We start from the raw sequence: 57,671 nt of genomic DNA, 5'->3' as shown, positions 1-57,671 counted from the left end.
GACAACAACAAGTGATGCAAACATTAAAGCAAGAGTTAGTTAATTTCAATACAGTTGCGAAACTACCAAAAGTTGCTGGTATTTTAAGAGGTTATGTTAATACAAATATGCCTAACTCTGCGATTTTTCAAACAGGTATAAGTTTTGGAATTCGTGGAGATAAAGATGTGCAATCTTTGACAGTCCCTATTAAAGGAAGCTATCAAGATATTAATACAAATAATGATGGTAGTGCGCTTCAAATAGACTCTGAGAAAAATAAGCAAGCAATCAAAAATTTCTTTGAAGATAATTAAAAAATGAATCCCTGAAGAGGCTGGGACAAAAAGGTTCAAGATAAGTAAAAAAGACAATTTCTATTGAAAAAATATAGAAATTGTCTTTTTTATAATTTTTTTGATTATTTTCAGCTCGTTGAGCTGTTACTTTTCTTATATTAAGCCACGATGATGTCTGAATTCATCAAATTCAGTATCGGGAATTGTTTCTACAATATCATTTACATGTCGTGAAATATCATTTGTGGGGATAAGAACTGAAGTTTCCATAGAGTATGTTAAGTCAAGTTATATTCTTTATACATAAGGCACCTCGTTAATTTAGTTTATTGATATTTATTAAATTATACGAAAGGGCTTTATTTTTATAAAGTATTTTGGCGAGACTCTTGAGGGAACAGGACAAGCTGAAGACTACAGGCTGAAGCTGTCCCCTAAGAAAGCGAGCCAACAATACGAAGTATTGTAAATAAATAGCCAGTAAATGAATTTATGAAAACTCATTTACTGGCTATTATGCTAGGGAATTATGTCCCAGCCTCTTCAGGGATTTTATGTTTACTGATCAGATTTTCTTACGCCACCGACAGCATAATGATCTTTTCTCATTTCTTCAATGACCACGTGAATCGCTTCTTTATTTGCACCTGTAGTTTTTTCTACAGCATGAGTGACTTCTGTAACTAAATCCTTAAGTTGTTCATCAGAACGGCCTTCTAATAATTTCACATTAATGATTGGCATAATCAACATTCTCCTTTGCTATATAACGTTGGCTCTTTTAGTATAGCATGAAAATGAGAAGAATGAATAAGAACAAATGTTCTTATAAATATTGAAATAGAACATGTGTTCTTATATAATGTTTTTGTAAGGGAGGATCAGTTATGTATGATTACAATTTATTAGAAGATAGGGATGTACTCTGCATAGACCAAAAAAGTTTTTTTGCGAGTGTATCATGTATGGAAAAAGGATTGGACCCATTAACAACTAAACTAGCAGTTGTAGCAGATACGAAAAGGCAAGGTTCGGTCGTTCTAGCAGCAACTCCAAAGTTAAAAGAATTAGGTATTAAAACGGGATCAAGACTTTTTGAGATACCACATCGTAATGACATTTATATTATTAATCCAAGTATGAGAAAGTATTTAAATGTATCTGTTGCAATTTCAAAGATTGCACTGCGGTACGTTCCACCTGAAGATTTACATCAGTATAGTATTGATGAATTTTTCATGGATGTAACGGATAGTTACCATAGATTTAATTCAACAGTTTTTGCTTTTTGTAAAAGATTTCAAAATGAAATATTAGAAGAAACAGGTATTCACTGTACCATTGGAATAGGCTCGAATATGCTATTGAGCAAGGTTGCAATGGATATTGAAGCTAAGCATTCGGAAAACGGTATAGCTGAATGGCGTTATCAAGATGTACCTGAAAAATTATGGCCAATTCAACCACTTAGAGATTTTTGGGGGATTAATAAGCGTACAGAAAAGAAATTGAATAAAAGAGGAATATTTACAATAGGAGATTTAGCAAAGTATCCATATCATTATTTAAAAAGAGATTTTGGAGTTTTAGGTATAGATATGCATCTACATGCAAACGGTATTGATCAAAGTAAAGTAAGAGAAAAATATAAAGTAACAAATCCTTCAATATGTAAAAGTCAGATTCTAATGCGAGATTATCAATTTGAAGAATCCAAAGTTGTCATGCAAGAATTGATAGAAGATGTAGCAAGTCGTTTAAGAGCAGAAAAGAAGCTTGCTCGAACAATTCATTTTTCTTTCGGTTATGCTGAAGGTGGTGGCATACATAAGCAATATACTTTGGAGGATCCTACAAATTTAGAAAGAGATATATTCAAAGTCATTAATTATTTTGCAAATCGTCTGTGTGACAAAAAAGCATTGTATAGAACGTTAAGTGTATCGTTAACTCAGTTTATTAAAGAAAGCGATCGACAACTCAACTTATTCATTGATGAATATGAACGTAAGAAAGATGTAAAACTTGCTAAAACCATTGATCACTTACATTTAAAATATGGAAAAGGAATTGTGTCAAAAGCGACTTCATACACCGAAGCTGGTACAAAGCATGGTCGATTAGGACTAATGGCTGGTCATAAAATGTAGATATACAAAGAGAGTCCCCCTCGTCGTGCAACATATAGAAGCGAAAAGATAACGACTTGAAGGGGATTTATTTAATAATAAGTATCAAAATTTGCGAGGGCTTTTATAGCATTCTCTCGATCTTCGGGACTTTTAAAACTGATTTGTAAAGCTCCATAAATATCTTCCCGTACTTCTAAAATCTTTAAGTTTATAATAGAAATATTATGTGAACTTATGATGTTTGTAATTTGACTTATCATACCCGGCTTATCAGGGATATCAACATAAAGATCATACGCAGTAGATATTGCACCGTGTTGTTTAACAGGAAGTTGATCACGATAATCTTTAGCTTTAACGAAGAAATCGTAAATACTATTACTATTTTGTTCTCGTATCAAATTTTCAATACCAGTAATTTGTTCTTTAATCTCGTTAAGTAAAGATAAAATATGATTTTGATTATTTAAAGTGATATCCTTCCACATCTGAGCATTACTACTTGCTATACGAGTTATATCTCTAAAGCCACCGGCTGCTAATTTTTCGATTAAAGAATGGTCTTTGACATGATTAGCACTTAGATGAACTAAAATTGAAGCGATGATATGTGGAACATGACTCACTATACCGGTTACGAAATCATGTTCATTTGCATGAGTAACGATAAATTTTGCTAACGTAGGTTTAAGTAATTTCTTTAAATATGTCGCGGCTTCATTATTTTCGATTTCATTAAATACAAGAATGTAATAAGCATTTTCAAATAAATGTTTTTTCGCGTTTAAAACACCAGATTTATGACTTCCTGCCATAGGATGACCACTAATTAAATGAATATCATGTTTTAATAATTCTTTTTCGAATGATTGTATAGTAAGTTTGGTACTACCTGTGTCTGTTACAATCAAATGAGTTTTTGTATTGTAATTTGTAAGTTCAGATAGATATTTAATTGTTTGCTCAACAGGAGTTGCAAAGATGATTATATCCGCTATCTCAACAGCAGTAGCATAATCATTAACTTTTTGATCAATAATACCTATAGAAAGGGCTTCATCAAGTTGTGTGTAGTCCGAATCGTATGCAAGAATATTGAAATTACTGTAATGATATTTTAAATTACTCGCCAAGCTACCGCCAATAAGGCCTAACCCTACAAATAAAATATTTCGCATAGAGCGCCTCCTTGTTTCAGAATTTTCAGAATAACAATATTGTATATGAGTCATTTCAAGTATTCAATAACAAATATAACTTATGTATGATTTTAAGATATTAAATAAAGAAAGATTTATAGTTTGATTTCAGTACATTTTGTATAGGAAATAAAGATAAACACAACAAATTTTTCATTTTCATTTTAAGCTAGTTGACAAACTGGAGGAGGATAGGTATTATACTAAATAATTAGAAAAATCAGATAATTTGATTGATAGAGTAATCATTATATTTTGTAGCAAGCAGAAAGCTAATGGTAGATGTAAATTAGCACATGATAATAGATGAAATGGGCTTTCAAATTTTAACTTAATCATTAAAGTGAACATATATGTTAACTAAGGTGGCACCACGGTAACGCGTCCTTATAGAATGATAGCGTTATTGTGGTTTTTTTGAAGCAAAGTGAAGTAACTAAAGTTGAGGTAGCACCAGAAAGTTAGTGGTAGATGAGAACTAACACCGTCTTTAGTGAAATTGGGTTTTGTGGAACAACTTAACATAAATTGAACAAGTGAGCTATGAATATATTATATTCTGCTAATAAAGGTGGTACCGCGCGTCAGCGTCCTTATAACGAAGGAGGCTGATTTTTTTCGGAAAAGGAGGAAATCAATGGATATTGTATACAAAAAGGTGAATGCTCAAATTACGCCAGAAGCTTTAGCAAAATTAAAACAAAAAAAGATCATTTTTGAAAGTACAAATCAACAGAAACTTAAAGGTAGGTACTCGATAGTAGTATTCGATCATTATGGCAAAATTACATTAGATAATTCTCAACTTTTAATTAAGTTAGACAATCATTGTGAAATAGTTAAGAATCAACCGTATCAACGACTTAAGGAATTTGTAGATAAATATTATTTTGAAATCAAAGATAAATATTTAAAAGATTTACCTTTTATTTCGGGCTTTATAGGGACATGTAGCTTTGATTTAGTACGACATGAATTTAAAAAATTACAAGATATTAAATTAGAAGATCATCAAACTCATGATGTCCAATTTTATCTAGTGGAAGATGTATTTGTTTTTGATCATTATAAAGATGAATTATATATTATCGCAAGTAACTTATTTTCTGATAGAACAAAAGAGAGATTAAAGGAATCTATTGAACGTAAAATTGAAGATTTAAAAAACATACATTTTTCGGTTGAGGATATAAATTATAAATCCATCCCTCGACATATAACCACCAATATATCAGAGCAACAATTTGTTCAAACTATTAGAATTTTAAAAAAGAAAATTACTGAAGGAGATATGTTTCAAGTAGTTCCTTCAAGAATTTATAGTTATAAACACCATTTTCAACACAATTTACATCAATTAACTTTTCAGTTATATCAAAATTTAAAGCGACAAAATCCTAGTCCATATATGTATTATATTAATAAAGATGTACCGATTGTAATAGGAAGTTCTCCTGAAAGTTTTGTAAAGGTAAAAGATGGAAAAGTTTATACGAATCCTATAGCTGGAACAATTAAAAGAGGTCAAAATAAAAAAGAAGATGAAAATAATGAAAAGACATTAATGAAAGATGAAAAGGAATTGAGTGAACATCGTATGCTCGTAGATTTAGGAAGAAATGATATTCATCGAATAAGTAAAACAGGCACTTCACAAATTACCAAACTAATGACAATAGAACGTTATGAACATGTCATGCATATCGTTAGTGAAGTTATTGGAGAATTAAAACCCCATCTATCTCCTATGAGCGTCATCGCAAGTTTGCTACCAACGGGTACTGTCTCAGGTGCACCTAAACTTAGAGCTATACAGAGAATATACGAATCTTATCCTTATAAAAGAGGTATCTATAGCGGTGGTGTTGGGTATATCAACTGTAATCATCATTTAGATTTTGCATTGGCTATACGTACCATGATTATCGATGAGGAAAAAGTCAGTGTCGAGGCAGGATGTGGAGTAGTATATGATTCTATTCCAGAGAAAGAACTTGAAGAAACAAAACTTAAAGCTAAAAGTTTATTGGAGGTAACTCCATGATATTAATAATAGATAACTATGATTCTTTTACCTACAATCTTGTAGATATTGTAGAAAAACAATGTGAAACGATTGTTAAATATCCCGATGATACAGATATATGTAATCTGAAAGGTATTACAGCAGTTATTATTTCACCAGGACCTGGACATCCATTAGACAATCAATTATTAATTAAATTAATTGAAAATTTCGAAAATTTACCTATTTTAGGTGTTTGCTTAGGTGCACAAGCGCTCACTTGTTATTACGGTGGCGATGTTATACAAGGTAGTTGTGTCAAACATGGAAAAGTAGATACTTTAACTATTGTTAATCAGTCACCACTATACAAAGAAATTAAGTCAAGTTTCAAAGTTATGCGTTATCATTCATTAATTAGTGATCCATGCTCATTTCCAGAAAGTTTATTAATCACTGGCCAAACATATGATAGTATACAATCTTTCCAACACAAAAACAGAAAACATTATGGCATACAGTTTCATCCAGAGTCATTCGCTACAGAAAATGGGAAACAAATCATTATTAATTTTATAAATATAGCAACGAGAGGAAGTTGAAAATGACCCTTCTTGAGAAAATTAAACAAAATAAATCTTTATCTAAAAAAGATATGCAATCATTTATTGTTACACTGTTTGATTCAAATATAGAAACCAATGTAAAGGTTGAATTATTGAAAGCTTATACAAATAAAGACATGGGTCAATATGAGCTAACGTATTTAGTTGAATATTTTATCCAGACAAACTATCCAAACCAACCATTTTATAATAAAGCTATGTGTGTTTGTGGCACAGGTGGAGATCAATCAAATAGCTTTAATATTTCTACAACTGTAGCTTTTGTTGTAGCAAGTGCAGGAGTGCCAGTCATTAAACACGGTAATAAAAGTATTACTTCACATTCAGGAAGTACAGATGTATTACATGAAATGAATATAAAAACAAACAAAATGAACGAAGTAGAGCAACAATTAAATTTGAAAGGATTAGCATTCATAAGTGCAACTGATTCTTATCCAATGATGAAAAAGCTTCAATCAATTAGAAAATCGATTGCAACACCTACAATTTTTAACTTGATTGGACCATTAATTAATCCTTTCAAATTAACTTATCAAGTGATGGGGGTATATGAAGCTTCACAACTTGAAAATATAGCACAAACATTAAAGGATTTAGGTAGAAAACGAGCAATTTTAATTCATGGTGCAAATGGGATGGATGAGGCCACGCTTTCTGGTGAAAATATCATTTATGAAGTTAGCAGCGAAAGAGCATTAAAAAAATATAGTTTAAAAGCAGAAGAAGTCGGTTTAGCTTATGCAAATAATGACACGTTGATAGGTGGTTCACCTCAAACAAATAAACAAATTGCATTGAATATCCTAAGTGGCACGGATCACTCAAGTAAACGAGATGTAGTTTTGTTAAATGCTGGAATTGCTTTATATGTTGCTGAGCAAGTGGAAAGTATCAAACATGGCGTAGAGAGAGCGAAATATCTCATTGATACAGGTATGGCAATGAAACAATATTTAAAAATGGGAGGTTAAGTAATGACTATTTTAAATGAAATTATTGAGTATAAAAAAACTTTGCTTGAGCGTAAATACTATGATAAAAAACTTGAAATTTTACAAGATAACGGAAATGTTAAGAGGAGAAAGCTGATTGATTCACTTAACTATGATAGAACATTATCAGTTATTGCTGAAATAAAATCGAAAAGCCCATCTGTACCTCAATTACCGCAACGTGATCTTGTTCAACAAGTTAAAGATTATCAAAAATATGGTGCTAATGCTATTTCAATATTAACTGATGAAAAATACTTTGGCGGTAGTTTTGAACGATTAAATCAGTTATCAAAGATAACATCGTTACCAGTTTTATGTAAAGATTTTATTATTGATAAAATTCAAATAGATGTTGCAAAACGAGCTGGTGCATCTATTATTTTATTAATAGTAAATATTTTAAGTGATGACCAATTAAAAGAATTGTATTCATATGCAACAAACCATAATTTAGAAGCTCTAGTAGAAGTTCATACAATTAGAGAACTTGAACGTGCACACCAAATTAACCCTAAAATTATTGGTGTTAATAATCGTGATTTAAAACGATTTGAAACCGATGTTCTACATACAAATAAATTACTTAAGTTTAAAAAGTCTAATTGCTGCTACATTTCAGAGAGTGGCATTCATACAAAAGAAGATGTTGAGAAAATAGTAGATTCAAGTATTGACGGTTTACTTGTAGGGGAGGCATTAATGAAAACAAATGACTTAAGTCAGTTTTTGCCTAGTTTAAAGTTAAAGAAGAATCTCTATGATAGTTAAATTTTGTGGTTTTAAAACCGAAAGTGATATTAAGAAAATTAAAAAATTAGAAGTTGATGCAGTAGGGTTTATACATTATCCCGATAGTAAGAGACATGTCTCACTGAAACAATTAAAATATTTGGCTAAAATAGTGCCAGATCATATAGAGAAAGTAGTGGTCGTAGTAAATCCTCAAATGTCCACCATAAAGAGAATAATTAATCAAACTGATATTAACACAATCCAATTACATGGAAATGAAAGCATTCAATTAATTAGAAATATTAAGAAACTTAATTCAAAAATAAGAATCATAAAAGCAATTCCAGCAACAAGAAAGTTAAATAATAACATTCAAAAGTATAAAGATGAGATAGACATGTTTATTATAGATACACCATCAATCACATACGGAGGGACAGGTCAAAGTTTTGACTGGAAATTATTAAAAAAAATAAAGGGCGTTGATTTTCTCATTGCGGGTGGTTTGGATTTTGAAAAGATAAAACGATTAGAAATATATTCATTTGGACAATGTGGTTATGACATCTCAACTGGCATTGAGTCACATAATGAAAAAGATTTTAATAAGATGACTCGAATATTAAAATTTTTGAAAGGAGACGAATGATTAATGAAAATTCAAACAGAAGTAGATGAATTGGGCTTTTTCGGTGAATATGGTGGCCAATATGTACCTGAAACATTGATGCCAGCTATTATTGAACTTAAAAAAGCATATGAGGACGCGAAATCAGATACTCACTTCAAGAAAGAATTTAATTATTATTTAAGTGAATATGTTGGTAGAGAAACGCCTTTAACATTTGCTGAATCATACACAAAATTGTTAGGTGGTGCCAAAATATATCTTAAAAGAGAAGACTTAAATCACACTGGTGCTCATAAAATTAATAACGCGATAGGACAGGCACTATTAGCTAAAAGGATGGGGAAAACTAAATTAGTAGCCGAAACAGGTGCTGGTCAACATGGTGTAGCAAGTGCCACCATCGCTGCTTTATTCGATATGGATCTTATTGTTTTCATGGGAAGTGAAGATATCAAACGTCAACAACTTAACGTATTTAGAATGGAATTGCTAGGAGCTAAAGTAGTGTCTGTGTCAGATGGGCAAGGAACACTATCAGATGCTGTAAATAAAGCTTTGCAATATTGGGTGAATCATGTCGAGGATACACATTATTTATTAGGCTCAGCGTTGGGACCTGATCCGTTTCCAACTATGGTCAGAGATTTTCAGAGTGTGATTGGTAATGAAATTAAAAGCCAAATTTTAAGTAAAGAAGGACGACTTCCAGATGCGTTAGTCGCGTGTGTTGGTGGAGGATCCAATTCAATAGGTACGTTCTATCCATTTATACAAGATGATGTTAAATTATATGGGGTAGAAGCTGCGGGAAAAGGAAGTCATACGCATAATCATGCTTTAGCTATAGGGAAAGGTAAACCAGGTGTATTACATGGTTCCAAAATGTACCTTATTCAAAATGATGATGGACAAATTGAATTGGCACACTCTATATCAGCGGGACTAGATTATCCAGGTATTGGACCTGAACATTCGTATTATAATGATATTGGTCGTGTATCATATGTAAGTGCTACAGATAATGAAGCTATGGAAGCACTTATAACATTCTCAAAAGTTGAAGGTATCATTCCAGCAATTGAAAGTGCACATGCATTGAGTTATGTTGAAAAATTAGCGCCAAATATGGATGAAAAAGAAATTATTGTTGTGACTATTTCAGGTCGTGGAGATAAAGATATGGAAACAATTAAACAATACAAAGAAAACGGTGGTGAACAAAATGAGTAAATTATTCATTCCGTATATTATGGGTGATTTAAATTTTATTCATCATTTAAAAACATTAACTGAGAATGGAGCAGACATTGTTGAAATTGGTGTGCCATTTTCTGATCCTGTTGCAGATGGACCTATAATCATGAAAGCAGGGCGCAACGCTATTGACGAGGGTTCAAACATTAAATTCATTTTTGATGAATTAATAAAAAATAAAAATACTATTTCATCTAAGTATGTATTAATGACTTATTATAATATTCTAAGTGCTTATGGAGAAGAATTATTTTTGGATAAGTGTGATGAAGCTGGTGTTTATGGTTTAATTATTCCAGATTTACCTTACGAACTTACAAAAAAGTTTAAAAAAGATTTTTATCATCATTCTGTTAAAATAATATCGTTAATTGCCATGACCGCAAGTGATGCTAGGATTATGCAAATTGCAAAGAACTCAGAAGGATTTATTTACACGGTAACAATGAATGCCACAACAGGTAACAGTGGGGAGTTCCATCCAGATTTAAAGAGAAAAATTGAATATATAAAAAAAGTTTCAAAAATTCCTGTGGTTGCTGGATTTGGTATCAAAAATCCTGAACATGTTAAAGATATAGCGTCCGTTGCAGATGGTATTGTAATTGGTAGTGAAATTGTAAAACGTATTGAAATAGATTCAAGAAAAGAATTTATCACTTATATCAAATCAATAAGAACCACGTTGAATTCTTTATAAAAATTAATATTAAGTTAAATCAAAGTTAAGAAAATAGATGAAAAATATACATATCAAAAACAATGATTACTCTATGAATTAACTACTATACTAATAGTAACTTCAAAAAATTAAATGATCACTATTGAATAACCTACTACTAATGTGGGTAAATAATAATCACAATTAATTTGAAGAGGTGTATATATTCATGAGTAAAAAAGTTTTATTTGTTTTAACAAGTACAAGTCAATTTACAGACGGTACAGAAACTGGATTATGGTTAGAAGAAGCTGGAGCACCATATAATATATTGACTGAAGAAGGTATCAATGTTGATGTTATTTCTATTAAAGGTGGAAAAGTAAATCTTGATCCTAATTCTGTTTCTAATGAATCACTGAATCAGTATGCTAAATTCGTGTCACACTTAAACGATACACCTAGTATCGAAAATGTAAATGCAGATGAGTATGACGCTATTTATCTACCAGGTGGACATGGTACTGTATACGATTTTGCCAATAATGAGAAATTAGCTGATATTTTACTTCAATTTAAAAATAGTAATAAAATAATCTCTTCAGTATGTCATGGACCTAGTGTGTTTGTAGGTGTAAAAGATGCAAATAATCACTATCTAGTAGATGGTGTCAAAATAACTTCATTTACTGATAGTGAAGAAAAAGCAATGGGATTTGAAAATAAAGTACCATTTTTAACTCAATCTAAATTAGAAGAGCAAGGTGCAAATTTTGTAGTGAAAGATGACTTTACATCTCACGTAGAAAAAGACGGTCAATTTATCACTGGACAAAATCCCCAATCAAGTGAAGACATTGGTAAAGCACTTGCAAATGAATTAAAATAATAGTAAATAATTAGTGATATGGGCGACATTAGTGTTTAGCCCATATTATTTTATACATAAACAGAATAAACGAGATTTAACTTTTAATTTTATATAAAAGTTTTGCAGGATAATATTTTAGTTTTCACTACAACTATTGTATACTTGTTTAGATTAGAAATATAAATAGTATTAAATGAACCGAATGTTAAATATAAAAGGTGAAGTAAAACGACCTATTTTTCTAAAAATAAAAAGAAATAGATATAAAGATATAAATGGGAGTTATGAAGATGAAGTTTACGAATTTGACAGCTAAAGAATTTAGTGACTTTACTGATCGTATGACATATAGTCATTTTACACAAATGGAAGGTAATTACGAATTAAAGGTTGCTGAAGGTACCGAGTCACATTTAGTTGGAATTAAAAATAATGATAACGAAGTGATTGCAGCTTGTTTATTAACAGCTGTTCCTGTAATGAAAATATTTAAATATTTTTATTCCAATCGCGGTCCAGTAATAGATTATAATAATAAAGAGCTTGTACATTTTTTCTTTAATGAATTGAGTAAATATGTAAAAAAATATAATTGTTTATATTTAAGAGTTGACCCATACCTTCCATATCAATATTTAAATCATGAGGGAGAAATAACTGGAAATGCAGGTCATGATTGGATTTTTGATGAATTAGAGAGTTTAGGATATAAACACGAAGGATTCCACAAAGGATTTGATCCTGTATTACAAATCCGATATCATTCTGTTCTAAATTTAGCAAACAAAAGTGCTAATGATGTTTTAAAAAACATGGATGGTTTAAGAAAGCGTAATACTAAAAAAGTTAAGAAAAATGGAGTTAAAGTCCGCTTTTTATCTGAAGAAGAGTTACCTATATTTAGGTCATTTATGGAGGATACCTCTGAAACTAAAGATTTTGCAGATAGAGAAGATAGTTTTTATTACAACAGATTCAAACATTATAAAGACCGTGTTTTAGTACCACTAGCCTATATTAACTTTGATGAGTATATAGAGGAACTAAATAATGAAAGAAATGTGCTTAATAAAGATTATAATAAAGCTTTAAAAGACATTGAGAAACGTCCAGAGAATAAAAAAGCACATAACAAAAAGGAAAATTTAGAACAACAACTCGATGCAAATCAGCAAAAAATTAATGAAGCTAAAAACTTAAAACAAGAACATGGCAATGAATTACCCATCTCTGCTGGCTTCTTTATAATTAATCCGTTTGAAGTAGTTTACTACGCTGGTGGAACTTCAAATCGTTATCGCCATTTTGCAGGGAGCTATGCGGTTCAATGGAAGATGATTAACTATGCAATTGAACATGGTATTAATCGGTATAATTTCTATGGTATTAGTGGTGACTTTAGTGAAGATGCTGAAGATGCTGGCGTAGTTAAGTTTAAAAAGGGCTATGATGCCGATGTTATAGAATACGTTGGTGACTTTATTAAACCTATTAATAAACCAATGTATAACATTTATAGAACACTTAAAAAACTAAAGAAATAGATTTTAAGAAGGGAATTATCTAATTATGAAATTTACAGAGTTAACAGTTAAAGAATTTGAAAACTTTGTACAAAATCCATCATTAGAAAGTCATTATTTCCAAGTGAAGGAAAATATTGCTACACGTGAATCAGATGGGTTTCAAGTAGTGTTATTAGGTGTAAAAGACGACGACAATAGAGTGATAGCAGCTAGCCTGTTTTCTAAAATCCCTACAATGGGCAGTTATGTGTATTATTCCAATAGAGGCCCTGTAATGGACTATTCAGATTTAGGTTTAGTGGATTTTTATTTAAAAGAGCTTGATAAATATTTACATCAACATCAATGCTTATATGTAAAATTAGATCCTTACTGGTTGTATCAAGTTTATGATAAAGATATTAATCCTTTAACAGAAAAAAATGATGCTTTAGTAAATCTATTTAAATCACATGGTTATGATCATCACGGATTTACAACCCAATATGATTCTTCCAGCCAAGTTAGATGGATGGGGGTATTAGATTTAGAAGGCAAAACCCCTGCATCTCTAAGGAAAGAGTTTGATAGTCAAAGAAAACGAAATATTAATAAAGCGATAAACTACGGTGTGAAAGTTAGATTTCTTAGTAAGGATGAATTTGATTTATTCTTAGACTTATACCGAGAGACTGAAGCTAGAACTGGATTTGCTTCTAAAACTGACGATTATTTCTATAACTTTATAGAGCATTATGGCGATAAAGTATTAGTTCCTTTAGCTTACATAGATTTAAATGAATATATACAACATTTGCAAGAATCACTAAATGATAAAGAAAATCGACGTGATGATATGATGGCAAAAGAAAATAAAACAGATAAACAGTTAAAGAAAATAGCTGAGTTAGATAAACAAATTGATCACGATAAAAAAGAATTGCTTCAAGCTAGTGAATTACGTCAAACAGATGGCGAAATTTTAAATTTAGCTTCAGGAGTATACTTTGCTAATGCATATGAAGTGAACTATTTCTCTGGAGGGTCTTCAGAAAAATATAATCAATATATGGGACCATATGCAATGCATTGGCACATGATTAATTATTGTTTTGATAACGGTTATGATAGATATAATTTCTATGGCTTATCAGGTGATTTTACTGAAAACAGTGAAGACTATGGTGTTTATCGCTTTAAGAGAGGTTTTAATGTTAGGATTGAGGAATTAATCGGTGATTTCTATAAACCAATCAATAAAGTGAAATATTGGTTATTCAATACATTAGATCGCATACGTAATAAATTGAAAAAGTAAAAATAAATGATACAAGTATATGACGAGCAGATTGAGATATCCAATCTGCTCGTTTAGCTTTAGAGAAGGATTGTGTACTCTAAAGCACTCGGCGTAGGATGTTTGAGTCTAGGATGAAAATTCATGTTGCTCCCTACATATTTAATCATAGCATATTATGAAAACTATACAATAATGCTCGCCAATATATTTTTTATATACGAATTATAATTTTGTAATACTAAAATGCTTTAAATGTAATTCTTTTAGTGCGGTGAGAAGATTATAAAAACATTATGTAAACTAAAGGTATATTTATACTGCGATTTAATAATAATACTTATAATTCTCTTATATTAAATTTTGTAGTTGTGTATTTGGGTGTTGTAACAAAAGATTTTTGATGATTTATCTAAATATAAAAATGAATATTCATGATAATAGCAATTACATTGCTAAGTTGTTGTAACGTATAATATTTATCATGATACTACTTACTAGCATTTAAACATGATAAATAAATACGTAATGCAATTATGTAATACGTAATTAATTATTACTGATGCTAATTAAAGGAACGTTCTTGTAAATACAAAGAATTAAATATTTAAGTCTTTAATGAATAAAGAACTCTTGATCAATACATAACTTTTGATACGTGTATATACTTCCAAATAAAAAATATATAGTATATGTAACAACATAAATGAAGCATATGTTCATCTATATGGCTAAGTATCTTAATTCTTTATTTTAGTTTACATAATATATATTATAGGAAGTTATGTGTACCATCATAAAAGCCCTTCACTCAATTTACTGGTATATCTAAATGGCATCTATATTTATTATCTATAAAGTTTACTCTTATTTGCTTTTTTAGTTGAGATTATTATAGCAATCTATACTTGTTAATTTATAGAGACTAACAAGTTGGAATGCCAAGTTTCAAGTTTATACAATTTAAATCAAAATATTTAAATTTGAGATCATACTCATATGCTATAATTAAATCATTCTAAATTTTTGGAGTGACTAATAATGAATTTTATTTTTGATATTGATGGTACGATTTGTTTTGATGGATGTTCTATTGATCCATCTATTAAGCAAAGACTTTTCAAGCTACGTCAAGCTAATCACAATGTAATATTTGCTTCAGCACGTCCCATTAGAGACTTGCTTCCAGTCATTCCTGAATTTGCGGATGATACCTTGATTGGTGGTAATGGCTCAATTATATCTAAAAATGGACAAATCGAAATTGTTTCGGTAATCAATGAGCATGATATTAGTCTAATTAAAAAGCTTATAAAGGAATATCAATTATCATACATCATTGATGATAAATTTAATTATGCTTCAAATTTGGATACTAATAATGAACTGTATCAACGTATTGATCCTGATGGTAAAGCACAATCTCTAGATATGGATGAGATTCGAAATCCTATAAAAGCAATTCTATTAAATATAGATAACAAAGATTTTGACATGATTGCTCATCAATTAGTAAATCAGTCTCATGGTATTGAATTAATTCGTCATTACAGTGAGTCCTATATTGATGTAACGTCACGTGGCGTTGATAAGTATACTACTATTCAATATGTTTTAGGAACTAATAGTGATTATATCGCTTTTGGTAATGATCACAATGATGTTCATATGCTTGAACATGCTAGTCAAGGTTATTTTGTGACTAATCAATTTATAGAACACACATCATTTTTTAAAAATCAAAATATTACAGTTATTGATGACACAATACATGCAATATGTGAAGTTTTAGATAAATATTTATAACTAACAATCTTCTTATCGAAAATGATTATCAATATCAATTATAATCATTGATAGGAGGATTACTATGAAAAAATTATTAACATTAATATCTATTATTCTTTATGCAATAGTATTAACAGCATGCGGAAATGATAAATCAGGTAATAGTTATGATTCAAAAAAAACAATGATTATTAAAAATACATATGAATTTAAGGACAAGAATAATACACATCATCGTGGTGAAACGAAAACTGACACTGTTAAGGTGCCTTATAATCCCCATCGTGTAGCAGTTCTTGATTATGGTGCACTAGATGTAATGAGACAATTAGGATTACAAAATAAGATTGTTTCAATTGCAAAAGGTCAAGGAAATGCATTCTTACCTTCCTCTTTAGCTGAATTTAAAGATGATAAATATTCTAATTTAGGTAATCCAGGTCGACCAAATTTTGATCAATTAGCTAAATCTAAACCTGAGCTTATTCTAGCATCTTTTAGACAGGCCCATACTAAGACAATTGACGAAATGAAAAAAGCGGCACCTAATGCTAAAATTCTATTCGTAAGTCCAGACCATGATCATTATTTAAGTTCAATTAAATCTCGTACATCAACGATTGGTAAAATATTCAATAAAGAGAATGAAGCCAATGATTTAAATAAAAAATTAGAACAACAAGTAACTGAAACTAAGAAAAGTATTAATCATGACTCAGTATTATTCCTAGTTGTTGATGATAAAGGTATAAAAGCATTTAGTTCAAATGGTCGCTTTGGAGGATTTTTAAACAAAGATTTGGGCATTAAACATGTTGATAAAAACATGAAAGATAATTCAGCTGGAAATAATATTAATTATGAATATCTTAACAAAGTTAACCCTGATAAAATATTTGTAATAGATCGAACGAAGAATGGCACTGATAATAAGAAACCAAGCATCTTACAAAATAAAGTTATTGAAAATGTAAAAGCTATAAAAAATCATCAAGTTTATCAATTTGAATCCAATGCATGGTACTTTGGTGAAGGTGGCAATCAATTAACGATTGAACAACTAAAGAGAATTAAAGATGCATTCCAAAAGTAAAATGATTATATAGCGGTAAAATTTACTCCGAAGAATAACTAATAAACCCCAAATGTTAGATTTTGATTCCAACTTTTGGGGTTTATTAGTTATTCATTATTCATACGTTTGAATTAATAGTTTTGTATATGGATGTCTTTGATGGCTAAATAAATCTTTACTTTTAAATTCATCTACTATTTGACCGTCTTTGATAACTATTATCCTATTCGTTAACCTTTGTAAAACAGATAAATCATGCGAGATGACGATTAATGTTTTATTTTGAATGTTTTTTTCGTTAAGTAAAATATTGATTACATTTTGTTCGGCCATGACGTCTAAGTTCGAAGTTATTTCATCACAAACCAATATATCTGGTTGTGCTAAGAGAGAACGTATAATATTTAATCTTTGTAGTTGTCCACCACTTACCTCTTGAGGAAACTTTGTTAAAAGATCTGTAGACAAATTAAATTCAATTAAATAGTTAAGAATGATATTTTTGATATTTTGTGGTTTTAATTGTCGATAAAATAAAAGTGGCTCTCTCAATGACTGTTCAATCGTGAATTGACGATCAAAACTTTCTGTCGCATGCTGAAAAATAGGAAGAACCTTAGAAGAATCGATAATTATTTTACCTTTTGTTGGCTTTAGTTGACCTAATATTAAAGAACCAATAGTACTTTTTCCAGCACCGCTTTCCCCTAAAACCCCTATTTTTTCACCACGTTGAATACTTATATTAATATTTTTTAAAACAGGCTGTTTTCGATGATATGAATAATCTACATGATCAAATTGAATCATAATTAGATGTTGTCCTCCTTTTGCAGCTTGCTTCTATAGTTTAATAATTGTTCTGTATACCGATGAAGATGTTGGTGATTAAATAATTTGCCTATTTCTCCAGATTCAATCATCATGCCATTTTTCATTACATTAAAATAATCAGCATATTTGAGAACATGATTCATGTTATGAGTGATGAGTAACACTGTATTATGATGATCTTTAACAATATGTTGAAGGAGTTGCATTATTTGATGACCGTTCACTACATCTAAAGATGCAACTGGTTCATCTGCAATAATTAATTCTGGATCTAACATTAAAACGCTAGCAATATTGACTCGCTCTAATTGTCCTCCTGAAAGTTGGAAACTATATTTTTTAATGATTGATTCATCATTTAAGTTAACCCAAGTTAAAGCTTTTTTTATCTTTTTCAATGCATTATCTTTGGAAACATTAAAATGATAACGATAAATAGCTATAAGTTGTTTATCTAACCGAGTATATTCATTAAAACTTTGAGCATAATTTTGAGAGATATAGCCGATATGTTTACCTAAAAGTTGCTTGATACCAGAAGTATTTTGACCTTGCATTTTAAATTCATCGAAACTCATATGTAACTGAGTAGGTAAATGATTTAATATTGCTTTAACAGTCAAACTTTTTCCAGCACCACTTTCACCTATAATGACATTTAGAGATTGATGATATATATTTAAGTCGACATTTTTAATAATTGCTTGCTCTTCTTTATCACTGATGTTTAGATTTTTTATTGTTAAAAGTTTCAACTTTTACACCTCTTTGTTCTAATAAACGATCTCTTACTGCATCACCAGTTAAATTAAATATCAATATTGTACATGATATCAAAGATGCTGGAGCGATAATCATGATAGGATGTGAAGTAATAAATTCACGCCCTGCTTGTAACATTGCCCCCCACTCTGGAGATGGTGGTTGTGCACCTAAACCTAAAAATGATAATGAACTAATGTATAAAATGATTTTTCCAAAATCAACTATCATAATAACAAATATCGATGGTAAAACTTTTGGTAATAAGTGTTTAAATAAGATATTCAAAGTTGAGACATTAAAATATTGTGCCATCTGTATATACGATTGATTCATTTCGGTATTGACAATCCCTCTTGTCACACGAGTATAATTCATCCATTTTATGATTGTAATAGCTATTACTAAATTCCAAAGACTAGGATGAAAAAAACTTGCTAAGGCAATCATAATAACGAATTCTGGTATGCTTAATCCTATATCAATAATTCGCATGATAATCGTATCAACCCAACCTTTTTTATAGCCTGCAAGTAACCCTAAAGGTACTCCAACCACAACAGTGAACAGTAAAGTAAGTAGTGTAACAAACAATGTTGCACGAGAGCCCACGACTAAACGACTGAATAAATCACGTCCGTAATCATCTGTGCCAAGTAAATGATTCATACTTATAGGTTCAAATGAGTTTGACAAATGTACCTGATACGCAGCTTTATCATTGACTATAAATTGCAATACAATAAGACATATAATATAGACCGTAAAAATGAAAAATATAGTGTTTTTCTTTGACAATTTAAACTTCATCGTTACGACCTTCTTTTTTATGTGAATTTAACCATTTAAACTTTAATGTTTCTTTTTGAGTAATAGTATAACGTTGTTTAGGATCGATGAGTAATGAAAGTAAATCTGCAATTGTGTTTATAATCACAACAAAGAAACCAATAAATAATACACAACCTTGAATGACAGGATAATCTCTCGACTTTATACTATCAACTAAAAAATAGCCTAACCCAGGAATATCAAATAAATTTTCAATGACTACTGTTCCACCTATCAAACTCCCAATGGATAATCCTAATAGAGGTATGATTGGTAGTATCGTAGGTTTAAGGATATCTTGAAAAAGTATATATCTTTCGGGCATACCTCTGAGACGAGACGATTCAACTATAGGTGTTTGATATTGTTCTAATAAAGTAGAACGAATAAATCGAATATAATAAGCACACATTCCAATACTCATGGTAATTATTGGTAAAATATATGAAGCGAAACGCCCCTCATCTGACGTTGGTAAAACATTCAACTTCAAACTAAATATATATAATAAAATAAGACCGATAAAAAATGATGGTAGGCTTACGGATAATGATGTCATAACACGGATTATCCTATCCCAAATTTTATGATAGTAAATCGCTGCTATAATCCCTAATGGTATAGAAATAACTAACGACATTATAAGCGTACCAAAAGTAATTATAAGTGTAGGACCAAGATAATTTGCTATTTCTCTGATGACAGGCTCATTTGTTTGATAACTTGTTCCTAAATCAAAATGAAACAATTGATTTAACCAGTGCAACCATTGAATAAAAATAGAATCATTTAAGCCAAGCTTATTCTTTGTTGTTTCTATTTGCTCATGAGATACATGTGAAATATCAAGATGTAATATTTTGTCTACAGGATTACCTGGAGAGAGTTTCATTAATATAAATGTGATTGTAGTTAATATAAATAGTACGACAATCATTTGTGAAAGTTTATAAATTATCATTTTAAACATATGTTAGCATCCTTTCACTTTCAACGAATGGGAAAAATATTAAATAATAAATTTCATTAAATTGTTTTCATCAACATCTATTATAGTATGACTTTTTTTAATTAATAATAAAAGAGATAAAAAAAGAAATAAAAAACAACTTTGCTTAAGATAAGATGATAGCAAAGTTGAAAAGTTGTTATTTATGATGACGACGAAGTGACTCTTCATCATCATATTTGCGAATCTCTTTTTCCAATTTTATTTTTCTACGATTTTTTCTCCAATTTCTAGAGAAATACCAAATAAGAAAGCTTATAATTAAGCTCATTATGCCTAAAAATCCTGCATATCCAAGCAGTGGTTGATACGAAATGCTTTGAAAATTTGGTATAAAAAAGGCAAGTACTGCTAAAACTACAAAAGTAATGATTGCAGATTGAAACCATTTATTTAATACAAGTGTGTAAAATACAGTTAATAAAATCATACCAAGAATGGTAATCCACAAATAGTTTGGCATATCAAATATTGTCATTGCACGTGCTCCTATAAGTAAAGTTTACTTACTATTATACAACTTATTAATATAATATCATTCAGACTTAAGAAGTAATCATTTTTTAACATTAATTATTTAACAAGATTATGTTAATACTTATAACATGATTATACTAATTATAACATTACTAAATGTTACATAACATCTGTTTAGGCGTCCTTTGTGAGATTGTTATTGAATTTTAGTATAATGTCATTAAATGATTTATAAAGGAGTGTTATAAATGAGTGAAGGTTTACCTTTGAGAGAAGAGGTTCCGGTAAGAGAAACTTGGGATTTGAAAGATTTATTTACAAGTGATCAAGCATTCTATCAAACATTGGAACAAGTAGTACAAATGTCTTTAGATTTTAATCATACATATTATCAAAAACTTAATAACATAGAAACAATAGAAAAGGCATTAGATGAATATGAAAGGATACTTATAGAAATAGATCGTTTATATAATTATCCAGAACTTAGATTAAGCGTTGATACGGCTAATGAAGAAGCACAAAAAGTTAACGCAAAACTTAATACGACTTCTGGAAAACTTGCTAGTTTATTATCTTTTGTTGATTCCGAGATTTTGGAGTTATCTGATGAGATAATAAGTGAATTAAGGTCTCAAACCAAATACCCACATTTTATTAAACAACTTCAAGATCGTAAGCCATATCAATTATCTGCTGATGTTGAAAAAGTATTAGCTACATTAACACCAACATTGAGAAGTCCGTTTGAATTATACGGTACGACAAAAAGTTTGGATATTAATTTTGAATCGTTTGATTATGAGGGTGTTACCTATCCATTGGATTATGCAACTTTTGAAAATGAATACGAAGATCATCCATCTCCTGAATTTAGACGTAAAAGTTTTAGAGCTTTTAGTGATGCATTACGACAATATCAACATACGACGGCCGCAACATATAATATGCAAGTCCAACAAGAAAAGATTGAATCGGATTTACGAGGATATGATTCTGTTATTGATTATCTTCTACAAGATCAAGAAGTAACAAAAGATATGTTCGATAGACAAATTGATGTCATTATGAGTGATTTAGCCCCAGTTATGCAAAAGTATGCAAAGATTATTCAACGTGTACATAACCTGGATAAAATCCGATTTGAGGATTTAAAAATTTCAATAGACCCTAACTTTGAACCAGAAATATCAATTGAAAAATCGAAAAAATACATTTATGGAGCGCTCAATGTACTTGGTGATGATTATGTCAAAATGTTAGAGTCTGCCTATGATTACCGTTGGATTGATTTTGCTCAGAATAAAGGAAAAGATACCGGAGCATATTGTGCAAGTCCATACGCTACACATTCATATGTATTTATTTCATGGACTGGGAAAATGGCTGAAACATTCGTTCTTGCACATGAATTAGGACATGCAGGTCATTTTACATTAGCGCAGAAACATCAAAATTTGTTTGAATCTGAAGCGTCTATGTACTTTGTAGAAGCACCTTCCACAATGAATGAAATGTTGATGGCAAATTATTTATTTAATAGTAGTAATGATCCTCGATTTAAACGTTGGGTTATTGGTTCGATTTTATCTCGAACTTATTATCATAATATGGTTACTCACCTTTTAGAAGCAGCGTATCAACGTGAAGTGTACCGCCGCGTCGACAATGGAGAATCATTAACTGCCCCACTTCTAAATGAAATAATGTCGAACACATATAAATCATTTTTCGGTGACACTGTTGAAATGACTGATGGGGTTGAATTAACATGGATGAGACAACCACATTACTATATGGGATTGTACTCATATACTTACTCTGCTGGATTGACAATAGGTACAGTTGTATCACAATGTATCAAGAATGAAGGTCAACCGGCTGTTGATCGTTGGTTAAAAACACTACAAGCTGGTGGTAGTCAATCTCCAATTGAATTGGCGCAAATAGCTGGCGTCGATATTACGACTGACGCCCCTTTAAAAGAGACAATTAACTATATTTCAAATTTAGTAGATGAATTAGAAGTATTAACATATCAAATAGAAGAAAATTCATAAAGGTTAAAGCAAAATATCAAACCCCACCTGAAACTGTGGCATAGAATTCAGGTGGGGTTGCTCATTATAGAAATACAATAGGATTTGATAATTTAATCAAAAGTTTCAAAATGTTGACCTGTTAAATAATAATAAACACTTTCAGCAATATTGCTTATATGATCACCTATTCGTTCTAAGTGTCTAGCCGCTAAGTGTGCTTGACCAGCTACGAATGGGTCATTATCGATTAAGTAACTGGTATTGACGATGTTAACATATAAATCATCAATATCTTCATCTCTTTCAATGACTTCTTTTATCAGTGGTAAATCTTTGTTTCTAATAGCGTTATTCAAATCTTCTAACATGAGCATCGCTAATTTACCCATGGTTTTTAAACGTGTAAACACATAGTTATCATTTATTTTAACTCTTAAACGTATATGAGCAATACTAGCGGCATTATCTCCCATTCGTTCAAAATCTGTAGAGATTTTGAGTGCTGCCATCATCATACGTAAATCTGTGGCAATAGGTTGTTGTCTAGTAATTAGCATGATTACCTTCTCGTTAATTTCATGATCTAAATGGTTAATTTCCTTGTCTTTCTCAATGGTTTGTCTTGCGAATGATTTCTTTTCTTCCCCTAAAGACACTAGTGCATTGTTAATATTAAAATATACACGAAGACCAAGACGCCGTAAATCTTTAATTAATCCATCTAACTGACCTTCATATTTTTGTCTAATAATTGCCATTGCATCTTATCCAAAACGACCAGATATATAATCTTCAGTTTGTTTATCTGCAGGATTTGAAAAGATTTTATCAGTATCATCATATTCATTGACATATCCATTTAAGAAGAAAGCAGTTTTATCTGAAACACGCGCAGCTTGTTGCATGTTGTGCGTAACCATGATAATTGAGTAATTTTCTTTTAATTCTTGTACAAGTTCTTCAACTCTTAATGTAGAAATAGGATCTAATGCTGACGTAGGTTCATCCATTAAAATGACATCTGGTTCAATTGCTAAACATCTAGCTATACAAACACGTTGTTGTTGTCCACCTGATAATCCATAAGCATTTGTATGCAATCTATCTTTTAATTCATCCCATATTGCAGCGCCACGTAATGATTTTTCTACGATTTCATCTAGAATTTTTTTGTTTTTAATACCGTGAGTCTTAGGACCATAAGTAATATTATCATAAATTGATTTAGGGAATGGGTTAGGTTGTTGAAAAACCATTCCAACGTTAGTACGTAGCTTCTCTTTAGAATACTTTGCATCAAATATATTTTGGTCACGATACAAAATTTTGCCTGCAGTTTTCACAGATGGAACTAATTCGACCATTCTATTTAAAGCTTTGATGTATGTAGATTTACCACATCCAGATGGTCCGATTATTGCAGTCACATTGTTTTCCAATATATCTAAATTAATGTTTTGTAAAGCATGATTTTCTCCATACCATAAATCTAGATTTTGAGTTGAATAAACAATCTTCTTTTCACTGTCTGGAATTGTATTTTTCTTATTGTTTTCAGTAGTTACTATTGTGGCAACTGTATCTTGATTATTTGTTTGTGCGTCTAATTTCTCTTTTTCTGCTACTTGTGAATTAACCATAATTAAAAACTCCTTTATATCTTGAGACCCAGTTGATATAGGTCAATAACGTTCGTTTATTTATAAAAATGCATTTCCCTTATAAGTTCGATTAGAATTTTTTACTAAATTTATTACGTAGAAGTATCGCTATAGCGTTCATCAACAATAAGATAACGAGTAGAACGATAATGCCTGCTGATGCAACGTTTTGGAATTCTGCTTGAGGCATTTTTGCCCATGTATAAATTTGAGTTGGTAACGCAGAGAATTGGTCGAGTAATCCACTTGGTGTTGCTAAAAGTATCGTAGGTATACCTATCATTACAAGTGGTGCTGTTTCCCCTAATGCGCGTGATAAAGATAAAATGAAACCTGTTAAAATACCAGGTAATGCTGCCGGTAAAACAACTCTTCTAATTGTTTGCCATTTATTAGCACCAAGACCATATGATGCTTCTCTGACTGAACTAGGAACTGCTCTGATAGCTTCCTGACTGGCAACAATAATAACAGGCAAGATTAGTAGTGACATTGTAAGAGCAGCTGCTAACACGCTATTACCTAAACCTGCGGCGCCCACAAACAATGTATAACCTAGTAAACCGAACACAATTGAAGGAACACCAGCTAAATTAGATATACTCACCTTTACGATTTGTGTGAAAATATTGTCTCTTGCGTATTCTTCTAAATAAATTGCTGTACCTATTCCTAAAATGATGCTAATTGGAATAATACTTAAGATTAACCAAATGGAACCTACTAATGCCCCTTTAATACCAGCATCTGCGGGTGTTGAAGATGAAAAATTAGTGAAAAATTCGGGAGTTAGATGTCCCGCCCCTTTAACGAAGGTTTGAATTAATAGTGCTACTAAAACAATGAGCCCTATTAATGTACATAATAAAAATAACCATTTGTTTACCGAGTTTTTCTTATCACGAGAAGAAATATTTTTTTCTACGGCATCTTTATCAATCAATGTTTTGTTAGCAGTATTTGAATTTGTAGACATATTAATACTCCTCTCTGAATCGTTTAGAGATCCATTGTGATAATAAATTCATAATTAAAGTGAAAATGAAAAGTGTAAATCCTACAGCGTAAATACTGTAGTAAATATCAGAACCAAATGCTGCATCACCTGTAGCAATTTCAACAATATATCCTGTCATCGTTTGAATTGAACTTGTTAAACTTAGAGATGATGTTGGTGAACTACCAGCAGCTAAAGAAACAATCATTGTTTCCCCTATTGCTCTTGATATACCTAATACAATTGAAGCAACAACGCCTGATGTCGCAGCTGGTAATACAACTTTTGTAGCGACTTCAAATTTAGTTGCGCCTAATCCAAACGCACCTTCACGAATTTTATCAGGTACAGATGACATTGCATCCTCACTCATACTTGTAATCATAGGGACGATCATTATACCCACAACAATACCAGGACTGATTGAGTTAAACTCTCCTAGGTTAGGAATTAGATTCCTTAATATGGGTGTAACAAATGTTAAAGCAAAGAAACCAAATACGATTGTAGGAATCCCAGCCAAAATTTCTAATATTGGTTTAATGATTCTACGTGAACGATCAGATGCATATTCATTAAGGTAGATAGCTGCACCTAAACCAATTGGAACTGCCACGATTGTAGCAATAACAGTAATTTTCAATGTGCCAATGATGAGTGCCCAAATTCCAAATTCTGGCGATGAACCAGTTGGGTTCCAGGTACCAGATAAAAAGAATTTTGATAATGGCACTCGTGTGAAGAATGTAATCGTCTCGGTTAAAAGTGTAAATAAAATAGCAATTGTAGTTAATATAGATATAGCTGAAATAATGGCTAAAATAATTGGGACAATTTTATCACTTAGTCCGCCCTTTTTAGCATTATTCTTAGCTATCATTTCTCTCACCTTTGTTTGTGAAGCCATGTAAAACCCTCTCTCTTATCTCCCAAAATAATTTAAAAAAAGAGTGGGAATTGCTTTAATGAGAAAATGAGTTTATTCATATTTATTAGAATATTTACTCATTATCTGCAAAGCTGAAAAGGGTTCGACAAAGTGACACATTGACCACTTTGTCTGATACCCTTTCAAAAATTCCCAACCCTAGGTGTTTATTACCTTAGTATTCATTATTTATCTTCTGATTTTTTGTCGTCTTTCTTATCAGATTTTTGATGTTTATCTAAAAAATCTTTTAAGTCATCTAATTGAGATTTATAAGTTTTCTTAGGTGAAGCTACATAACCAGCGTCTTCAGCTGCTTGACCTTCATCTTCAAGTACAAATTTCATGAATTCTGACATTACTTTATTGTCTTTTAATGATTTGTCTTTAGCATAGATAAATAATGGTCTGCTTAGTGCGTATGAACCGTTTTGAATTGTTTTCTTAGTTGGTTCTGTAACTTTGCCATTGTCATCTTTGATTTTAACTTCTTTTAATTTATCTTTATTTTGTTCGTAGAAATTATAACCGAAGTAACCGATACCTTCTTTGTTTTTAGTTACTGAAGATACAATCGCGTTAGTATCAGCGTTCTTCTCAGCTTTGATATCTTGTTTATCCATAACTTCTTCTTCAAAGAAGTCGTAAGTACCATGACTTGAGTTAGGTGAAACAGCATTGATTTTTTTATCTGGCCAACTAGAGTTAACGTCTTTCCATGTTTTAGCTTTTCCAGAGTAAATATCTTTTAATTGTGATTTAGTTAATTCTTTAACAAAGTCGTTATCTTTATTAACTGCAATTGTTACACCATCTTGTGCAATTTTGAATTCGTGATATTTAATCCCTTTATCTTCTAATTTTTTCTTTTCTTCGTCTTTAATAGGTCTTGAAGCGTCTGAGAAATCAGTTTCGCCAGCAATGAATTTTTGGAAACCAGCACCTGTACCAGCTTGACCTGAAGAAATTTTAGCGTCTTTATGATCTTTAGCCCATTTTTCGTTTAATTTTTCAACGATAGGAGCTACTGTAGACGATCCTTCACCTTTAGCAGAACCTTTAAGATCTTTGCCGTCTCCTGAACCTCCATCATTTCCGCCACAAGCGCCAAGTAAAACCGAAGCTCCTAATACAGTAGTACCGACTAATTGCCACTTTTTCATTGAAACATCCTCCTAATGTAAATAACCTATAATGGTATATGTATTTCTTACAGTTCTCATGTTACATATCTTTTATTAAATCAAAATAGAGTTATTGTAAATTTTTTGTTAAGAATGAGATTTGAATTAATGTAACGTGTATTAAAATTTAATTTGCTAACATAGTTTTAAAAAGAATAAAAATACTTGATTGAATGAATAGATGAGACATTGGGGATTATTATAGTGGAGAGGGAATTTTAATAAATTGTATCTAATCTGGTCCTTTAAGGTCATATTATTTCTTTAATTAATTACGTTAACGAAATGATTTAGTTCGTTAAATGAAGCACTTTAAAATATATATCATTTAGGATTTTAAAATAAGTGTTAAACGTAAAAAAACACTTGAGTTATCAGTTGATATCTCAAGTGTGTATAACGTATAGGTAATATTATGATTAAATTAATTAAAAGTACGCTATTATTAAATTTTTTATTGTCAGTCAAGTTTTCCCAAATATAGAATGCTATAAATACTGTAATTTAGAGTTTATTTTCATGATGAGATAACGAATTCAATAAGAATTACTTTCTATCTCTACATTAATTAAGTGTATTAATGGATTTCATCCTCTTTAATCATCGACACGGCTCCACCCTTTTTTAGTAAGAGTGATTTTTCCTGTTTCTATATTGATTATCTTTTTCTTATATAAATGTCCAATTGCACGTTTAAACGAGCCTTTACTCATATTAAAGACTTCTTTGATTGCATCAGGACTAGATTTATCCCAAAAAGGTAATTCACCATCATACTCAACAAGTAAATCAAATATGACCTGTCCATCATCATCAAGACGTTCATGAGCTAATGGTAAAAATGACCCATTTAATTCACCTTTTTCATTATGACCTATAATTCGGACCTCTACTTCTTCACCTAACCTTGGCTCATGTTTGCGTTCTGATTCGTGAACAAAAATTTTATAACCCTCATTACTTAATAAGAAGCTACCTACTCTGAGTAATCTATAAGCACGTGCAGAAATATATTCGTTTTGTTTACTATCGTCATTTACTGGCGTGAACATCGACTCAACAATCGTTTCACTAGCTAATCGTCCAAACATTTGATTCGTACTGTCTATTCTTAAGGTAACTAGCAAGTAGTCACCTGCTTGAGGCCAAAGTTCTTTAAGTTTCGGTAAATCTTCCCATGGAACTAAGACTTCACGAGGAAGTCCTACGTCGATATGTGCACCGTCTCTATCGGTTTTTATAACTTTAGCAAAATCATATTTATCTTTTGTAATATCAGGCATGTTTTGAGTCGCAAATAAATCGCCTGATCGGTTTGGATAAACGAAAAAACTATATTCCTCACCTATTTCAAAATCATCTTCATCAGCAACTTCTGACTGATTGAGTTTGACACTTTCGTCATTTGGCCCTTTAAGTAAATATGTTGACCCTTGTAATCCTACAACTTCTAAAAATTCTATTGAACCTACTATTTCTTTATCTAATGCCATTCTATTCTCCTTAATCTATTATTCAATTTCATTTATTTTTTTCTATTTAAATAGTTAGATTTAACTTAATAAACTATATTCGTATCTATAAAATTCTTATTAATTATAACATGAGTTACTTATTCTATCATTAGCTTAATTGTCAGGTCGAAACTCTAATTATTATATGATATAATTTCTCCGTTAGAATAACCAAAAAGGAGCAGATGAATGTTACAAGTAACTGATGTAAGTTTACGTTTTGGTGATCGTAAACTATTTGAAGATGTAAATATAAAATTTACAGAGGGTAATTGTTATGGATTAATTGGTGCAAATGGTGCTGGAAAATCTACATTCTTAAAGATTTTATCAGGCGAAATTGATTCACAGACTGGTCATGTATCTCTAGGTAAAGACGAGCGTTTGGCTGTGTTAAAACAAGATCATTTTGCTTATGAAGATGAACGTGTTTTAGATGTTGTGATTAAAGGACACGAACGTTTGTATCAAGTGATGAAAGAGAAAGATGAAATTTATATGAAACCTGATTTCAACGATGAAGACGGTATTCGTGCTGCAGAACTTGAAGGAGAATTTGCAGAAATGAACGGTTGGAATGCTGAAGCTGATGCCGCTAATTTATTATCAGGATTAGGCATAGAACCTGACTTACATGATAAAAATATGTCTGAACTTGAAAATAATCAAAAAGTTAAGGTATTGTTAGCTCAAAGTTTATTTGGTGATCCTGACGTTCTTTTACTAGATGAGCCTACCAATGGTTTAGATATACCAGCAATAAGTTGGTTAGAAGACTTTTTAATTAATTTTGAAAATACTGTCATTGTCGTTTCGCATGACCGTCACTTCTTAAATAATGTTTGTACTCATATAGCTGATTTAGACTTTGGCAAAATTAAACTTTATGTTGGTAACTATGATTTCTGGTATCAATCAAGTCAATTAGCACAAAAAATGGCACAAGAACAAAATAAGAAAAAAGAAGAAAAAATGAAAGAGTTACAGGATTTCATCGCACGCTTCTCAGCAAATGCTTCTAAATCTAAACAGGCAACAAGTCGTAAGAAACAATTAGAAAAAATTGAATTAGACGATATCCAGCCATCATCTCGTAGATACCCTTACGTGAAATTTACCCCTGAACGTGAAATTGGAAATGATTTACTTACAGTAGAAAATCTTTCTAAAACAATTGACGGCGAAAAGGTACTAGACAATGTTTCATTCACTATGAATCCTAATGATAAAGCTATTTTAGTTGGTGATAGCGAAATTGCTAAAACAACATTGTTAAAAATTTTAGCTGGAGAAATGGAACCAGATGAAGGTACATTTAAATGGGGCGTAACGACATCTTTAAGTTACTTCCCTAAAGATAACTCTGAATTCTTTGATGATGTCGATATGAATCTAGTTGAATGGTTACGTCAATACGCCCCAGAAGACGAACAAACTGAAACATTTTTACGTGGTTTCTTAGGACGCATGTTATTTAGTGGTGAGGAAGTTAAGAAAAAAGCAAGCGTGCTTTCAGGTGGAGAAAAAGTACGTTGCATGTTAAGTAAAATGATGCTATCAAGTGCTAATGTACTTTTACTTGACGAGCCAACAAACCATTTAGATTTGGAAAGTATCACTGCTGTAAATGATGGATTAAAATCATTTAAAGGTTCTATCATCTTCACTTCTTATGATTTTGAATTTATTAATACAATCGCAAATCGAGTGATTGACTTGAATCAAGCTGGTGCCCTTTCTAAAGAAGTACCTTATGAGGAATACTTACAAGAAATTGGCGTATTACAAAATAATTAATAATTGTTTTAACATTTATACAAGAGTCCGGGACATTTATCAAAGTCTCAGACTCTTTGTTTATATCATTTAATCTTTATTCGGTTGTTATGGGTATTAGATTAATATTGTTATCGTTTCAGTTATAAACTTTTAATATTGATCAAAAATTAAAAATACATACTTTTAAATACTAATACTTAAAAACTAGATAAGGTGTTTAATTTGTAATAAGCGTATTAAATTTATAAAAATTACTTATCATGTGAATTCACACGTAAATTTTCAGTATATTTTTAAAAATCTAAAATATTGGTTTACATAGATATATTGTCTATGTATAATGAAAACATATCAATTGAATAAGATTTTGATGAGGCGCATCAATCATGAGTAAACTTTAGATAATTTGTCTGCTAACAATTATAGAGTTAAAAGGGTGAGATGCCGAAATGATTCATAGTAGCAGTTATGAATCGTTGGACTTAATGGTTAAGAGCTATAAGTTTGTCATTATTATTAAATAATGGAGTGCATCACTTGTACATAAATGTAGAACAAGTTCGGCATTCCGAACTTGTTCTTTTTTATACTGTGTATGTCTCCTCTAATTATAGGAGGACTGAAATTGAATAGAAGCGTTTTAAAATTTGGCGGTTCTTCCGTCAGTGATTTTAAAAAAATAAAAAATATCGCTGAAATGCTTAAAACACGCATTGAAGATGGTGAGGAATTAATCGTTGTTGTTAGTGCTATGGGTAAGACAACTGATCAATTGATGAATAATGTATCAAGTCTTACTTCTACCCCTAAAGATCAAGAACTCGCATTGCTATTAACAACCGGTGAACAACAAACGGTTTCTTACCTTTCTATGGTACTTAATGACATAGGTGTAAATGCTAAAGCAATGACAGGTTATCAAGCTGGCATTAAGACTGTAGGACATCACTTAAAAAGTAAAATAGCAGAAATTAATCCCAATATTTTTGACGAAGCTTTTAAAAATCATGACATTTTAGTTGTAGCTGGGTTTCAAGGTATAAACGATGATTTCGAACTTACTACACTTGGACGAGGTGGTTCTGATACTACAGCTGTAGCTTTAGCAGCAAGCAATCAGACACCTTGTGAAATTTATACTGACGTTGATGGTGTGTATGCAACAGATCCTAGAATACTTAATGAAGCGAAACGTTTAGAATATGTCTCTTATGAGGAAATGATGGAAATGAGTGCGCTTGGTGCAGGTGTACTTGAAACGAGAAGTGTTGAATTAGCCAAGAATTATAATATTCCTCTTTACTTAGGAAGAACTTTATCAAATGTGAAAGGAACATGGATTATGTCTAAAAGTGATTTATTAGAAAAAAAAGCAGTAACTGGTGTTGCATTGGATACACACATGATGCATGTCACGATAAGTTATCCCCTACCGGATAATCAGTTACTAACACAATTGTTTACCGCATTGGAAGAAGAATCTGTAAATGTTGATATGATTTCTCAAATTGTAAATTTAGAAGGTTTACAATTATCTTTTTCAATTAAAGATAGTGATGCACATCAAATTTCTTCAATTCTGGAAAATTTATCAACACACTTCTCAGCACTTGATTATAAAATTAATGAAGCATATGTCAAAATATCTTTAATTGGATCAGGTATGAGAGATATGTCAGGAGTAGCATCAAAAGCTTTTATGACGCTTATCAATTCAAACATTCCATTTTATCAAACGACGACATCGGAAATTAGCATATCTTATGTGATAGACGAAGAAAATGGTGAAAAAGCAGTAGAAGAATTGTATCAGGCCTTCGAAATTTAGCATTCGTGTGATATATTTATTATAAATTTTCTAAAAATTACTAATATTAAGAATGGAGTGACTATTCATTATGACAAGATTAGCAGTAGCTGGAGCAACAGGATTAGTTGGAACAAAAATGTTAGAGACACTAGATCGAAAACAAATACCTTTTGATGAATTAGTATTATTTTCATCTGCTCGCTCAGCAGGAAAAAAAGTTGAATTTCAAGGACAATCTTATACTGTTCAAGAATTAACTGATGAAGCAGCAAGTGAACATTTTGATTATGTTTTAATGAGTGCGGGAGGTAGCACAAGTGAGCACTTTGCCCCACTATTTGAGGCGGCTGGAGCCATTGTTATTGATAATTCAAGTCAATGGAGAATGGCTGAAGATGTCGATTTAATTGTTCCAGAAGTGAATGAGCCTCAATTTACACGTGGTATTATTGCCAATCCAAATTGCTCTACAATTCAATCAGTTGTACCTCTTAAAATTTTGCAAGATGCATATGGATTAAAACGTGTCGCTTATACGACTTATCAAGCCGTATCAGGTTCTGGTGTTAAAGGTAAAAGAGATTTAGCTGAAGGCGCTAATGGAAAAGAACCTGAAGCATATCCCTATCCAATTTACAATAATGTATTACCACATATAGATGTTTTTCTTGAAAATGGATATACAAAAGAAGAACAAAAAATGATTGATGAAACGAAAAAAATTCTTAACGACCAAAACTTAAAAGTAACTGCTACATGTGTACGTGTACCAGTACAAGATAGTCACAGTATTGAAATCGATGTGACTTTAAATCAAGATACTACAGTTAAAGAGATACAAGAATTATTTGCACAAGATCAACGTGTTGTTCTTGTAGATAATCCAAGTAAAAATGAATATCCATTAGCCATTCATTCTACTGGCAAAGATGAAGTATTTGTAGGACGTATTCGCCGAGATGACTCTCTTGAAAATACATTTCACGTATGGTGTACCTCTGATAATTTACTCAAAGGCGCAGCATTAAATGCAGTTCAAGTATTAGAACAAATTTTAACTTTGAAAGGGGCAAGATAATATGACACACATGTTTGAAGGCGTTGGTGTAGCATTAGCGACTCCTTTTACCAATAATGAGGTTGATTTCGACGCATTAGAAAGACATGTTCAATTTCTTTTAGATAACAATATCCAAGCAATTATAGTGAATGGCACTACAGCAGAAAGTCCTACATTAACTGACGAAGAAAAGGAGAAAGTATTGGCAACAGTAGTTAAACTCGTAAATCATAACGTTCCTGTTATTGCGGGTACTGGCACTAATAATACGTATAAATCAATTCAAGCTTCAATACGTGCTAAAGAAATTGGTGCAGATGCAGTCATGTTAATTACGCCCTATTACAACAAAACGAATCAACGTGGTTTAATTCAACATTTTGAGACAATCGCAAATGAAGTGAAATTACCAGTAATTCTTTACAATGTGCCCTCACGAACAAACATGACGATAGAGCCAGAAACAGTTGAAATTCTCAGTCATAATCCATATATTGTTGCTTTAAAAGATGCGACAAATGATTTTGATTATTTTGATGAAGTAAAACAACGTATTAATGCAAATGAATTTGCATTATATAGTGGGAATGACGACAATGTTGTGAAGTTCTATCAACGTGGAGGTAATGGTGTCATCTCTGTCATTGCGAATGTAATTCCACAAGAATTTCAATATTTATATGATAATAGACAAAATGAAACCGATATTACTAATTACTTTAAACCTATTGAAAAATTGTTAGAAGCGTTGTCACTTGACGTTAACCCAATACCTATTAAAGTTCTAACTGCATATTTGGGTTATGGTCATTACGAAGTGAGATTACCATTAGTGCCTTTAGAAGAAGCACAATGTAAACAAGTTGAAAGAGCATTTGAACAATTTAAAGCAGGTGAACAATAATGAACATACTACTAATTGGATATGGTGCAATGAATCAAAGAGTTGCACGATTAGCTGAAGATAAAGGTCATGAAATTGTTGGAGTCATAGACAGAACTCCAAAATCATCGACACCTTATTCCCAATATAAACACATTAGTGAATGTAAAGAAGCTGATGTTGCTATTGACTTTTCAAATCCTGAATTGCTCTTTCCTCTATTAGAAGAACAATTCAATCTGCCTCTTGTCATCGCAACTACAGGTGAAAAAGAAACGTTAATACAAAAATTGGAAACGCTAAGTCAAAGAACACCTGTATTTTTTAGTGCAAATATGAGTTACGGTGTCCATGCATTAACTAAAATATTAGAAACTGCAGTTCCCTTACTCGAAGATTTCGATATCGAACTGACAGAAGCGCATCATAATAAAAAAGTCGATGCACCTAGTGGCACATTAGTTAAATTGTATGATGTCATTAAAGAATTACGTGACAATGTCTCACCTGTTTATGATAGACACGAAAAAACTGAGAAGCGTACACATGATGAGATAGGTATACATGCTGTTCGTGGTGGTACGATTGTCGGGGAACATGAAATTTTATTTGCAGGTACTGATGAAACAATTACTATCTCACATAGAGCACAATCAAAAGATATCTTTGCAAATGGTGCCATTGGTGCTGCAGAAAAATTAATTCACAAAAACCCAGGTTTTTATACTTTTAATAATCTATAAATCAAAGGAGTTATTCAAATTATGGTACAACATTTATCAGCTCAAGAAATCATTCAATATATTAGCGATGCTAAGAAATCAACACCACTCAAAGTTTATGTAAATGGTCATTTTGAAAATGTGACATTCCCAGAATCTTTTAAAGTTTTTGGCTCTGAACATTCAAAAGTAATTTTCTGTGAAGCAGATGAATGGAAACAATTTTATCAACAAAATCATTCATTAATCACTGAATTAGAAATTGAGATGGATCGTCGTAATTCAGCTATACCGCTTAAAGATTTAACAAACACAAATGCCCGTATTGAGCCAGGTGCATTTATTCGTGAGCAAGCTATCATTGAAGATGGTGCTGTGGTTATGATGGGTGCTACGATTAATATTGGAGCTATTGTAGGTGAAGGAACAATGATAGACATGAACGCAACACTTGGTGGCCGAGCTACAACAGGAAAAAATGTTCATGTTGGTGCAGGAGCTGTTTTAGCTGGTGTCATTGAACCTCCAAGTGCTTCCCCAGTTGTCATTGAAGACAATGTTTTAATTGGAGCAAATGCTGTTATTCTTGAAGGTGTACGCGTTGGTGCAGGAGCTATTGTAGCAGCTGGAGCTATTGTAACTCAAGATGTGCCTGCTGGTGCTGTAGTTGCTGGTACGCCTGCTAAAGTAATTAAACAAACTTCAGAAGTTCAAGATTCAAAACGTGAGATTGTGTCTGCACTGCGTAAATTAAATAATGAATAACGACATAGAATAATTGTGTAGATAAAAAATATGTTCAAGGTGGAATCCAATGATTAATTTATATAGGATACATTAATCATTCATTTCGCCTTTTTATTATAGAATGATACACATTGAAATATTAATGAAATAGTTATACAAGGGATGGATGATTTTATGAACGAGTTAGAATTCGTTACATTACACAGAAGACATTTACATCAATATCCAGAATTAAGTTTACATGAATTTGAAACGACATCATATATAACATCATTTTTAGAGGATTTAGGCGTACCTTACGACCGACCACTTAAAACTGGTGTTATTGCTTATTTAGAAGGTAATAGTCACCACACTATTGCATTCAGAGCAGATATAGACGCGTTACCAATTTATGAAGAAAATGATATTGATTTTAAAAGTAAGAATGATAACGTCATGCACGCGTGTGGTCATGATGGTCATACGACAGCACTTATGCTTTTTATTAAAAGGTGTAAAGCATTGTATGACAAATCTGAATTACCTCATAATGTAGTGTTTATATTTCAACCTGCCGAAGAAACTGGTGGAGGGGCTAATCGCTTAATCAAAGCTGGCGCTTTTGACAAGTACCCTATTGAAGCGGTATTTGGTTTTCACGTTAATCCGTTTGAAAAAGAAGGTAAAATTGTAATTCGGGATGAAGAAATCACTGCAAGTGCCACTGAATATCGCTTCTTTTTAAAAGGATTATCTAGTCATGTTGCTGATAAGGAGCAAGGTCATTCATGTGGTGAGGGGTTACAACATGTCTTAAGTCAAATCGGTCAAATCCAACAGTTTCATTTGAATGGATTGAAACGTAACATTATTCATATGGGTCATTTTGAAGCTGGTGAAGCTATTAATACAGTACCGAGTCATGGTTATCTTGAAGGTACTATTCGTACATATGACACTGAAGATTTGGCTATTGTAAAACACCAAATGCATAAAATAGCGGAAAGTGTTCAATTATTATTTAATGTTGAATGTGAGGTTAAATTTGAAGAAGGATATCCACCAACAATGAATCATCCACAATTACGTCAAGCCGTTGAGAACGCTATAGAAGGTGCAAATTTAGAAGTTGTTGAAAAAAAGCTCCCCTTCCTGTTCGGTGAAGATTTTAGTTTTTATGGTCAACAACTTGCCCCTTCGTATTTTGTATTTGTTGGTACTCAAAACAAGGAAAAAGGTTTTGTGACTGGTCTTCATACTGCACATCTTAATTTTGATGAGAAAATATTAATTGACGTTGTAAATTATTACGAGCATTTGTTAAGAAATTATAAAGAGGTGTAAAGCAATTGACAGCAATTTGGTCATTAGATACAGAAGCATTTTATCAGAATGCAGTAAAAGTAAAAAATAACGAACCAATAATGGCAGTTGTAAAAAACAATGCATATCATTATGGACTTGAGTTTGCAGTGAAAACATTTTTAAAAGCGGAAATTAATACATTTAGCACAACTTCATTAAATGAAGCTATACAAGTTAGAAAAATAGCACCTGAAGCAACTATATTTTTAATGAATCCTGTTTATGATTTTGATTTAGTAAAACGTTATGATATTCATATGACACTCCCCTCTTTAAACTATTATTATAAATATAAACAAGATTTAAAAGGCATTCATGTACATTTAGAATATGAAAATTTATTACATCGTTCTGGTTTTAGAAATATCGAAGAAATACGTAAAGTTTTAAAAGATCATGATCAAAATAATCAAGATAAAATGATTATTTCAGGAATATGGACGCATTTTGGCTATGCAGACGAATTTGACGTAGATGAATATAAAATGGAACGTGATGCTTGGTTAAACTTGATCAATACACTTTTAAATGAAAATTATCATTTTGATATGATACATTCACAAAATAGTGCAAGTTATTTTCGTGAGAATCAAATGTTACTTCCTCATCACACTCATGCTAGAGTTGGAATTGCCCTTTATGGTTCAAGACCATATAGTCTTATAAATGAAGAACGCATTACTCAATCTTTGACTGTTAAAGGTAATGTTATACAAGTTCGTGATGTAAATAAAGGTGATTATTGTGGATATAGTTTCGCCTTCGAAGTAAAGAATGACCACACTCAATTAGCTGTTGTTGATATAGGTTATGGCGATGGTATTCTAAAATCAAGAGCAAAACACGAAGCTATAATTAATGGTAAGCGATATCCAATTAGAGCATTAATGATGAGTCATATGTTTATTGAAGTTGATGACGAAGTTCATGCACAAGACGAAGTCATATTATATAATAAGGATATACGCATAGATGAATTTACATTTAAAGGTGTTGGCGCAAATTCAGAACAATTAAGCGCAATGAATCACGATTCTCTTATAAAGGAGTATTTATAAATGGTAGTTAATTATAACGATAACGGCGAACTGACAATGGGAGGTACAAGCTTAAAAACTATTGCACAAAGTTTTGGTACACCCTCGATTGTTTACGATGAAGACCAAATTCGTAATCAGATAAGACGATATCATAAAGCATTTGAAGCAAGTGGTTTAAGCTACAATATATCTTATGCCTCAAAAGCTTTCACATGTATTCAGATGGTCAAATTAATTGATGAAGAAAATTTACAATTAGATGTTGTTTCTGAAGGTGAACTTTATACTGCTCTTGAAGCAGGATTTGATTCGAAACGTATTCACTTCCATGGGAACAACAAGACGAAACGCGAGATTCAATATGCATTAGATAATCAGATTGGTTATTTTGTAGTGGATACGCTCGAGGAAATAGATCTTATTGATAAATATGCTGATAGTAATGTGGATGTTGTATTACGTGTGAACCCTGGTGTTGAAGCACATACACATGAATTTATTCAAACTGGACAGGAAGATAGTAAATTTGGATTATCAATCAAACACGGTCTAGCATTAAATGCAGTTAATAAAGTAAAAGCAACGAAACATTTGCAACTTAAAGGAATACATTTCCATATTGGCTCTCAAATTGAAGGCACTGAGGCGATGATTAAGACAGCTAAAATTGTGCTTAATTGGTTAGCAAGTGAACGAATTGAAGTGAGTTTGCTTAACATAGGTGGTGGTTTCGGAATTAAATATGTCGAAGGAGATGAAAGCTTCCCTATTGAGCAAGGAATATCTGAAATTACTGAAGCTATTAAAGAAACTGCGCAAGCATTGCAGTACAATATTCCTGAAATTGGGATAGAACCTGGCCGTTCAATTGTTGGAGAAGCAGGTATCACTTTATATGAGGTTGGTACAATTAAAGATATTCCTGGAGTTAATAAATATGTATCAGTTGATGGCGGAATGAGTGATCACATACGAACTGCACTTTATGGTGCACAGTATGAGGCGTTGTTAGTTAACAGAAATGAAAAAGCTAATGAATCTGTAACAATTGCAGGTAAACTCTGTGAATCTGGTGATATTATCGTACGAGATGCTCAATTACCCTCTTCTGTTCATAGAGGTGATTATCTAGCAGTACTTTCTACTGGTGCGTATCATTATTCAATGGCTTCTAATTATAATCAAATGCAAAAACCTCCAGTATTTTTCTTGAAAGATGGAAAAGCACGTGAAGTGATTAAACGTCAATCATTGAGACAATTAATTATTAATGATACGAAATAATTCTAAAAAGTGAGCGAGTAAAAGCGCAACTACTATCAATATGATTTCGATTAAAAACTATTTGAAAACGCCTTGGATAGGTACAGTATATCTATCCGAGGCGTTTTTACTTACTTTAAATTAAATGAAATTTAAAATTGAATTTTTCTGAAAATCCTAATTGCTAAGAGGTAAATAATGATTATATAAACAATAGTAATAGAGCTCATAATTGATAAGTTTAAAATAAAACTTTTATCGGTATCTAAATTTGTGAAATTTGAAGGGAAAAACTTGATTTTATTAATATTGTCTGTAATCTTTATGACCACATAACATAAAATCATACTGATAATAGTTATCCCAGAATTAAATTTCACAGAAAAAATAACAACATAGAAAATTAAGAATAAATCAGTTAAAAAGATCCCAAGAAGATTTAAGATTAGAGTATGATTTAATTCTGAGTTATTTAACATAAAAGAATGAGATGAATATTCATGGTTGTTAACATAAAACAAATAAACTACTAACGTTGATAATAATAAAATGGATAAGAATATAAAATAACTAGAAATAATAGATGTTAATTTAGAATTAAAAATTTTGTAGCGACTTTGATCCTTATAGAACAATAGTCTTCCTGTGCTAATTTCGCTATAAAATAATAAAGAAGATAAATATCCAATAATTATAAAAGATAGCATTGCTTTTTGTTGAGTATCATATATTGCGATAAATAATTCTAAAAAGCTTACACTATTCTTATGAGTTGCTGATAATGAAAGAAAATTACTATTAAGTAATTCAGCTAGGAATATCAAGAGAGGATAAATCCCAATGAGGTAAAGCATCCAAGTTGCACGAATCTTTGAAATATAAAAGAAGTTAAATTTAAACATAATATTACCTACTCTTTATAGAAATATGAGGATAATAGATTATCATTACTTTCTATTTTTATTAAGGGATTTTTACCTACTAAATTAAGTAAATTTGTAAGATCTACTTCTTCATCCTTATTTATAATTGTTATTGAATTGCTATCAATTTTTTTAATGAAATTGAAATTAGCCTTTAGTTCTGGAGCATTGTTTAAAGTATTTTTGAATATTAACTTTTGAGTGAATATTCTATTATCTAAGTCAATTTCTCTAATTTGGTGGTTTTCTAGTAATAGAAATCTATCACAAAGATCTTCTAATTCTTTTAACTGGTGGCTAGATATTAAAAATAAAGTGTTTTTTTCTTTTGAATATTTATCAATGATATTATTTAATTCCCTTACCCCTAATGGATCCAGACCTAAGAATGGCTCGTCTAATACAGCTACTTTTGGTTTGGTAATTAAACAAATAGCTAAACAAAGTCTTTGTTTCATTCCATACGAATAATTTTTAACCTTCTTTTCATTATCTTCTAAACCTACAATGTTTAGCATCGTTTGAATTTCACTTATATAGCTAATCTTATTATTAATTTTTAGGTAATTTTCAATATTTTGTCTTGCATTTAACTCAGGATAATATATTTGTCCTATCATGAAAGAAAAATCTTTTATCATATTGTGAGATTTATGTATATCTATATTGTTAAAATAAACATTTCCTTTAGATGGTAATTGAGTTTTAGCTATAAGTTTCATTAATGTTGATTTTCCAGACCCATTAGAACCTATAAGACCAACCTTTTCTCCAGCAGATAATTTGTAATTAACATCACATAATACTTCTTTCTTCTTAAAAGATTTATATACATTTCTAAATTCTAGCATTGATTTCACCTCTTTTATGTTTAATAAAAACTACAATCATTTGAGGTATTAAATAAACAAAAAATAAAAATATAATCTGAGATAATTCAAGCATATTTGGAGATATTTTAATTTCTATATCACTATTATTGATTTGCGCCCTCTCGATATAGGATAGATAACCATCTAGATGCATGATATATTTACTATAAATAATGTAAAAAATTAGGTTTGAAATTACATTTAACCATAAATATAATTTTGTTTTTGAAGTGGAAATAATTAAGATAGCTGACGTAATAGATGGGACTAAAATAATTAATAAATTTGCCAAGTAAACATCAATGCGTAATTCTAAAAGAGCTAAAATTGAGAAAAATAAACAGTTTAAAAATAGGGATAATAATATTGATTTCATGAAAATCACCTCATTACTACAATAAAAATATTATATATCCAATGAGTTATAATTGAAAAACTAAGTTTGAATTTATATCTTATAACATACAAAATTATACTTGAGGGAAATCTTATTAATAGATTAGATTCCAATGACTCATTAAGATGTAAGATTAAAGCAAATAGTAAAGAACCAATAGAAATAGAAATTAATAAATTGAAGTTATTTAGCAAAATGTTAAATACTACTTCCCTAAATAAAAATTCTTCCCCTAAAGCTATAAAGAAATAAAATGTAATTAACTTATAATCATCAACATAAACTATTAAAATTAATAAGACTATAAAATATGAAAATAAATTTTTTGTAGTTAACAATTTAAATGGATTAGTTTTATAATTAAATATTGAAGAGAGATAAGTAGGTATTATTATAAAACTTATTATAAGAGTAAGAATCATCGATAAAAATTCGTAATATTCAGATAATTTAAGGTATGCTATTATTCCAATACTTATATTTAGTACAATAACAGTGATAATAACAATACTTAGTGATATGAATAAATTATTTAGTCTTAATTTTTCAATTTTAAAATTTACCATTTAATGAAACGACCACGGTAACCAAAATAAAAAGGACCAATTGAAACCTGCAATAATTTAAAAGGATTTGGCATAACAATATCTCCTTCCCCCTACTTATTACTTATATTATAAAGAGCTTAAAATAATAAATCATTAAATAATTATATTGCAGACTATATTATTTAATGAAAGTTTTGGAGAAGTTATGCTTTTCTTTAAACACAGACATGCAAAAAAATAATGAGATAGTCATAATTCTTATTTTGGGCATAAAAAACAGAAAGAAATTAAAATTAATTTCTTTCTGTGATACGGTATGTATTGATATAAAAAACACCTTACTGCTTGGTAAGGTGTTAGTTAAAGTCAATGATTACAATCTATTTATTATAGTTTAACAACGTTTGCAGCTTGAGGACCGCGATCGCCTTCAACTACTTCAAATTCAACTGATTGACCTTCTTCTAATGATTTGTATCCTTCTTGGTTAATTGCTGAGAAGTGTACGAATACGTCGTTTTCTCCTTCAACTTCGATGAAACCAAAACCTTTTTCGGCATTAAACCATTTAACTGTACCTTGTTTCATAACTCTGAAACCTCCAAGACTAAATTCTTTCAATATGCATTATTCGCATATTACAAAAAATACATGTCTAAAATCTAATATAAATCAAATATTCTTTGCAATATGGAATAAAACAATTGCTTAATAATCATTATAGTTTAGTCATAGCTAAATTGCAATACAATTATAGAAAATTATCATTCAATCTATTTTTGGAAGATTAAAATAAACCTCATTATTTTTTAAAATAATAAAACTATAAAATATTTGTAAATCTTCCTCACAGTCTTCACAAAAGTTTAAATCACAATTGTTGTAAAAAGCATGTATATTATACTTCCCTACTACATAATTGTCGTAACATTTCTTACTATGGTTTAGTACATTTATGTAATACTCCATCATTTGTTCGTATGTAGTAAATTCTGATTGCTCCACAATTTTTTGTGGCCAATCATCAAATAGCCACCAACCTTCGTAGTCAGCCCTGATCTTGACTACTGTCCACATAATAATTTCCCCTTCCCTACTATAAAGCTACAACAATAATTTTAACTTTTCATGTTTTAAAATCAAGTTTCAAGCCTTGTGATATAAACAATTTTTTGAATAGCAAATATTAGTTTTTTACAATTAAAATACGTATAATAAAGACAAGAGGTGATTTTATGCAACGTAAACATATTCAAGTTTTTGGTACAGTACAAGGTGTGGGATTTAGATTTTACACGCAACGTATTGCTCATCAATTTAATATTAAAGGTACAGTCCAAAATGTTGAGGACTATGTAGATATATATGCTCAGGGCGACGATACAGAATTAGAACAGTTTATTGATTCTGTGATCCAAGGTGCTTCACCGGCTTCACAAGTGTCTAATTACAATATTGAAGAATTAGACCTTGATGAATCTTTATCAGAGTTTAAGACAATTTAGATTTATAATATAAGACTTTAATATAAAGGAAGATGACACTTGAGATATAACATTTCACGTATATTTGGAGTGTTAGTGGGTATACCAGTGGCCTTTATTGTTTGGCTTATTACTGTTTTTGCGTTGGATTTATCATTCATTATAGACATGCTTATCAGTTTTGGTAGTTTCATTGCATCATACTTCCCTACGCAAAGGCTCACTTCACGAAAGTATCTTAATGAAATTGGTTTATCAAGAAGAGATTACAGATATGTTCAATCACAGCTTCATCATGCACATACTAAAATTAGAACTATCTTAAAGTCATTTATTAATATTCGTTCAATCAAAGATTTTAGACAAGTAAATGATATATATCGAATTTCTCGTTCTATTCATACAAGCATTAAGCAAAGACCCGCGATGTTTTTTAAAGTTGAAAGCTTTTTCTATTCTCATTTAGATAATGCCCTTAACTTAGTAGACTCGTATACACGTCTTGCAAGAATGCCACGTAAGTCGCAAGATGAAAAGCTAAAATTAGAACAAACACGTATTACTCTAGATGAAATAAAAAGAACGCTCATTGCTGATCTTAAAAGGCTTAATGAGGAAGATTATGAGCGACTAGATGTTGAAATAGAATTAAATAGATTAGAACAGAAACGTCGACATAATAATTAATAGAAATGGAGAGATGAGTGAGATGGTAAGTGAACAAAGTAGTAATCGGTCACATCCACTTGATTACTATATGGATAATCAATCAACTGATCATCATACAATCGCTGAAGATCTTGAAATGCAATTAACTGAAAATGATAAACAAAGAATTAAATCAATAAGTGAGCAAATTGAGCCACTTAACCATGAAGGATTATTAAAATATGGTGCTAATCTTCAACAAAAGATGTCTCATTTTTCTCATCAAATTTTAGATGACGTTCAATCAAAAGATATGGGACCAGTTGGGGAAACTTTAAGTCAATTAATGGGAAAATTAAAATCTGTAAATCCAAATGACATAAATCCAGAAAAACAATCTAGATTAAAGCGTTTATTTAAACGTACTAAAGCTTCTATTAATGAAGTGTTTTCTAGAATGCAATCTGTAAGTTCTCAAATTGATCGTATTACTATTCGATTAGAAAAACATAAAGATCAGTTAACTAAAGATGTTGAATTTCTTGATCAATTATATCAGGAAAATAAAACATATTTTGATAACGTTTCTTTATATATCTTAGCGGCTCAGAAAAAGAAAAAAGAAATATTGACAGAAACCATACCCCAGTTACGAGAAAAGGCGCATCAAACTGGTAATCAAATGGACATTCAGGCAACTGCTGATATGGAACAGTTTGTTGATCGTTTAGATAAGCGCATTTATGATTTACAATTATCTAGGCAAATTGCTATTCAAACTGCACCTCAAATCCGTATGATACAAAATGTCAACCAAGCTTTAGCCGAAAAAATTCAAAGTTCAATTTTAACAAGTATTCCTTTATGGAAAAATCAAATGGCTATTGCCCTTACTTTGATGAGACAAAGAAATGCTGTTTCAGCACAACGTTCGGTTACCGATACTACGAATGAGTTACTTACTCAAAATGCGTCAATGTTAAAGAAAAACGCTATTGAAACGGCAGCTGAGAATGAGCGTGGCATCGTTGACATCGAAACGTTAAAGACAACACAAAATGACATTATTGAAACAATTGAACAAACACTTCAAATTCAAGAAGATGGTAGGCAGAAACGTCAAGTTGCTGAGAAGGAACTTAATGAATTAGAACAAGATTTGAAGCAGCATCTATTAGCTATGCGCAAATAATAAAAAACACTCGTCACATGTGATTTAGATTTAGTCTATCACTTATTTGACGAGTGCTTTTTATTTTAAATTTACTTATTCTTTTTGATATACAATGTTAGATTGTTTAACAAAATAACTAATCATGTAACCAACAAGAGTTGCTACAACAGCAATTGGGAACCATTCAAGTGAATATTCTTTTAAAGGTAAACTATCTATAAATGAAATACGTATCCATCCTTGTGTCGTTATTAAGCTTAAGATTGATTCAATTGCTACAATAATTAACGGTATTTGTTGTGCAATACGTTTTGTAGGTATGAAGCGAGCAATGAGTATTAACAAAATAACTGTAATAGCCACTGGATAGATTACACTGAGTACAGGGACTGACATTTTAATTACGGAATTAAGTCCTTGGTTAGCTAAAATGAAACTAACTAAAATGAAAAACACCACAAATACTTTATAAGGTATCTTAGGTATTATTCTATGGAAATATTCACTTACTGATACGATTAATCCACAAGCAGTAGTTAAACATGCTAATGATACGATAATACCAAGTAAGTATTTTCCGAAAGTACCAAAGCCCTTCGTTGCCATTGTTGTGAGTAAATACGTCCCTATATTTTGATCTTTAGCTTTCAATTCCTTTAGAGTATCTGAAGGAATATTGATATGATTGCCTATGTACCCTAGCGAAATATATATAAATACTAATGCGATTGCAGCTATGAGACCAGCAATAATGGTCTGTTTAAAGATTTTATCAGCATGCTGTATTCCTGTTGTTTTAATCGCATTCACAACAATCATTGAAAACGCAATAGAAGCAATAGCATCCATTGTAAGGTAACCTTGTGTAAATCCTTGTGAAAATCCACTTAAATTGGAATGATAAGCATTTGTCATGCCGTAATTTGAAGAATGTCCACCAAAATCTACAAAACCTTTAATGATCATAGCGACAATGGTAATAAGTAATAAAGGTGTAAGTAATGAACCAATACGATCTATCATCTTATTAGGATTCAAGCATAAATAAAGAACGATTAAAAAATAGATTACTGTAAAAATAAATAATGCTAAATTCCCACTATTATGTGCAATAGGAGTAACAGTCATTTCAAATGAAGTTGAAGCTGTACGTGGTATCGCAAATAATGGTCCTATAGTGAGATAGATGATAATCAAAAATATTAATGAAAATCGTGGTGATATTTTATTAAAAGACCCAATATAACCATGTTTATCAAGCGCGCCTACCACAACGCCAAGAAGCGGTAATCCAATACCCGTAAGTGCAAAGGCTAGTATGGCTGGCCAAAAGAAGTGACCACTTTCGAGTCCAAGTTGTGTTGGAAATATAAGGTTACCTGCGCCAAAAAACATAGCGAATAAAGTAAAGCCTATAATCCACGTATTTTTATTCATAATGCTGCTCCTTTTTATCTAATAATGCAACATTCAATATTCTATCATAATAAAGAAATATTAGTCTATATAAAATTTCAGAAAATTAAAACATTGTACAATTGATGTAATTACTTCGTCAAAAATACGTAATGATTTATATTAATGAAGTTACAAGTTAGAAATTTTGAATTGATAAACTAACTTCTATAAAGATTTAAGTAACAATTTTTTTAGTAATGGTGATAAGTGACTCGGTAAATGTTCCACGCCTTCGACAAATATAGCAAATTGGCCATATATGTTATGAATGGTTTGTTCAATGTCTTCAGTAATTGGCTCTTGGCTAAGAAAGACATTAAATACTTCTATACCAAATTTGCGCGCACGTTCAACAGCTTCATACGTATCTAAAATACCATCTTGACTGTAATTAAATGCAGACGGTTCTCCATCTGAGAATACGATTAAAAAGCGTTGTTCATGACTTCTTTGTAATAAACGCTCGCTCGCAATTCTGATAGCTACGCCATCACGATTATCATCTTGAGGTTCTAATGTCATGATACGTGGGCCTTCTTTTTCAAAGATAGAGTAATTATAATTAATGATTTCATCAATGATATTTGGTTGTTGACGTTCGTCAGCTTCAAAAGCATCTTCATTAAATGCTAGTATTTCATGTTTAATATTCAAAGATTTTAAAGTTTCATGGAACAAGACGACACCCTTGATTGTTTCATCCATTTTATCGTGCATACTCGCTGATGCATCAATGAGTAATGTAAATGTTGCATCGAATGTCTTGCTTAAATCCTGTTTTTTGTAAAATAACTTAAATTGATCATCAATAAACCAATTAATAAGGTCTTTTTGTAAGCGTCCCTTTGTTAAATTGTGTCTTTCATCTTCATGTTCTCTGTCGATGGTCTTTTCGATAATTTGTATTAAATCTTTAATTTCAAACTGTACATCATTTTTTGAATATTGATAATCTGTCACATTTTGCGGTGTAATATCAGGGATATTCCATTCAATACTTACGTCTTTATTAATGCCTTTTAAAGCAAAAGTCTGGTTTTGTCCTGTAAATCCACCTTCATCGTGATCAAGTGTATTTTCTGACCCTTTACCTTTTTTGGTCATCATATCAGTCATATCATCAGTGCTGTCACCTTCTCGAGCCGTATCATTATCAGCCATAACTTCACTGTTTTCACCCTCATGTAGCTCCATTTCTAAATATGCCCCGCCTTTAGACTCACTGTCTGCGGCTTTTGTTTCAGCTTCAGCTGTTTCTACATCTTCCTCTGTCTGATGATTATCTTTACCATCAGTATTGCTCGCATCTGTACGTTTTAAGTCTTCAAAACTATCTGCATAAATATCTTCATATAATTTTTGAGGTAAGTAGTAATATTCATTTAGCATATCTTCCTTTAGTAAATCATCCACTTGATACATGATACGTTCTGCTAAATACATATTATCTTCTGATGTTTGATTCTGAAAAATATTTGGTAAGTACTGATACATATGAACTAAAATGTCATCAAATGCTGGATGTATGGATGGAATATTAAAAAAGTTTTGACTTAAAAATGCATGCTCTAAATAAAGAAAAAGTAAATCAGTATATACAGTTTTAGTTTTGTAAAAATTAATTTGAGATTCTGTGAAAGATAATCGTGTTTCTATGCGTAAATCAATCATTTTTGTAGTGCTAGGTCTTTGTTGTCTAATATGTTCAAATATACGTACATCCTCTAAAAGTTTAAATAATTGATGAAAGAACTTAGGGTGTTCGAAATCATTGTTGTGTAAAACTTGATTGATGATTGAAAGATCCATATTCAGATATCCATACGTTGCGAGTAAGACATCTGTTTTCAGTCCAGCTTGTTCAATATGTTTCGGTCTATGAGACCAAAACCAACTCGCAATGAGTGTATTACTATAAGGATTATAGTAAGGGAATTTTTGTATTTTAACTTGCGTTTGTTCATTTTTTAAAAGTAAACGTGCTAAGTCTTGTAACATCATTACTTGTTTTGCATCTAATTGTTCATCGTTGAATTTTATAAAACGATCACTCATTTTTATCCCTCTTTAAAAATTAAGCTCGATAGCGTTAAGTATCGCTTGTTGTTCTCGCTCATCCTCTAATTTATCAATAATTGTACGTTGTACCGCACGTTCAATAGGCATGACAGTTGCTAAATCACTAAGGTCGATTAAAGCTCGAATACTTGCAGCCTCTTCAGAAATTTGACCTTGCTTGGTCATAGTACGTAAATCTTCGTTAAATTTAATGATATGTTGAATCAATTGTTCATCTTGTAATTTACTTTGCTCTTTAATGACTGTTTTAAGAATGTCACCATCGATATAATCTACTTCTATGACGATAAATCTATTTTTTAAAGCCTCATTCATTGGTAATGTTCCTACATAACCTTCGTTAATAGCAGCAATTACATTAAATCCAGGAGCTGCTTTAATCACTTCACCAGTATAAGGGTTTGTCAATTGACGTCGATAATCTAATACACCGTTAAGTATAGGTAGTGTTTCCGGTTTTGCCATATTAATTTCATCTATATATAAAATGTGACCTTCTTTCATTGCTTTTATTACAGGACCATCAATGAAGACAATTTCTTGGTGACCTTCTTCATTAGTTTGAATTGTTTTAAAACCTAATAAGCTTTCAGTATCTAGATCTACTGAACAATTAACTTGATGCATAGGTAAATTCATAACATGACTTAACGTTTCGGCAAGCTTGGTTTTTCCTGATCCTGTTGGCCCTTTTAGTAGTATGTTCTTATTTAATTGAAATAAAGCTTTAGCATCCTCAAAAACTGTTTGATCTGAATTTTTGTAAACTGTTTGTACCATAATTCCCATCCTTTAATGTTAAAAAAGACTAAGACATTAGTTTTTGGTGCATAGTCTTAGTCTTTTTTAAAATGATTAAAATAAATGACTTATTTAGTCATTATTAAGTTAATGTAAACTGATGATTGAAAAATATATCCATTGCAATGATAACGTATTTAGTTGAAAGAGATTAAATTATATCTCTTTGAAGTAGTCTTTGTAATAGCCACCTACTAAACCTGAATTATCTATAATTTGATAATATTCTTCAGTTTCGTTAATAACATCATACTGTTTGCCGATAGTTAGCATATCTGCAACTGTAAATTTTTTAGCATCAGTATTTGTCACTTCTAATTTTTTAATTGGTGTACGTTCTTTCCAAGTTTCATGTAACATGTAATAACCATCCTTAAATCATATTTACTTTTCAAGTGTATAAATAAATGAAATGCCACTATTTTCAGTGATTCTAAGAGATTCTGAAGTATCCTGTTCAAGAGTTTGATATGGAACACCTATCTCATCCAAACGGTTTTTTGCTTGAAGATACAATTGAGTATCACTTGTAGAGAATTCCACTTGCTCAATAGGCCCGTGTGTATTCATTTGAATATCTTCATCGCTTTCAAATAAATGGATTTCACCACCAAGACCACCTTCACCTATACGAAACACTTGAATAGATTGTTGTGCATCTTCATGTGGAAGATATTCAGCAAATAAATCTAATTGAAATACTTGTGTGAGAATAGAAGTGGTGACAGATAACTCGTTCACCTTAATAATGACTGGACCTAAGCCTTGGACTTGATGTAAAGGGTTAACAGGACTATCGAAAGTAGGCATACCTAAGCCTATACCAGTATTTAACTCGTTAGAATAAATATCAAATTTTTGTTGATTATGATCTTTAAAAGTGAAATGTTTATGTCCATTAAGTTCAGTGATTGAACTATAGGATATATTAAACTTGTCAAAAATAGTTTGATATTCTACTAATCCAGAATCAGAAGGTGTTCTAAGTCCAACACTATCTATGTGTGGATTTTTATAATCTTCCTCTGGAACCTCAACAAAGTGAACACGCGTTCCAGGACTTAAATTAGCGTCACCAAATCTTATGGCATGTTCATTTTTAGTTGAATGTTGTAAACCAATGATGTGGTTAAATAATTCTTTTGTTTTAGATAAATCGTTTGTTCCTAAAGTGACACTTCTAAGTCCACTCATTAACTGACACTCCTCTATTTATCTTTACAGATAACATTATAACGTATTTTGTAACACTTGAATATGATGAACACTCATATAAAGATAGATATTTATTTGTTGTTGATTTATTATTTATTAGAAAAATAAAACATACAGATTGGCTAAATATTTTGTATGTATTAAAATGTAATTAAAGAAGTAATCAAGGAGGCATGAGTATGTCTAATTTATGGATTATATTTGCAGTTACTGTACTAATAGCAATTTATTCCGCAATTGAGGTATTTACAAATTTAAATCATAAACAACAACCAAGATTTAAATATTTTACTATCGCATTTGTTGTGTTTATTATCTTAGCGATTATAGAAGTTATATTTCTTGCTCAATGATAGGTTAATACTAAAGTAAAGTATATCTGTAAAGACATCGTGTTATTTTGATTTCTTTACAGATATTTTTATTTGCATTCGATACTATTTTTAGTTTTTTATTAGAATGAACGATTCTTATATTTAAAATTACTTTTGATCTGATTTAGTGAAAATCATAATATTTAAACCAATTAAGATTATAATATAAATAAAGATAGTAAAAGTTTTTATTAGCAACATAGCATTATCAGGGGTATCAGATTTAAAAAGTGTAATTAAATCTCCAATTGGAGGAACTGCCCATAATATATAATTCAGTAATGAATATGATTGTACTAAAGAAGGACGACTGAGACTAACAATTATTATAAGCGCTATAAATAGGAAAGTGTACTTATAAGATAAGAAATTAATATTATGAATTAAAGTAGAAATGAGCATCCCAATAATGCTTACAACAATATGTAACGTTAGTGCGATTATATATTGATTGAGAGTAATATCTTCGGAAAACCTATTTAGTATTAATGGGTAGAATAAAGATAGTAAAATTAACATTAAATGAATTAAAGATATGAAAAACCACTTACTAATGAGAAAAAGTAATTTAGATTCTAATTGGGTAAAGAGCAAATATTTTTCGTTCAAAGATTCTAAATTCCAAATGCTAATAGTTAACCAACACGAGATAATCAATAAGCCTATACTGCTAGATGCATAACTAGAAAGAATAGGTTGACCTTTGTATAAATATTGAATGATGATCCATATCACAAAGAAGAGTATAGGTGGTATAAATTGATAAGATTTAAAATAATTTCTAAACTGATATTGTGTAAATGCAATCAAAAGTTTTTCACATCCTTAATCTCAAGAATTTCACAGTTATGCACGATTAATTGTTTCAGTACTAAATTCAAATCGTTTTGATTAGTTTGGATGGATATTTTGTTATTGTCAGTATATGTAATTTTTTGATTTTGTATTTCTTTTAGTAAGTTAATTGTAACAGAATCATTTTTAACTACAATTAGTTTTGAAGTAGCTACTAAATGATTTTTATTTATATCGTTAATATAAAAAATACCTGTTTCAATATTTAAGATATGCGTAGTAATATTTATAAGTTGATTCAATTCATGAGATGTTAAAATAATTGTTGATGATAATTTTAACCAGTCTAGATAATTTATCAGAAATTTTGTAGCATTCTGATCTAATCCAGAAAATGGTTCATCTAAAATATATATGTCAGCGTTTTTAATTAAACATTGAATAACATTGACTTTCTGCTTTGTACCTTTTGAACAGTCTTTTAATTTTTGGTTCAAAAATGACGATAATTTAAGATGATTTATAAGGTAATTAAGTTTGACTTTAGTTTGATTATTAGAATGAACTTTTAATAGAAATTCAAAATATTCGTTAATCGTTAAACTTAAATTATTAGGAAAGATATCTACAGCATAACTAATTTTGCCATTTATTAACAATGATCCATCAAATTGAGTAATTAAACCAGCAATAATTTTTAAAGTTATACTTTTACCTGAACCATTTTTACCATTTACTAACGTTATTGAATGTTTCGGTACTCTAAAATTTAAATCATTAAGTATGTTTTGCTTATTAAATTGTTTTGTAATTTGAACTCCTTCAATAGCACTAAGTGACATTTTTTACTCCTAATAAATATAGTATACGTTTAATATATATTCTATCAATAAATAGTTCAATTTTCCTAATACCTAGTGCATATTAAACAAAAAAACAACGACGATTTACGTCGTTGTTTTTTAAGTATGTTAGGTTCCAAATTATGATTCAAGTAATAAATCTTCAGGGTTTTCAATGAGTTCTTTGATTGTTTTTAAGAATCCTACAGCCTCTTTCCCATCGATGATTCTATGATCATAGCTTAATGCGATATACATCATTGGACGATTTTCAATTGTATCTTTATCAACTGCAATTGGGCGTGTAATAATTGAATGCATACCTAAGATAGCTGCTTGATTACCATTTATAATCGGTGTACTCATCATTGAGCCAAAGATACCGCCATTAGTGATGGTAAACGAACCGTTGACCATGTCATCAAGGCCTAATTTTTTATCACGAGCTTTTACGGCTAAATTAGCGATTTCTTGTTCAATTTCTGCAAAATTTTTCTTATCACAATCTCTAACAAATGGTACGAGTAATCCATCGTCAGTGGATACTGCAATGCCAATATCGTAAAATTGTTTAGTAATCATATCATCGCCATCTATCTCAGCATTTACTTCAGGATATTTTTTGAGAGCTGCAACGGCAGCTTTAGTGAAGAAGGACATAAATCCTAATTTAGTACCATCATGGTCTTTGATAAATTGCTCTTTTTTACGTTTACGTAAATCCATAACGTTTGTCATATCAACTTCATTAAATGTAGTAAGCATAGCTGTTTGATTTGATACTTCTAATAATTTTTTTGCAGCAGTTTTTTTGCGTCGAGACATTTTTTCACGAATAACAGGTTTTGATGGATTGTTATTGGTTTGTTTAGAACCACTGTTTTGTGATTTGCTTTCACTTTTAGCTGTTTGACTTGAAGATTTTTGACTATTTTCAACATCATCTTTTCTTAGAACATCATTGCCTTTTCCGGATACTTCGCTTAAATCAACGCCATTTTTACGCGCATGTCGACGTGCAGATGGTGTTGCATTGATACGTTGCTGGCTATTATCTTGTGTATTTTCACTTTCACTAGAATTCGGATTAGATTGTTTTGGCGTTTCTTTCTCTTTAGCTTCATCTTTTTGTGAAGATTCGTTAGAACTATCGTTAGATGTGTTTACTTGTCCTTCTCCTACTACAGCTACAGCTTGACCTACTTCAACTGTATCGCCTTCCTCGGCTAATTGTTCTGATAATACCCCAGCTTCTTCAGAAACTACTTCGACGTTAACTTTATCTGTTTCTAGTTCTAAGATAGCTTCACCTTTATCTACATTATCGCCTACATTTTTTAACCATTCTGCAATGGTACCCTCTGTGATTGATTCTGCTAATTCTGGAACTTTTACCTCTGCCATACTTATTTTTCCCCCTAGTTAATTGTTAATGCTACTTTCAATAATTTTAGTTTGTACAAGTTTATGAATTTCTCCATCGCCTTCAGCAGGTGCAGCTCTTTGTATTCTACCGTGATAAGTTAAATCATATTTATTAGCAACAAGTGCTTTTAGATAAGGATACACAAATAACCATGCACCTTGATTTTTAGGTTCTTCTTGAACCCATGACACATTTTCAAGATGAGGTAACGATTTTAATACTTCTTTAATTTCTTCTTCTGGGAACGGATATAATCTTTCTACTGCTATGAGAAGAATAGAATCGTTAGGATTTTTAGCTAAATATTCTTTTAGGTCAATATACATCTTTCCTGATGCTAAAATTACTTTTTTAACTTTTTGTTCATCGATATCTTCTGTGATGATAGGTTTAAAACCGCCAGATGTAAACTCATCAATAGGTTTAGCTACTGTTTTATTTCTTAAAAGACTCTTAGGTGACATGACAATTAATGGTCTCATTTCTAATGTATCTAAACTAGCGGCTTGCGCACGTAGTAAATGGAAGTAATTACTTGCACTAGATAGATTAACTACAGTTGAATTATTTTCAGCGGCTAATTGTAGAAATCTTTCTAAGCGTGCCGATGAATGCTCTGGTCCTTGCCCTTCAAAAGCATGTGGTAAGAAAAGTGTTAAACCTGAACGCTCACCCCATTTTGCGCGAGAACTTGAGAGGAAATTATCAAACATCATTTGAGACATATTAGAAAAGTCGCCATATTGAGCTTCCCATATGTTAAAGTTACCTTTATTTTCGACGTTATAACCATACTCAAATCCAACTACAGCTGCTTCAGATAACGGCGAATTATGAATATCAAAAGTAGCCTGTTGTTGAGGTACATGATGCAATGGCGTGAATGTGTTACCATTTTCTTCATCATGAAGCACAGCATGTCTATGACTAAATGTTCCCCTTTCACTATCTTGACCTGTTAAACGAATTGAAGTTCCATCTTGTAATATGGTTGCAAAAGCAAGTTGCTCTGCTTGAGCCCAATCGACAAGCCCCCCTTCTTTTTCAAAAGGTTCTCTACGTTTTTCAAGTACTTTATTGAGCTTTTTCAGTACATGAAAATCTTTTGGATAATCAAGCATTGCATCATTGATTTCTTTTAAATGATCAAATGAGAAATCTTTCGTATCACTTTGTAAAGGTAGTTGGAGTGATTCTGGTTTTTCCATATCTGGGTTATTCATTTTGTCATTTTTATCAATTTTATCATGTGCTGTTCGCATTTCTTTTTGAACACTGTCAATGACTTCATTCATTTCGTCTTCAGAAATAATACCTTCATCAACTAACTTTTTACCATATAAAATTTCAACTGAATCATGTTTTCTAATATTTTGGTATGGAACTGGATTAGTAATAGAAGGCTCATCCATTTCATTATGCCCATAACGACGATAACCTACTAAATCAATAACTACATCTTTATGAAATTCTTTACGGAACTCCATTGCAATTTCAATAGCTTCAATTGTTGCTTCTACATCATCGGCATTTACGTGTAGTATTGGAACATCGTAACCTTTAGCTACGTCGGAAGAGTACGTTGTTGAACGTCCATCAAAAGGTTCAGTTGTAAAACCGATTCTATTATTTGTAATAATATGAAGTGAACCACCTGTAGAATATCCTTTTAAACTACCTAAGTTCATCGTTTCAAAATTAATACCTTGACCTGGATATGCCGCATCACCATGTATAATAATCGGCATTGCTTTATGGAAGTCGGTAGATGGAGCTCCTACTTGATGTGTATTATCTTGTGCTGCTCTTGTTTTACCAGCAACAACGGGTGCAACGATTTCCAAATGACTTGGATTATTCGCTAAAGAAATACGTTGTTCTATTCCATATGAGTTAGTCGTTTTAACGCCACCTAGGTGATACTTCACATCTGATGTCCAACCTGAAGTTAATTCTAAACTACCATCTTCAGGTAAAAACTTCATTGGATCTGTATGCATAAATTCTGAAATCATCATCTCATATGGTTTTTCCAAGACATGCGTTAATACATTTAAACGTCCACGGTGAGCCATACCGATTTGAATGTTTTTAATCCCCTCGTTACCTGCTAATGTGATTGTGTGTTGAAGCATTGGAACTAACGTGTCGACACCTTCAATTGAAAAACGTTTAGCTCCAACAAAATTTTTGTGCAAATATTTTTCAAAACCTTCTACGTGTGCGAGTTTTTTGAAAAGTTCTTTTTTTTGATTATCGTTTAAACTTGCTTTATAAGGCGTTTCAATTCTTCTTTTTAACCACACACGTTCTTTATTATTATTAATGTGAGTGTATTCAAAAGCTATCGGTCCTTTGTAACGTCTTTCCATACGAACAATTGCATCATAGGCATTGTCATAAATGTCTTTAAAATGTTCAGAGACAATTCCAGATGATATTTTTTCCAAAGTTTCTTTATCTAAATCAAAATCTTCGATTTCCAATTTGGGAACATTTTGACGCTCTGGAGGATTTACTGGATAAATATCTGCTTTTAAATGTCCGTATTGACGAATATTATCGATTAAGCGCATAACACGTTTAATTGTGCTATCTCCCGCTTGTGAACCACCCCCATCAGTGGTAGGTTTAGCTTCGATATGAGCTTCACCTGTTTTAATTGTACTGAACAAGACTTGTAAATCTTCAGG

Annotated in this window: 55 protein-coding genes, 1 pseudogene and 1 riboswitch (2 of these 57 only partly in view); of the genes and pseudogenes, 28 read left to right on the top strand and 28 right to left on the bottom strand. The window is 31.0% G+C overall.

From position 1 onward, the window contains the following. Positions 1 to 296, top strand: the 3' portion of a protein-coding gene (locus NST35_RS07020) for an LCP family protein (RefSeq protein WP_001831067.1). Its footprint begins 694 nt before the window's first position; only the last 296 of its 990 coding nucleotides appear in the window; its start codon lies beyond the left edge, outside the window; it ends in the stop codon at positions 294 to 296. Between the two features lie 298 nt (positions 297 to 594). On the opposite strand, the pseudogene NST35_RS07015 reads toward NST35_RS07020, so the two are convergent. Both NST35_RS07015 and NST35_RS07010 read right to left on the bottom strand, forming a co-directional pair. Continuing rightward, a pseudogene (locus NST35_RS07015) lies at positions 595 to 782 on the bottom strand (hypothetical protein). Between the two features lie 54 nt (positions 783 to 836). After that, positions 837 to 1,022: a 2-hydroxymuconate tautomerase gene (locus NST35_RS07010; RefSeq protein WP_001831035.1), complete on the bottom strand. Its 186-nt coding sequence runs from the start codon at positions 1,020 to 1,022 to the stop codon at positions 837 to 839. A gap of 143 nt (positions 1,023 to 1,165) precedes the next feature. Here NST35_RS07010 and NST35_RS07005 point away from each other — a divergent pair, with 143 nt between their 5' ends. Continuing rightward, positions 1,166 to 2,428 carry a Y-family DNA polymerase gene (locus tag NST35_RS07005; protein ID WP_001831129.1) on the top strand — a complete coding sequence of 421 codons (1,263 nt, stop codon included), beginning with the start codon at positions 1,166 to 1,168 and terminating at the stop codon, positions 2,426 to 2,428. 71 nt (positions 2,429 to 2,499) lie between these two features. On the opposite strand, the gene NST35_RS07000 is transcribed toward NST35_RS07005, so the two are convergent. Continuing rightward, the gene (locus NST35_RS07000) at positions 2,500 to 3,588 is read right to left on the bottom strand and encodes a prephenate dehydrogenase (RefSeq protein ID WP_001831297.1); all 1,089 of its coding nucleotides are present in this window, start codon (positions 3,586 to 3,588) and stop codon (positions 2,500 to 2,502) included. Positions 3,589 to 4,246: 658 nt separating this feature from the next. Between NST35_RS07000 and NST35_RS06995 the strand changes: the two genes are divergently transcribed. The 12 genes from NST35_RS06995 to NST35_RS06940 all read left to right on the top strand — a co-directional run bounded on the left by NST35_RS06995 (position 4,247) and on the right by NST35_RS06940 (position 17,070). Continuing rightward, a complete protein-coding gene (locus NST35_RS06995; protein ID WP_001831072.1) occupies positions 4,247 to 5,653 on the top strand; it encodes an anthranilate synthase component I in 1,407 nt (468 codons plus the stop codon). Next, positions 5,650 to 6,216 (top strand): anthranilate synthase component II, encoded by a 567-nt coding sequence (locus tag NST35_RS06990; RefSeq protein ID WP_002500285.1) that lies wholly within the window; start codon positions 5,650 to 5,652, stop codon positions 6,214 to 6,216. The genes NST35_RS06995 and NST35_RS06990 overlap by 4 nt, the downstream gene beginning before the upstream one ends. A 2-nt stretch (positions 6,217 to 6,218) precedes the next feature. Continuing rightward, positions 6,219 to 7,214, top strand: a complete 996-nt coding sequence (gene trpD, locus NST35_RS06985; protein ID WP_001830976.1) for an anthranilate phosphoribosyltransferase — start codon at positions 6,219 to 6,221, stop codon at positions 7,212 to 7,214. 3 nt (positions 7,215 to 7,217) lie between these two features. After that, complete coding sequence (gene trpC / locus NST35_RS06980) at positions 7,218 to 8,006, top strand: indole-3-glycerol phosphate synthase TrpC (protein ID WP_001831115.1); 789 nt, start codon at positions 7,218 to 7,220, stop codon at positions 8,004 to 8,006. Next, a complete protein-coding gene (locus NST35_RS06975; RefSeq protein WP_340747284.1) occupies positions 7,996 to 8,619 on the top strand; it encodes a phosphoribosylanthranilate isomerase in 624 nt (207 codons plus the stop codon). The genes trpC and NST35_RS06975 overlap by 11 nt, the downstream gene beginning before the upstream one ends. A 3-nt stretch (positions 8,620 to 8,622) precedes the next feature. After that, on the top strand, positions 8,623 to 9,831 hold the full coding sequence (trpB, locus tag NST35_RS06970; protein ID WP_001831324.1) for a tryptophan synthase subunit beta: 1,209 nt from the start codon (positions 8,623 to 8,625) through the stop codon (positions 9,829 to 9,831). Further along, positions 9,824 to 10,555, top strand: a complete 732-nt coding sequence (gene trpA / locus NST35_RS06965; RefSeq protein ID WP_002456200.1) for a tryptophan synthase subunit alpha — start codon at positions 9,824 to 9,826, stop codon at positions 10,553 to 10,555. Before trpB ends, trpA begins: the two co-directional genes overlap by 8 nt. A gap of 190 nt (positions 10,556 to 10,745) precedes the next feature. Then, positions 10,746 to 11,405 carry a type 1 glutamine amidotransferase domain-containing protein gene (locus tag NST35_RS06960; protein WP_002486098.1) on the top strand — a complete coding sequence of 220 codons (660 nt, stop codon included), beginning with the start codon at positions 10,746 to 10,748 and terminating at the stop codon, positions 11,403 to 11,405. A gap of 272 nt (positions 11,406 to 11,677) precedes the next feature. Further along, positions 11,678 to 12,931, top strand: coding sequence for an aminoacyltransferase (locus tag NST35_RS06955; RefSeq protein WP_001830979.1), 1,254 nt, complete (start codon positions 11,678 to 11,680; stop codon positions 12,929 to 12,931). A gap of 25 nt (positions 12,932 to 12,956) precedes the next feature. Then, a complete protein-coding gene (locus tag NST35_RS06950) occupies positions 12,957 to 14,210 on the top strand; it encodes an aminoacyltransferase (protein ID WP_002439665.1) in 1,254 nt (417 codons plus the stop codon). Between the two features lie 1,020 nt (positions 14,211 to 15,230). Then, positions 15,231 to 15,995: an HAD-IIB family hydrolase gene (locus NST35_RS06945; protein ID WP_002457481.1), complete on the top strand. Its 765-nt coding sequence runs from the start codon at positions 15,231 to 15,233 to the stop codon at positions 15,993 to 15,995. Positions 15,996 to 16,059: 64 nt separating this feature from the next. Continuing rightward, positions 16,060 to 17,070, top strand: coding sequence for a siderophore ABC transporter substrate-binding protein (locus NST35_RS06940; RefSeq protein ID WP_002457480.1), 1,011 nt, complete (start codon positions 16,060 to 16,062; stop codon positions 17,068 to 17,070). Positions 17,071 to 17,166: 96 nt separating this feature from the next. On the opposite strand, the gene NST35_RS06935 is transcribed toward NST35_RS06940, so the two are convergent. From NST35_RS06935 to NST35_RS06915, 5 genes are all read right to left on the bottom strand, one after another. Further along, positions 17,167 to 17,862, bottom strand: coding sequence for an ABC transporter ATP-binding protein (locus NST35_RS06935; protein ID WP_002457479.1), 696 nt, complete (start codon positions 17,860 to 17,862; stop codon positions 17,167 to 17,169). Between the two features lie 2 nt (positions 17,863 to 17,864). Next, on the bottom strand, positions 17,865 to 18,641 hold the full coding sequence (locus tag NST35_RS06930) for an ATP-binding cassette domain-containing protein (protein ID WP_002457478.1): 777 nt from the start codon (positions 18,639 to 18,641) through the stop codon (positions 17,865 to 17,867). Beyond that, positions 18,604 to 19,458 (bottom strand): nickel transporter permease, encoded by an 855-nt coding sequence (gene nikC / locus NST35_RS06925; protein ID WP_002446394.1) that lies wholly within the window; start codon positions 19,456 to 19,458, stop codon positions 18,604 to 18,606. Before nikC ends, NST35_RS06930 begins: the two co-directional genes overlap by 38 nt. Beyond that, positions 19,448 to 20,449, bottom strand: a complete 1,002-nt coding sequence (gene nikB / locus NST35_RS06920; protein WP_002446395.1) for a nickel ABC transporter permease — start codon at positions 20,447 to 20,449, stop codon at positions 19,448 to 19,450. The genes nikC and nikB overlap by 11 nt, the downstream gene beginning before the upstream one ends. Before the next feature lie 178 nt (positions 20,450 to 20,627). After that, positions 20,628 to 20,966 (bottom strand): hypothetical protein, encoded by a 339-nt coding sequence (locus tag NST35_RS06915; protein WP_002446396.1) that lies wholly within the window; start codon positions 20,964 to 20,966, stop codon positions 20,628 to 20,630. A 247-nt stretch (positions 20,967 to 21,213) separates the two neighbouring features. Here NST35_RS06915 and pepF point away from each other — a divergent pair, with 247 nt between their 5' ends. Further along, positions 21,214 to 23,025, top strand: a complete 1,812-nt coding sequence (gene pepF, locus NST35_RS06910; RefSeq protein ID WP_340747283.1) for an oligoendopeptidase F — start codon at positions 21,214 to 21,216, stop codon at positions 23,023 to 23,025. 92 nt (positions 23,026 to 23,117) lie between these two features. On the opposite strand, the gene phoU is transcribed toward pepF, so the two are convergent. From phoU to cvfB, 6 genes are all read right to left on the bottom strand, one after another. Then, complete coding sequence (phoU, locus tag NST35_RS06905; RefSeq protein WP_002446398.1) at positions 23,118 to 23,765, bottom strand: phosphate signaling complex protein PhoU; 648 nt, start codon at positions 23,763 to 23,765, stop codon at positions 23,118 to 23,120. A gap of 6 nt (positions 23,766 to 23,771) precedes the next feature. Next, the gene (gene pstB, locus NST35_RS06900) at positions 23,772 to 24,647 is read right to left on the bottom strand and encodes a phosphate ABC transporter ATP-binding protein PstB (protein WP_002457475.1); all 876 of its coding nucleotides are present in this window, start codon (positions 24,645 to 24,647) and stop codon (positions 23,772 to 23,774) included. A gap of 91 nt (positions 24,648 to 24,738) precedes the next feature. After that, positions 24,739 to 25,644: a phosphate ABC transporter permease PstA gene (pstA, locus tag NST35_RS06895; RefSeq protein WP_002446400.1), complete on the bottom strand. Its 906-nt coding sequence runs from the start codon at positions 25,642 to 25,644 to the stop codon at positions 24,739 to 24,741. A 1-nt stretch (position 25,645) separates the two neighbouring features. Further along, positions 25,646 to 26,572 (bottom strand): phosphate ABC transporter permease subunit PstC, encoded by a 927-nt coding sequence (gene pstC, locus NST35_RS06890; protein ID WP_001830936.1) that lies wholly within the window; start codon positions 26,570 to 26,572, stop codon positions 25,646 to 25,648. Positions 26,573 to 26,778: 206 nt separating this feature from the next. Then, positions 26,779 to 27,756 carry a PstS family phosphate ABC transporter substrate-binding protein gene (locus NST35_RS06885; RefSeq protein WP_002446401.1) on the bottom strand — a complete coding sequence of 326 codons (978 nt, stop codon included), beginning with the start codon at positions 27,754 to 27,756 and terminating at the stop codon, positions 26,779 to 26,781. Positions 27,757 to 28,373: 617 nt separating this feature from the next. Continuing rightward, a complete protein-coding gene (gene cvfB, locus NST35_RS06880; protein ID WP_002457474.1) occupies positions 28,374 to 29,270 on the bottom strand; it encodes an RNA-binding virulence regulatory protein CvfB in 897 nt (298 codons plus the stop codon). A 210-nt stretch (positions 29,271 to 29,480) separates the two neighbouring features. Between cvfB and NST35_RS06875 the strand changes: the two genes are divergently transcribed. From NST35_RS06875 to lysA, 9 genes are all read left to right on the top strand, one after another. Further along, positions 29,481 to 31,088 carry an ABC-F family ATP-binding cassette domain-containing protein gene (locus tag NST35_RS06875; RefSeq protein WP_002446403.1) on the top strand — a complete coding sequence of 536 codons (1,608 nt, stop codon included), beginning with the start codon at positions 29,481 to 29,483 and terminating at the stop codon, positions 31,086 to 31,088. A 344-nt stretch (positions 31,089 to 31,432) separates the two neighbouring features. Then, a riboswitch (Lysine riboswitch) is annotated at positions 31,433 to 31,612 on the top strand. A 53-nt stretch (positions 31,613 to 31,665) separates the two neighbouring features. Beyond that, entirely contained in the window at positions 31,666 to 32,898 is a 1,233-nt protein-coding gene (locus tag NST35_RS06870; protein WP_340747282.1) for an aspartate kinase, read from the top strand. 70 nt (positions 32,899 to 32,968) lie between these two features. Next, the gene (locus NST35_RS06865; RefSeq protein WP_002457472.1) at positions 32,969 to 33,958 is read left to right on the top strand and encodes an aspartate-semialdehyde dehydrogenase; all 990 of its coding nucleotides are present in this window, start codon (positions 32,969 to 32,971) and stop codon (positions 33,956 to 33,958) included. Between the two features lies 1 nt (position 33,959). Next, positions 33,960 to 34,844, top strand: coding sequence for a 4-hydroxy-tetrahydrodipicolinate synthase (gene dapA / locus NST35_RS06860; protein ID WP_002457471.1), 885 nt, complete (start codon positions 33,960 to 33,962; stop codon positions 34,842 to 34,844). After that, positions 34,844 to 35,566, top strand: a complete 723-nt coding sequence (dapB, locus tag NST35_RS06855) for a 4-hydroxy-tetrahydrodipicolinate reductase (RefSeq protein WP_032604454.1) — start codon at positions 34,844 to 34,846, stop codon at positions 35,564 to 35,566. The genes dapA and dapB overlap by 1 nt, the downstream gene beginning before the upstream one ends. Positions 35,567 to 35,587: 21 nt before the next feature. After that, positions 35,588 to 36,310 (top strand): 2,3,4,5-tetrahydropyridine-2,6-dicarboxylate N-acetyltransferase, encoded by a 723-nt coding sequence (gene dapD / locus NST35_RS06850; protein WP_001830955.1) that lies wholly within the window; start codon positions 35,588 to 35,590, stop codon positions 36,308 to 36,310. A gap of 156 nt (positions 36,311 to 36,466) precedes the next feature. Beyond that, positions 36,467 to 37,618: an amidohydrolase gene (locus NST35_RS06845; protein ID WP_002457470.1), complete on the top strand. Its 1,152-nt coding sequence runs from the start codon at positions 36,467 to 36,469 to the stop codon at positions 37,616 to 37,618. 5 nt (positions 37,619 to 37,623) lie between these two features. Next, a complete protein-coding gene (locus NST35_RS06840; RefSeq protein WP_002457469.1) occupies positions 37,624 to 38,697 on the top strand; it encodes an alanine racemase in 1,074 nt (357 codons plus the stop codon). After that, complete coding sequence (gene lysA / locus NST35_RS06835) at positions 38,698 to 39,963, top strand: diaminopimelate decarboxylase (RefSeq protein ID WP_002457468.1); 1,266 nt, start codon at positions 38,698 to 38,700, stop codon at positions 39,961 to 39,963. Between the two features lie 131 nt (positions 39,964 to 40,094). Here the strand turns inward: lysA and NST35_RS06830 are convergent, their stop codons facing one another. The 6 genes from NST35_RS06830 to msaA form a co-directional block, all read right to left on the bottom strand. Beyond that, a complete protein-coding gene (locus tag NST35_RS06830) occupies positions 40,095 to 40,844 on the bottom strand; it encodes an ABC transporter permease (RefSeq protein ID WP_002457467.1) in 750 nt (249 codons plus the stop codon). An 8-nt stretch (positions 40,845 to 40,852) separates the two neighbouring features. After that, positions 40,853 to 41,716, bottom strand: a complete 864-nt coding sequence (locus NST35_RS06825; protein WP_002457466.1) for an ABC transporter ATP-binding protein — start codon at positions 41,714 to 41,716, stop codon at positions 40,853 to 40,855. Further along, positions 41,703 to 42,113: an Msa family membrane protein gene (locus NST35_RS06820; protein WP_002500961.1), complete on the bottom strand. Its 411-nt coding sequence runs from the start codon at positions 42,111 to 42,113 to the stop codon at positions 41,703 to 41,705. The genes NST35_RS06825 and NST35_RS06820 overlap by 14 nt, the downstream gene beginning before the upstream one ends. Positions 42,114 to 42,118: 5 nt before the next feature. Next, positions 42,119 to 42,700: a CPBP family glutamic-type intramembrane protease gene (locus NST35_RS06815; RefSeq protein ID WP_002500962.1), complete on the bottom strand. Its 582-nt coding sequence runs from the start codon at positions 42,698 to 42,700 to the stop codon at positions 42,119 to 42,121. A gap of 369 nt (positions 42,701 to 43,069) precedes the next feature. Beyond that, on the bottom strand, positions 43,070 to 43,270 hold the full coding sequence (gene cspA, locus NST35_RS06810) for a cold shock protein CspA (protein WP_001831260.1): 201 nt from the start codon (positions 43,268 to 43,270) through the stop codon (positions 43,070 to 43,072). A 180-nt stretch (positions 43,271 to 43,450) separates the two neighbouring features. Beyond that, a complete protein-coding gene (gene msaA / locus NST35_RS06805; protein WP_002446415.1) occupies positions 43,451 to 43,759 on the bottom strand; it encodes a regulatory protein MsaA in 309 nt (102 codons plus the stop codon). A 158-nt stretch (positions 43,760 to 43,917) separates the two neighbouring features. Here msaA and NST35_RS06800 point away from each other — a divergent pair, with 158 nt between their 5' ends. The 3 genes from NST35_RS06800 to NST35_RS06790 are packed head-to-tail and all read left to right on the top strand — an operon-like array spanning position 43,918 to position 46,006. Next, positions 43,918 to 44,187, top strand: coding sequence for an acylphosphatase (locus tag NST35_RS06800; protein WP_001831190.1), 270 nt, complete (start codon positions 43,918 to 43,920; stop codon positions 44,185 to 44,187). Between the two features lie 39 nt (positions 44,188 to 44,226). Continuing rightward, positions 44,227 to 44,853, top strand: a complete 627-nt coding sequence (locus tag NST35_RS06795) for a 5-bromo-4-chloroindolyl phosphate hydrolysis family protein (protein WP_020360285.1) — start codon at positions 44,227 to 44,229, stop codon at positions 44,851 to 44,853. 22 nt (positions 44,854 to 44,875) lie between these two features. Then, positions 44,876 to 46,006 carry a toxic anion resistance protein gene (locus NST35_RS06790; RefSeq protein WP_002457647.1) on the top strand — a complete coding sequence of 377 codons (1,131 nt, stop codon included), beginning with the start codon at positions 44,876 to 44,878 and terminating at the stop codon, positions 46,004 to 46,006. A 75-nt stretch (positions 46,007 to 46,081) separates the two neighbouring features. On the opposite strand, the gene brnQ3 is transcribed toward NST35_RS06790, so the two are convergent. The 5 genes from brnQ3 to NST35_RS06765 form a co-directional block, all read right to left on the bottom strand. Then, positions 46,082 to 47,425, bottom strand: a complete 1,344-nt coding sequence (gene brnQ3 / locus NST35_RS06785; protein WP_002457648.1) for a branched-chain amino acid-like transporter carrier protein BrnQ3 — start codon at positions 47,423 to 47,425, stop codon at positions 46,082 to 46,084. Positions 47,426 to 47,611: 186 nt separating this feature from the next. Further along, a complete protein-coding gene (locus tag NST35_RS06780; RefSeq protein WP_002457649.1) occupies positions 47,612 to 49,501 on the bottom strand; it encodes a vWA domain-containing protein in 1,890 nt (629 codons plus the stop codon). A gap of 12 nt (positions 49,502 to 49,513) precedes the next feature. Beyond that, positions 49,514 to 50,305 (bottom strand): ATP-binding protein, encoded by a 792-nt coding sequence (locus tag NST35_RS06775; RefSeq protein ID WP_002457650.1) that lies wholly within the window; start codon positions 50,303 to 50,305, stop codon positions 49,514 to 49,516. 177 nt (positions 50,306 to 50,482) lie between these two features. After that, positions 50,483 to 50,686 carry a DUF6501 family protein gene (locus NST35_RS06770; protein ID WP_002457651.1) on the bottom strand — a complete coding sequence of 68 codons (204 nt, stop codon included), beginning with the start codon at positions 50,684 to 50,686 and terminating at the stop codon, positions 50,483 to 50,485. A 24-nt stretch (positions 50,687 to 50,710) separates the two neighbouring features. Continuing rightward, entirely contained in the window at positions 50,711 to 51,520 is an 810-nt protein-coding gene (locus tag NST35_RS06765; RefSeq protein WP_002457652.1) for a VOC family protein, read from the bottom strand. A gap of 200 nt (positions 51,521 to 51,720) precedes the next feature. Here NST35_RS06765 and NST35_RS06760 point away from each other — a divergent pair, with 200 nt between their 5' ends. Continuing rightward, positions 51,721 to 51,894 (top strand): hypothetical protein, encoded by a 174-nt coding sequence (locus NST35_RS06760; protein WP_002457653.1) that lies wholly within the window; start codon positions 51,721 to 51,723, stop codon positions 51,892 to 51,894. A gap of 827 nt (positions 51,895 to 52,721) precedes the next feature. Here the strand turns inward: NST35_RS06760 and NST35_RS06755 are convergent. The 3 genes from NST35_RS06755 to NST35_RS06745 form a co-directional block, all read right to left on the bottom strand. Further along, a complete protein-coding gene (locus NST35_RS06755; protein ID WP_002457654.1) occupies positions 52,722 to 53,552 on the bottom strand; it encodes an ATP-binding cassette domain-containing protein in 831 nt (276 codons plus the stop codon). Positions 53,553 to 53,693: 141 nt separating this feature from the next. Continuing rightward, complete coding sequence (gene sucB / locus NST35_RS06750) at positions 53,694 to 54,956, bottom strand: dihydrolipoyllysine-residue succinyltransferase (RefSeq protein WP_002446424.1); 1,263 nt, start codon at positions 54,954 to 54,956, stop codon at positions 53,694 to 53,696. A gap of 18 nt (positions 54,957 to 54,974) precedes the next feature. Further along, positions 54,975 to 57,671, bottom strand: partial view of a 2-oxoglutarate dehydrogenase E1 component gene (locus tag NST35_RS06745; protein ID WP_002457655.1) — the 3' portion only. The gene runs 108 nt beyond the window's last position; 2,697 of the gene's 2,805 nt are visible here — the last part of the coding sequence; its start codon lies beyond the right edge, outside the window — the gene reads right to left on this strand; its stop codon occupies positions 54,975 to 54,977.

The organism is Staphylococcus sp. FSL W8-0304, from assembly GCF_038006565.1.
GTDB classification, from domain to species: Bacteria; Bacillota; Bacilli; order Staphylococcales; family Staphylococcaceae; genus Staphylococcus; species Staphylococcus epidermidis.
The sequence above is the reverse complement of the archived record's forward strand: the minus strand, read 5'-3'. Positions and strand labels throughout refer to the sequence as shown.

Coding starts and splice junctions, on each gene's coding strand:
- cvfB (WP_002457474.1), bottom strand. CDS start 29,270: ATGGCATTAGATAAAGAAATAGTAGGTTCAATAGAATTTTTAGAAGTT.
- trpB (WP_001831324.1), top strand. CDS start 8,623: ATGAAAATTCAAACAGAAGTAGATGAATTGGGCTTTTTCGGTGAATAT.
- trpD (WP_001830976.1), top strand. CDS start 6,219: ATGACCCTTCTTGAGAAAATTAAACAAAATAAATCTTTATCTAAAAAA.
- dapB (WP_032604454.1), top strand. CDS start 34,844: ATGAACATACTACTAATTGGATATGGTGCAATGAATCAAAGAGTTGCA.
- msaA (WP_002446415.1), bottom strand. CDS start 43,759: ATGTGGACAGTAGTCAAGATCAGGGCTGACTACGAAGGTTGGTGGCTA.
- NST35_RS06765 (WP_002457652.1), bottom strand. CDS start 51,520: ATGAGTGGACTTAGAAGTGTCACTTTAGGAACAAACGATTTATCTAAA.
- NST35_RS06760 (WP_002457653.1), top strand. CDS start 51,721: ATGTCTAATTTATGGATTATATTTGCAGTTACTGTACTAATAGCAATT.
- NST35_RS06825 (WP_002457466.1), bottom strand. CDS start 41,716: ATGCTAGAATTTAGAAATGTATATAAATCTTTTAAGAAGAAAGAAGTA.
- trpC (WP_001831115.1), top strand. CDS start 7,218: ATGACTATTTTAAATGAAATTATTGAGTATAAAAAAACTTTGCTTGAG.
- pstB (WP_002457475.1), bottom strand. CDS start 24,647: ATGGTTAATTCACAAGTAGCAGAAAAAGAGAAATTAGACGCACAAACA.
- NST35_RS06770 (WP_002457651.1), bottom strand. CDS start 50,686: ATGTTACATGAAACTTGGAAAGAACGTACACCAATTAAAAAATTAGAA.
- cspA (WP_001831260.1), bottom strand. CDS start 43,270: ATGAAACAAGGTACAGTTAAATGGTTTAATGCCGAAAAAGGTTTTGGT.
- NST35_RS06990 (WP_002500285.1), top strand. CDS start 5,650: ATGATATTAATAATAGATAACTATGATTCTTTTACCTACAATCTTGTA.
- sucB (WP_002446424.1), bottom strand. CDS start 54,956: ATGGCAGAGGTAAAAGTTCCAGAATTAGCAGAATCAATCACAGAGGGT.
- pstC (WP_001830936.1), bottom strand. CDS start 26,572: ATGGCTTCACAAACAAAGGTGAGAGAAATGATAGCTAAGAATAATGCT.
- NST35_RS06830 (WP_002457467.1), bottom strand. CDS start 40,844: ATGTTTAAATTTAACTTCTTTTATATTTCAAAGATTCGTGCAACTTGG.
- pepF (WP_340747283.1), top strand. CDS start 21,214: ATGAGTGAAGGTTTACCTTTGAGAGAAGAGGTTCCGGTAAGAGAAACT.
- NST35_RS06945 (WP_002457481.1), top strand. CDS start 15,231: ATGAATTTTATTTTTGATATTGATGGTACGATTTGTTTTGATGGATGT.
- NST35_RS06885 (WP_002446401.1), bottom strand. CDS start 27,756: ATGAAAAAGTGGCAATTAGTCGGTACTACTGTATTAGGAGCTTCGGTT.
- NST35_RS06775 (WP_002457650.1), bottom strand. CDS start 50,305: ATGGTACAAACAGTTTACAAAAATTCAGATCAAACAGTTTTTGAGGAT.
- NST35_RS06790 (WP_002457647.1), top strand. CDS start 44,876: ATGGTAAGTGAACAAAGTAGTAATCGGTCACATCCACTTGATTACTAT.
- NST35_RS07005 (WP_001831129.1), top strand. CDS start 1,166: ATGTATGATTACAATTTATTAGAAGATAGGGATGTACTCTGCATAGAC.
- phoU (WP_002446398.1), bottom strand. CDS start 23,765: ATGGCAATTATTAGACAAAAATATGAAGGTCAGTTAGATGGATTAATT.
- NST35_RS06875 (WP_002446403.1), top strand. CDS start 29,481: ATGTTACAAGTAACTGATGTAAGTTTACGTTTTGGTGATCGTAAACTA.
- NST35_RS06865 (WP_002457472.1), top strand. CDS start 32,969: ATGACAAGATTAGCAGTAGCTGGAGCAACAGGATTAGTTGGAACAAAA.
- NST35_RS06940 (WP_002457480.1), top strand. CDS start 16,060: ATGAAAAAATTATTAACATTAATATCTATTATTCTTTATGCAATAGTA.
- NST35_RS06995 (WP_001831072.1), top strand. CDS start 4,247: ATGGATATTGTATACAAAAAGGTGAATGCTCAAATTACGCCAGAAGCT.
- nikC (WP_002446394.1), bottom strand. CDS start 19,458: ATGAAGTTTAAATTGTCAAAGAAAAACACTATATTTTTCATTTTTACG.
- brnQ3 (WP_002457648.1), bottom strand. CDS start 47,425: ATGAATAAAAATACGTGGATTATAGGCTTTACTTTATTCGCTATGTTT.
- trpA (WP_002456200.1), top strand. CDS start 9,824: ATGAGTAAATTATTCATTCCGTATATTATGGGTGATTTAAATTTTATT.
- pstA (WP_002446400.1), bottom strand. CDS start 25,644: ATGTCTACAAATTCAAATACTGCTAACAAAACATTGATTGATAAAGAT.
- nikB (WP_002446395.1), bottom strand. CDS start 20,449: ATGTTTAAAATGATAATTTATAAACTTTCACAAATGATTGTCGTACTA.
- dapD (WP_001830955.1), top strand. CDS start 35,588: ATGGTACAACATTTATCAGCTCAAGAAATCATTCAATATATTAGCGAT.
- NST35_RS06915 (WP_002446396.1), bottom strand. CDS start 20,966: ATGACAATATTTGATATGCCAAACTATTTGTGGATTACCATTCTTGGT.
- NST35_RS06870 (WP_340747282.1), top strand. CDS start 31,666: ATGTCTCCTCTAATTATAGGAGGACTGAAATTGAATAGAAGCGTTTTA.
- NST35_RS06820 (WP_002500961.1), bottom strand. CDS start 42,113: ATGAAATCAATATTATTATCCCTATTTTTAAACTGTTTATTTTTCTCA.
- NST35_RS07000 (WP_001831297.1), bottom strand. CDS start 3,588: ATGCGAAATATTTTATTTGTAGGGTTAGGCCTTATTGGCGGTAGCTTG.
- NST35_RS06935 (WP_002457479.1), bottom strand. CDS start 17,862: ATGATTCAATTTGATCATGTAGATTATTCATATCATCGAAAACAGCCT.
- NST35_RS06955 (WP_001830979.1), top strand. CDS start 11,678: ATGAAGTTTACGAATTTGACAGCTAAAGAATTTAGTGACTTTACTGAT.
- NST35_RS06975 (WP_340747284.1), top strand. CDS start 7,996: ATGATAGTTAAATTTTGTGGTTTTAAAACCGAAAGTGATATTAAGAAA.
- NST35_RS07010 (WP_001831035.1), bottom strand. CDS start 1,022: ATGCCAATCATTAATGTGAAATTATTAGAAGGCCGTTCTGATGAACAA.
- NST35_RS06780 (WP_002457649.1), bottom strand. CDS start 49,501: ATGAGTGATCGTTTTATAAAATTCAACGATGAACAATTAGATGCAAAA.
- NST35_RS06815 (WP_002500962.1), bottom strand. CDS start 42,700: ATGGTAAATTTTAAAATTGAAAAATTAAGACTAAATAATTTATTCATA.
- NST35_RS06950 (WP_002439665.1), top strand. CDS start 12,957: ATGAAATTTACAGAGTTAACAGTTAAAGAATTTGAAAACTTTGTACAA.
- NST35_RS06800 (WP_001831190.1), top strand. CDS start 43,918: ATGCAACGTAAACATATTCAAGTTTTTGGTACAGTACAAGGTGTGGGA.
- dapA (WP_002457471.1), top strand. CDS start 33,960: ATGACACACATGTTTGAAGGCGTTGGTGTAGCATTAGCGACTCCTTTT.
- NST35_RS06755 (WP_002457654.1), bottom strand. CDS start 53,552: ATGTCACTTAGTGCTATTGAAGGAGTTCAAATTACAAAACAATTTAAT.
- lysA (WP_002457468.1), top strand. CDS start 38,698: ATGGTAGTTAATTATAACGATAACGGCGAACTGACAATGGGAGGTACA.
- NST35_RS06960 (WP_002486098.1), top strand. CDS start 10,746: ATGAGTAAAAAAGTTTTATTTGTTTTAACAAGTACAAGTCAATTTACA.
- NST35_RS06845 (WP_002457470.1), top strand. CDS start 36,467: ATGAACGAGTTAGAATTCGTTACATTACACAGAAGACATTTACATCAA.